Annotated in this window: 52 protein-coding genes and 1 tRNA gene (1 of these 53 running past the window's edge); 42 read left to right on the plus strand and 11 right to left on the minus strand. The window is 70.6% G+C overall.

The window, feature by feature from the left end:
* Positions 1 to 651 precede the first annotated feature (651 nt).
* The 5 genes from ABZ845_RS22050 (at position 652) to ABZ845_RS22070 (ending at position 7,047) form a co-directional block, all read left to right on the plus strand.
* On the plus strand, positions 652 to 1,185 hold the full coding sequence (locus tag ABZ845_RS22050) for a sigma-70 family RNA polymerase sigma factor (protein ID WP_360982211.1): 534 nt from the start codon (positions 652 to 654) through the stop codon (positions 1,183 to 1,185).
* The gene (locus ABZ845_RS22055; RefSeq protein WP_360982213.1) at positions 1,182 to 2,003 is read left to right on the plus strand and encodes a zf-HC2 domain-containing protein; all 822 of its coding nucleotides are present in this window, start codon (positions 1,182 to 1,184) and stop codon (positions 2,001 to 2,003) included. Before ABZ845_RS22050 ends, ABZ845_RS22055 begins: the two co-directional genes overlap by 4 nt.
* 152 nt (positions 2,004 to 2,155) lie before the next feature.
* On the plus strand, positions 2,156 to 4,465 hold the full coding sequence (locus ABZ845_RS22060; protein ID WP_360982215.1) for a UvrD-helicase domain-containing protein: 2,310 nt from the start codon (positions 2,156 to 2,158) through the stop codon (positions 4,463 to 4,465).
* Between the two features lie 459 nt (positions 4,466 to 4,924).
* Complete coding sequence (locus tag ABZ845_RS22065) at positions 4,925 to 6,343, plus strand: NAD-dependent malic enzyme (protein ID WP_360982217.1); 1,419 nt, start codon at positions 4,925 to 4,927, stop codon at positions 6,341 to 6,343.
* A 422-nt stretch (positions 6,344 to 6,765) separates the two neighbouring features.
* Positions 6,766 to 7,047: an HU family DNA-binding protein gene (locus ABZ845_RS22070; RefSeq protein ID WP_007382399.1), complete on the plus strand. Its 282-nt coding sequence runs from the start codon at positions 6,766 to 6,768 to the stop codon at positions 7,045 to 7,047.
* 193 nt (positions 7,048 to 7,240) lie between these two features.
* On the opposite strand, the gene murA is transcribed toward ABZ845_RS22070, so the two are convergent.
* Positions 7,241 to 8,581: a UDP-N-acetylglucosamine 1-carboxyvinyltransferase gene (gene murA, locus ABZ845_RS22075; protein WP_360982219.1), complete on the minus strand. Its 1,341-nt coding sequence runs from the start codon at positions 8,579 to 8,581 to the stop codon at positions 7,241 to 7,243.
* Positions 8,582 to 8,836: 255 nt separating this feature from the next.
* On the opposite strand from murA, the gene ABZ845_RS22080 reads away from it, so the two are divergent.
* From ABZ845_RS22080 to ABZ845_RS22115, 8 genes are all read left to right on the plus strand, one after another.
* A complete protein-coding gene (locus ABZ845_RS22080) occupies positions 8,837 to 9,406 on the plus strand; it encodes a YqgE/AlgH family protein (RefSeq protein ID WP_360982221.1) in 570 nt (189 codons plus the stop codon).
* 30 nt (positions 9,407 to 9,436) lie between these two features.
* Positions 9,437 to 9,718, plus strand: coding sequence for a DUF3039 domain-containing protein (locus ABZ845_RS22085; RefSeq protein ID WP_360982223.1), 282 nt, complete (start codon positions 9,437 to 9,439; stop codon positions 9,716 to 9,718).
* Positions 9,719 to 10,138: 420 nt separating this feature from the next.
* Positions 10,139 to 11,758, plus strand: a complete 1,620-nt coding sequence (locus ABZ845_RS22090) for a beta-N-acetylhexosaminidase (protein ID WP_360982225.1) — start codon at positions 10,139 to 10,141, stop codon at positions 11,756 to 11,758.
* A gap of 331 nt (positions 11,759 to 12,089) precedes the next feature.
* Complete coding sequence (locus ABZ845_RS22095; RefSeq protein ID WP_360982227.1) at positions 12,090 to 12,983, plus strand: FAD binding domain-containing protein; 894 nt, start codon at positions 12,090 to 12,092, stop codon at positions 12,981 to 12,983.
* Positions 12,980 to 14,527 carry a (2Fe-2S)-binding protein gene (locus ABZ845_RS22100; RefSeq protein WP_360982229.1) on the plus strand — a complete coding sequence of 516 codons (1,548 nt, stop codon included), beginning with the start codon at positions 12,980 to 12,982 and terminating at the stop codon, positions 14,525 to 14,527. Before ABZ845_RS22095 ends, ABZ845_RS22100 begins: the two co-directional genes overlap by 4 nt.
* A complete protein-coding gene (locus ABZ845_RS22105; protein ID WP_360982231.1) occupies positions 14,524 to 16,827 on the plus strand; it encodes a molybdopterin cofactor-binding domain-containing protein in 2,304 nt (767 codons plus the stop codon). Before ABZ845_RS22100 ends, ABZ845_RS22105 begins: the two co-directional genes overlap by 4 nt.
* Positions 16,828 to 17,084: 257 nt before the next feature.
* Entirely contained in the window at positions 17,085 to 18,329 is a 1,245-nt protein-coding gene (locus ABZ845_RS22110; RefSeq protein ID WP_360982233.1) for an SUKH-4 family immunity protein, read from the plus strand.
* A gap of 168 nt (positions 18,330 to 18,497) precedes the next feature.
* Positions 18,498 to 19,712, plus strand: coding sequence for an alpha/beta fold hydrolase (locus ABZ845_RS22115; protein WP_360982235.1), 1,215 nt, complete (start codon positions 18,498 to 18,500; stop codon positions 19,710 to 19,712).
* A gap of 116 nt (positions 19,713 to 19,828) precedes the next feature.
* On the opposite strand, the gene ABZ845_RS22120 is transcribed toward ABZ845_RS22115, so the two are convergent.
* A tRNA-Cys gene (locus ABZ845_RS22120) sits at positions 19,829 to 19,903 on the minus strand.
* A gap of 220 nt (positions 19,904 to 20,123) precedes the next feature.
* Here ABZ845_RS22120 and ABZ845_RS22125 point away from each other — a divergent pair.
* The 4 genes from ABZ845_RS22125 to ABZ845_RS22140 all read left to right on the plus strand — a co-directional run bounded on the left by ABZ845_RS22125 (position 20,124) and on the right by ABZ845_RS22140 (position 25,461).
* Positions 20,124 to 21,587, plus strand: a complete 1,464-nt coding sequence (locus tag ABZ845_RS22125) for an MFS transporter (protein WP_360982237.1) — start codon at positions 20,124 to 20,126, stop codon at positions 21,585 to 21,587.
* A 158-nt stretch (positions 21,588 to 21,745) separates the two neighbouring features.
* Positions 21,746 to 23,551 (plus strand): DEAD/DEAH box helicase, encoded by a 1,806-nt coding sequence (locus ABZ845_RS22130; RefSeq protein ID WP_360982239.1) that lies wholly within the window; start codon positions 21,746 to 21,748, stop codon positions 23,549 to 23,551.
* 400 nt (positions 23,552 to 23,951) lie between these two features.
* Positions 23,952 to 24,593, plus strand: coding sequence for a helix-turn-helix domain-containing protein (locus ABZ845_RS22135; RefSeq protein ID WP_360982241.1), 642 nt, complete (start codon positions 23,952 to 23,954; stop codon positions 24,591 to 24,593).
* Positions 24,594 to 24,669: 76 nt separating this feature from the next.
* Positions 24,670 to 25,461: a S16 family serine protease gene (locus ABZ845_RS22140; protein WP_360982243.1), complete on the plus strand. Its 792-nt coding sequence runs from the start codon at positions 24,670 to 24,672 to the stop codon at positions 25,459 to 25,461.
* A 138-nt stretch (positions 25,462 to 25,599) separates the two neighbouring features.
* Here the strand turns inward: ABZ845_RS22140 and ABZ845_RS22145 are convergent, their stop codons facing one another.
* From ABZ845_RS22145 to ABZ845_RS22155, 3 genes are read right to left on the minus strand one after another with little or no spacing between them, the layout of a single operon-like run.
* Positions 25,600 to 26,424 carry an ABC transporter permease gene (locus tag ABZ845_RS22145; protein WP_360982245.1) on the minus strand — a complete coding sequence of 275 codons (825 nt, stop codon included), beginning with the start codon at positions 26,422 to 26,424 and terminating at the stop codon, positions 25,600 to 25,602.
* Entirely contained in the window at positions 26,421 to 27,101 is a 681-nt protein-coding gene (locus ABZ845_RS22150) for an ABC transporter permease subunit (RefSeq protein ID WP_360982247.1), read from the minus strand. The genes ABZ845_RS22145 and ABZ845_RS22150 overlap by 4 nt, the downstream gene beginning before the upstream one ends.
* A gap of 33 nt (positions 27,102 to 27,134) precedes the next feature.
* Positions 27,135 to 27,614, minus strand: coding sequence for an Lrp/AsnC family transcriptional regulator (locus tag ABZ845_RS22155; RefSeq protein WP_360982402.1), 480 nt, complete (start codon positions 27,612 to 27,614; stop codon positions 27,135 to 27,137).
* Positions 27,615 to 27,736: 122 nt separating this feature from the next.
* Here ABZ845_RS22155 and hppD point away from each other — a divergent pair, with 122 nt between their 5' ends.
* The 7 genes from hppD to ABZ845_RS22190 all read left to right on the plus strand — a co-directional run bounded on the left by hppD (position 27,737) and on the right by ABZ845_RS22190 (position 34,311).
* Entirely contained in the window at positions 27,737 to 28,882 is a 1,146-nt protein-coding gene (hppD, locus tag ABZ845_RS22160) for a 4-hydroxyphenylpyruvate dioxygenase (protein WP_360982250.1), read from the plus strand.
* 118 nt (positions 28,883 to 29,000) lie between these two features.
* Entirely contained in the window at positions 29,001 to 30,407 is a 1,407-nt protein-coding gene (locus tag ABZ845_RS22165; protein WP_360982252.1) for an FAD-linked oxidase C-terminal domain-containing protein, read from the plus strand.
* Between the two features lie 23 nt (positions 30,408 to 30,430).
* Positions 30,431 to 30,661, plus strand: coding sequence for a hypothetical protein (locus ABZ845_RS22170; protein WP_360982254.1), 231 nt, complete (start codon positions 30,431 to 30,433; stop codon positions 30,659 to 30,661).
* A 113-nt stretch (positions 30,662 to 30,774) separates the two neighbouring features.
* A complete protein-coding gene (locus ABZ845_RS22175) occupies positions 30,775 to 31,092 on the plus strand; it encodes a barstar family protein (protein ID WP_360982404.1) in 318 nt (105 codons plus the stop codon).
* Between the two features lie 128 nt (positions 31,093 to 31,220).
* The gene (locus tag ABZ845_RS22180) at positions 31,221 to 31,853 is read left to right on the plus strand and encodes an RNA polymerase sigma factor (RefSeq protein ID WP_360982256.1); all 633 of its coding nucleotides are present in this window, start codon (positions 31,221 to 31,223) and stop codon (positions 31,851 to 31,853) included.
* Complete coding sequence (locus ABZ845_RS22185) at positions 31,850 to 32,911, plus strand: CU044_5270 family protein (RefSeq protein WP_360982258.1); 1,062 nt, start codon at positions 31,850 to 31,852, stop codon at positions 32,909 to 32,911. Before ABZ845_RS22180 ends, ABZ845_RS22185 begins: the two co-directional genes overlap by 4 nt.
* A gap of 269 nt (positions 32,912 to 33,180) precedes the next feature.
* Positions 33,181 to 34,311 carry an acyltransferase gene (locus ABZ845_RS22190; RefSeq protein ID WP_360982260.1) on the plus strand — a complete coding sequence of 377 codons (1,131 nt, stop codon included), beginning with the start codon at positions 33,181 to 33,183 and terminating at the stop codon, positions 34,309 to 34,311.
* A 19-nt stretch (positions 34,312 to 34,330) separates the two neighbouring features.
* Here the strand turns inward: ABZ845_RS22190 and ABZ845_RS22195 are convergent, their stop codons facing one another.
* Positions 34,331 to 34,774, minus strand: a complete 444-nt coding sequence (locus ABZ845_RS22195) for an SsgA family sporulation/cell division regulator (RefSeq protein WP_360982262.1) — start codon at positions 34,772 to 34,774, stop codon at positions 34,331 to 34,333.
* A 271-nt stretch (positions 34,775 to 35,045) separates the two neighbouring features.
* Here ABZ845_RS22195 and ABZ845_RS22200 point away from each other — a divergent pair, with 271 nt between their 5' ends.
* On the plus strand, positions 35,046 to 36,506 hold the full coding sequence (locus ABZ845_RS22200) for an RDD family protein (protein WP_360982264.1): 1,461 nt from the start codon (positions 35,046 to 35,048) through the stop codon (positions 36,504 to 36,506).
* Between the two features lie 54 nt (positions 36,507 to 36,560).
* The gene (locus ABZ845_RS22205; protein WP_360982266.1) at positions 36,561 to 37,403 is read left to right on the plus strand and encodes an RDD family protein; all 843 of its coding nucleotides are present in this window, start codon (positions 36,561 to 36,563) and stop codon (positions 37,401 to 37,403) included.
* An 89-nt stretch (positions 37,404 to 37,492) separates the two neighbouring features.
* Here ABZ845_RS22205 and ABZ845_RS22210 read toward each other — a convergent pair whose 3' ends face one another.
* On the minus strand, positions 37,493 to 37,801 hold the full coding sequence (locus ABZ845_RS22210) for a hypothetical protein (RefSeq protein ID WP_360982268.1): 309 nt from the start codon (positions 37,799 to 37,801) through the stop codon (positions 37,493 to 37,495).
* Positions 37,802 to 38,283: 482 nt separating this feature from the next.
* On the opposite strand from ABZ845_RS22210, the gene ABZ845_RS22215 reads away from it, so the two are divergent.
* Positions 38,284 to 40,611, plus strand: coding sequence for an immune inhibitor A domain-containing protein (locus ABZ845_RS22215; RefSeq protein ID WP_360982270.1), 2,328 nt, complete (start codon positions 38,284 to 38,286; stop codon positions 40,609 to 40,611).
* A gap of 170 nt (positions 40,612 to 40,781) precedes the next feature.
* On the plus strand, positions 40,782 to 41,114 hold the full coding sequence (locus tag ABZ845_RS22220) for a hypothetical protein (RefSeq protein WP_360982272.1): 333 nt from the start codon (positions 40,782 to 40,784) through the stop codon (positions 41,112 to 41,114).
* Positions 41,115 to 41,184: 70 nt separating this feature from the next.
* Here the strand turns inward: ABZ845_RS22220 and ABZ845_RS22225 are convergent, their stop codons facing one another.
* Both ABZ845_RS22225 and ABZ845_RS22230 read right to left on the minus strand, forming a co-directional pair.
* A complete protein-coding gene (locus ABZ845_RS22225) occupies positions 41,185 to 41,775 on the minus strand; it encodes an isochorismatase family protein (protein ID WP_360982274.1) in 591 nt (196 codons plus the stop codon).
* 248 nt (positions 41,776 to 42,023) lie between these two features.
* The gene (locus tag ABZ845_RS22230) at positions 42,024 to 43,352 is read right to left on the minus strand and encodes a nicotinate phosphoribosyltransferase (RefSeq protein WP_360982276.1); all 1,329 of its coding nucleotides are present in this window, start codon (positions 43,350 to 43,352) and stop codon (positions 42,024 to 42,026) included.
* Positions 43,353 to 43,447: 95 nt separating this feature from the next.
* On the opposite strand from ABZ845_RS22230, the gene clpS reads away from it, so the two are divergent.
* The 9 genes from clpS to ABZ845_RS22275 all read left to right on the plus strand — a co-directional run bounded on the left by clpS (position 43,448) and on the right by ABZ845_RS22275 (position 51,504).
* Positions 43,448 to 43,765 carry an ATP-dependent Clp protease adapter ClpS gene (gene clpS, locus ABZ845_RS22235; RefSeq protein ID WP_360982278.1) on the plus strand — a complete coding sequence of 106 codons (318 nt, stop codon included), beginning with the start codon at positions 43,448 to 43,450 and terminating at the stop codon, positions 43,763 to 43,765.
* A gap of 11 nt (positions 43,766 to 43,776) precedes the next feature.
* Positions 43,777 to 44,382 (plus strand): DUF2017 domain-containing protein, encoded by a 606-nt coding sequence (locus ABZ845_RS22240; protein ID WP_360982280.1) that lies wholly within the window; start codon positions 43,777 to 43,779, stop codon positions 44,380 to 44,382.
* A gap of 355 nt (positions 44,383 to 44,737) precedes the next feature.
* Entirely contained in the window at positions 44,738 to 46,189 is a 1,452-nt protein-coding gene (locus tag ABZ845_RS22245; protein ID WP_360982282.1) for an amino acid permease, read from the plus strand.
* Positions 46,190 to 46,273: 84 nt separating this feature from the next.
* Complete coding sequence (locus ABZ845_RS22250) at positions 46,274 to 46,696, plus strand: M67 family metallopeptidase (RefSeq protein ID WP_360982284.1); 423 nt, start codon at positions 46,274 to 46,276, stop codon at positions 46,694 to 46,696.
* A gap of 115 nt (positions 46,697 to 46,811) precedes the next feature.
* On the plus strand, positions 46,812 to 46,907 hold the full coding sequence (locus ABZ845_RS22255) for a putative leader peptide (protein WP_360982286.1): 96 nt from the start codon (positions 46,812 to 46,814) through the stop codon (positions 46,905 to 46,907).
* A gap of 148 nt (positions 46,908 to 47,055) precedes the next feature.
* A complete protein-coding gene (locus ABZ845_RS22260; protein ID WP_360982288.1) occupies positions 47,056 to 47,334 on the plus strand; it encodes a MoaD/ThiS family protein in 279 nt (92 codons plus the stop codon).
* Positions 47,335 to 47,339: 5 nt separating this feature from the next.
* On the plus strand, positions 47,340 to 48,290 hold the full coding sequence (locus ABZ845_RS22265) for a cysteine synthase (protein WP_360982290.1): 951 nt from the start codon (positions 47,340 to 47,342) through the stop codon (positions 48,288 to 48,290).
* A gap of 428 nt (positions 48,291 to 48,718) precedes the next feature.
* The gene (locus ABZ845_RS22270; protein WP_360982292.1) at positions 48,719 to 50,803 is read left to right on the plus strand and encodes a putative Ig domain-containing protein; all 2,085 of its coding nucleotides are present in this window, start codon (positions 48,719 to 48,721) and stop codon (positions 50,801 to 50,803) included.
* Between the two features lie 149 nt (positions 50,804 to 50,952).
* Positions 50,953 to 51,504 (plus strand): hypothetical protein, encoded by a 552-nt coding sequence (locus ABZ845_RS22275; RefSeq protein ID WP_360982294.1) that lies wholly within the window; start codon positions 50,953 to 50,955, stop codon positions 51,502 to 51,504.
* An 83-nt stretch (positions 51,505 to 51,587) separates the two neighbouring features.
* Here ABZ845_RS22275 and ABZ845_RS22280 read toward each other — a convergent pair whose 3' ends face one another.
* A complete protein-coding gene (locus ABZ845_RS22280) occupies positions 51,588 to 52,028 on the minus strand; it encodes a type II toxin-antitoxin system PemK/MazF family toxin (RefSeq protein ID WP_360982296.1) in 441 nt (146 codons plus the stop codon).
* Between the two features lie 246 nt (positions 52,029 to 52,274).
* Here ABZ845_RS22280 and ABZ845_RS22285 point away from each other — a divergent pair, with 246 nt between their 5' ends.
* Complete coding sequence (locus tag ABZ845_RS22285) at positions 52,275 to 53,027, plus strand: MBL fold metallo-hydrolase (RefSeq protein WP_360982298.1); 753 nt, start codon at positions 52,275 to 52,277, stop codon at positions 53,025 to 53,027.
* 108 nt (positions 53,028 to 53,135) lie between these two features.
* Here ABZ845_RS22285 and ABZ845_RS22290 read toward each other — a convergent pair whose 3' ends face one another.
* Entirely contained in the window at positions 53,136 to 54,443 is a 1,308-nt protein-coding gene (locus ABZ845_RS22290; RefSeq protein ID WP_360982300.1) for a PTS transporter subunit EIIC, read from the minus strand.
* 428 nt (positions 54,444 to 54,871) lie between these two features.
* On the opposite strand from ABZ845_RS22290, the gene ABZ845_RS22295 reads away from it, so the two are divergent.
* The 4 genes from ABZ845_RS22295 to rdgB all read left to right on the plus strand — a co-directional run.
* The gene (locus tag ABZ845_RS22295; RefSeq protein ID WP_043440579.1) at positions 54,872 to 55,105 is read left to right on the plus strand and encodes a PTS glucose/sucrose transporter subunit IIB; all 234 of its coding nucleotides are present in this window, start codon (positions 54,872 to 54,874) and stop codon (positions 55,103 to 55,105) included.
* A gap of 72 nt (positions 55,106 to 55,177) precedes the next feature.
* Positions 55,178 to 55,909, plus strand: a complete 732-nt coding sequence (rph, locus tag ABZ845_RS22300) for a ribonuclease PH (RefSeq protein WP_360982303.1) — start codon at positions 55,178 to 55,180, stop codon at positions 55,907 to 55,909.
* 151 nt (positions 55,910 to 56,060) lie between these two features.
* Positions 56,061 to 56,459 carry a hypothetical protein gene (locus ABZ845_RS22305; RefSeq protein ID WP_360982305.1) on the plus strand — a complete coding sequence of 133 codons (399 nt, stop codon included), beginning with the start codon at positions 56,061 to 56,063 and terminating at the stop codon, positions 56,457 to 56,459.
* A gap of 53 nt (positions 56,460 to 56,512) precedes the next feature.
* Positions 56,513 to 56,942 carry the 5' portion of an RdgB/HAM1 family non-canonical purine NTP pyrophosphatase gene (gene rdgB, locus ABZ845_RS22310; RefSeq protein ID WP_360982307.1) on the plus strand. The gene runs 173 nt beyond the window's last position, so only the first 430 of its 603 coding nucleotides appear in the window; its start codon is at positions 56,513 to 56,515; its stop codon lies off the right edge, out of view.

The raw sequence follows: 56,942 nt of genomic DNA on the forward strand, positions 1-56,942 counted from the left end.
GCCGCAATCTGGCACAACTTCCAGACCGGCCAGGCGGTCAGCCGCTCACTGACCGCCTTCGATCACTGACCGTATTTGGACAGACTCGTCTAGTGCCGCGGCAGGCAACGTTCACCCCGTCGCCGTTCCCGTACGTAGCACCGCCGTTTCCGTACGTAGCGTCGCGTTCGCTCGCGCACAGCCCTGCGCACCTGCGTGTAGTACCTTCGCGACCGCGCGTAGTACCGCCCCTACCAGGCACTTTCGTGAAAACCGGGGGCTTCCGCAGAACTCGCGGAAAACGGGCGACTCCTGTCAAAGAGTGGCCGAAACTGAACGGTAACTTCCCTTGCCTTGACGACTTCTCCATCGAAGTCCGGCCAGATTTTCACACTGCGATCAAGCCAAGCCCGGAAGTGAAGGGCCAGAGGGCTGTGACCTGGGTCTCTTCGTGCCTGCGGCCGTATGTCCTGTTGGGGCAGGTATGAGTGCCCAGAGGAGTGGCGTTTCACACCTCTCGCAAGAAATTTGTGGCTTCGCATTGAACACATGGGCGTTCGCACGCGTACCCGGTTACGAGCGACCGACTGGGGGAACCCCCGGACACCGGAGGTAGGCGTGCGCAAGGATTCCGCCGTGGCTGATGAACGAAGGCCAAGGGCCCGACATCGCATGACCTCGTCCTCGTCCCCGTCGACGGAGCCGGACGAGGAGCTGATGCGTGCCCTGTATCGGGAACACGCGGGACCCCTGCTCGCCTACGTGCTGCGCCTGGTCGCCGGAGACCGGCAGCGCGCCGAGGACGTCGTGCAGGAGACGCTCATCCGTGCCTGGAAGAACGCCGGCCAGCTCAATCGAGCGACCGGTTCGGTACGCCCCTGGCTGGTGACGGTCGCCCGGCGCATCGTCATCGACGGTCACCGCAGCCGGCAGGCCCGGCCGCAGGAGGTCGACCCGTCGCCGCTGGAGGTCATCCCCGCGGAGGACGAGATCGACAAGGCGTTGTGGCTGATGACACTGTCGGACGCGCTGGACGACCTGACCCCGGCACACAGGGAGGTCCTGGTCGAAACGTACTTCAAAGGGCGTACGGTCAATGAGGCGGCCGAAACGCTCGGCATCCCCAGCGGAACGGTGCGCTCCAGGGTGTTCTACGCCCTGCGGTCCATGAAGCTGGCACTGGAGGAGCGGGGGGTGACGGCATGAGCAATCTGTACGGGGGATTCGGCAACGGCGGTCCCGGCGCGGTAAGAGGTCCCCAGGGTCCCCAGGGGCAGGGCGACATCCACGAGACCGTGGGCGCCTACGCCCTCGGCATCCTGGACGACGCCGAGGCGACGGCCTTCGAGGCGCACCTCGCCACCTGCGACTGGTGCGCCCAGCAGCTGGACGAGCTGGCGGGCATGGAACCGATGCTGGCCGCGCTCGCGGACCTGCCGGGCAACCAGGGCACCCAGGCCATCGGCGAATCCCTGTCCGCGAAACCCAGCCCGCGACTGGTCGAACGGCTGGTCGACGAGGTGTCCGAGCGGCGCGCGCAGAAGCGCCGGCGTGGCTTCTACCTCGTCGCGGCGGCGGCGGCGCTGATCATCGGCGGTCCGCTCACCGTCATGGCGGTGAACGGAGGCGGCAGCAGCGGTCCGACCGACCCGATGGCCATGGGCCCCGCCCAGCAGGCGTTCCAGGTCATGTCGGACAAGCACTCGGCGACCGACCCGAACACCAAGGTCAACGCCGTGGTCGCGCTGGAGCCCAGGGACTGGGGTACCCACGCCGTGCTCCAGCTGAAGAACGTCACGGGCCCGCTGAGGTGCTCCCTGATCGCCGTCGGCAAGAACGGCGAGCGCGAGACGGTCACCTCCTGGTCCGTCCCGAAGTGGGGATACGGCATCCCGAACGGCAAGACGGAGGAGGCCAAGAACCCGCTGTACGTGCACGGCGGCGCCGCCTTCACGCCCAACCAGATCGACCACTTCGAGGTCATGACGTTCGACGGGAAGCGGCTGGTGGAGGTGAACGCGTAGCGTTCCCGAGATCGACCGAGCACCTTCCGCGACGTACCCGAGGGCACGTCGCGGCCTACGCGTGCAGGGGTCCGGAGCAGGCCGTAGCGTAGCCTCTTCGGGCCCTGTTCGCGTACGGTGGACGGCTGCCCAGCACGTCAGAAGGGGGCCCGGTGGCCGCTCAGGTTCAACAGGATTCCGCGCACGGCCCGGCCGGCAAGTCCGCACACGACTCGCTCCGTGACCGTGAGGTCGGCGTCGAACAGGAACACCTGGACCGGGTGTACCGGCGCCTTGAGGAGAAGATCCACGAGGCGGAGTTCCTGATGAACGACGCCGCCAAGCGCGGCCATGTCGGCACGCCCGGGGCCCTCGCGGAGCGGGACGCCCAGGTCTACCGGGCGGGCGTGCACCTCAACCGGCTCAACAACGAGTACGAGGACTTCCTCTTCGGCCGTATCGACCTGCTGCTCGGCAAGGACGGCAAGAAGGGCCCGGACGGCGCGTACACGGCGATCGAGCCGGCGGAGGGCGCGGTGCGCCCCGACAACACGGCCGATATCGCCGAGACTCTGCACATCGGCAGGATCGGAGTCCTCGACGAGGACTTCGCACCGCTGGTCATCGACTGGCGGGCACCGGCCGCGGCCCCCTTCTACCGCTCCACGCCGGTCGACCCCGGGCGGGTCGTACGGCGCCGGGTCATCCGCTCCAAGGGCCGCAAGGTGCTCGGCGTCGAGGACGACCTGATGCGCCCCGAGCTGCACGCGAACCTCGAAGGCCGCGAACTGCCGGTGATCGGCGACGGCGCCCTGATGGCCGCCCTCAGCCAGGCCCGCACCCACACGATGCGGGACATCGTGGCGTCGATCCAGGCCGAGCAGGACATGGTCATCCGTGCCCCCGCCGCCTCCGTGACGTATGTGGAGGGCGGCCCCGGCACGGGCAAGACGGCCGTCGCCCTGCACCGCGCCGCTTATCTGCTGTACCAGGACCGGCGCAGATACGCGGGCGGCATCCTGATCGTGTCGCCCACTCCGCTGCTGGTCGCGTACACCGAGGGGGTGCTCCCCTCGCTCGGCGAGGAGGGCCAGGTCGCCATCCGCGCCATCGGCTCGCTGGTCGACGGCGCCGAGGCCACGCTGTACGACTCCCCGTCCACGGCCCGCGTCAAGGGCTCGTACCGCATGCTCAAGACGCTGCGGAAGGCGGCACGCGGGGCGCTGGAATCGAACGGCTCGCCGACCCGGCTGCGTGTGGTCGCCTTCGGCCGTCGCATCGAACTGGAGGCCGCCGAACTGGAACGCATCCGGCGCACCGCCCTGGGCGGCACCGCGCCGGTGAACCTGCTGCGCCCGCGTGCCCGCAAGCTGCTGCTGGACGCCCTGTGGGCGCGCTCGGGCGCGGCGGGCAGGCACTCCGACCCCGAGCTGGCCGCGGAACTGCGGTCCTCCTTCGACGAGGACATCGTCTGCGAGGACTCCTTCATCGCGTTCCTGGACGCCTGGTGGCCCGAGCTGACCCCGCGCGGTGTGCTGGACGCGATGGCCGACGAGCGGCGCCTGGGCCGCTGGGCCCGGCGGGTCCTCAACCCCGGGGAGGTGCGCAGGGTCGCCCGTTCCCTCAGGCGGGACGGGCTCACCGTGCACGACGTGGCGATGCTGGACGAGCTCCAGGCCGTCCTCGGAGCGCCGCCCCGCCCCAAGAAGAAGCGTGAACTGGACCCGCTGGACCAGCTGACCGGGCTCGAGGAGCTGATGCCCGTACGCGAGGAGTCGCAGTGGGAGCGGGCCGAGCGGCTCGCCCAGGAGCGCACCGAGTACGCGCATGTGATCGTCGACGAGGCGCAGGACCTCACGCCGATGCAGTGGCGGATGGTCGGGCGGCGCGGGCGGCATGCGACCTGGACGGTGGTCGGCGACCCCGCCCAGTCGTCGTGGTCCGACCCGGACGAGGCGGCCGAGGCGCGGGACGAGGCACTGGGCACGCGTCCGCGCCGCCGCTTCACCCTGACGGTCAACTACCGCAACCCCTCCGAGATCGCCGACCTTGCCGCGAAGGTGCTCGCTCTGGCGATGCCCGGCTCCGAGGCGCCCTCGGCCGTCCGCTCCACGGGGGTCGAGCCGCGCTTCGCGGTCGTGAGGGAGTCGCAGGCCGAGGCCGTGCGTGAGGAGGCGGAACGGCTGCTCGGCCTCGTCGACGGCACGGTCGGGGTCGTCGTCGCCATGAACCGGCGCGAGGAGGCGGCTCGCTGGGTCGCCGGGCTCGGTGACCGGGTGGTGGCGCTCGGCAGTCTGGAGGCCAAGGGCCTGGAGTACGACGCGACGGTGGTCGTCTCGCCCGCGGAGATCGCGGACGAGAGCCCCGCGGGGCTGCGGGTGCTGTACGTGGCGCTCACCCGGGCGACGCAGCAGCTCACCGTCGTCTCGACGGAGCGGGACGAGCCGGACGCGGCCCGGGTGCCGGACCTCCTGCGGGACTGAACGGGTGACGACGCGAAGGCCCTGCGGCCGCGGGCTTCCGGGCACCGGGAAGGTGAACTCTCGCTACGGGAATGGCCGTACGCGATCCGTTTGTTAGCCTGTACGTGACACCGGCTCGATCCAAGCCCCCGGGCCCAACCTTCGTCGCTACGAGCGACCACTTGCCGCGAGGCGAGCATGGCGGGTCGGTGTCACTGAAACGGAGAAGGGGTCCGCGTCACCACGACGCGGACCCCTTTTCGTCGCCGCTCTCTTCTCCGCGTCCGCCCGTGGGTGATCCGGGTGATCCTGGTCTCTTTCACCACCCACCCGCTCTCGTATGGTGGAACGCTCCTTCCGAATCTACGCGGGATCGGCGAACAAAACGTTCGCAATCCGGGGCGGCTACCACGTACTCACCGGTAGGTGCGACGATCGGACGGCACATTCGCGACACGGAAAAAGCAGAGGAAGTCGGCCATGGCAACGGCGCCCAGCGTCTCCTACTCGATGACGGTCCGGCTGGAGGTGCCCGCCAGCGGAACCGCGGTCTCCCAGCTCACCACGGCGGTCGAGTCCTCCGGAGGCTCGGTGACCGGCCTCGACGTCACGGCGTCCGGCCACGAGAAGCTCCGCATCGACGTCACCATCGCCGCCACCTCGACCTCCCACGCACAGGAGATCGTGGAGAAGCTGCGCGGCATCGAGGGCGTGACCCTGGGCAAGGTCTCCGACCGTACGTTCCTCATGCACCTCGGCGGCAAGATCGAGATGGCGTCGAAGCACCCCATCCGCAACCGTGACGACCTCTCCATGATCTACACGCCGGGCGTGGCTCGCGTGTGCATGGCCATCGCGGAGAACCCGGAGGACGCGCGCCGCCTCACCATCAAGCGCAACTCCGTTGCGGTTGTGACGGACGGGTCGGCCGTGCTGGGCCTCGGCAATATCGGCCCGAAGGCCGCGCTGCCCGTCATGGAGGGCAAGGCGGCCCTCTTCAAGCGGTTCGCCGGAATCGACGCCTGGCCGCTCTGCCTGGACACCCAGGACCCCGACGCGATCGTCGAGATCGTCAAGGCGATCGCCCCGGGGTTCGCGGGCATCAACCTCGAGGACATCTCCGCGCCCCGCTGCTTCGAGATCGAGGCGCGCCTTCGCGAGGCCCTCGACATCCCCGTCTTCCACGACGACCAGCACGGCACCGCCATCGTCGTCCTGGCCGCCCTCACCAACGCACTTCGCGTGGTGGGCAAGGCGATCGAGAATGTGCGCGTCGTGATGTCGGGCGCCGGCGCGGCCGGCACGGCGATCCTCAAGCTGCTGCTCGCGGCGGGTGTGAAGAACGCCGTCGTCGCCGACATCCACGGTGTCGTGCACGCCGGACGCGAGGACCTGGTCGAGGCCGCCCCGGACTCCCCGCTGCGCTGGATCGCCGACAACACCAACCCCGAGGGCCTCACGGGCACCCTCAAGGAGGCCGTACGCGGAGCCGATGTGTTCATCGGCGTCTCCGCCCCGAACGTGATCGACGGGGACGACGTGGCCGCCATGGCCGACGGCGCGATCGTGTTCGCGCTCGCGAATCCGGACCCCGAGGTCGACCCCGCAATCGCCCGTCAGACGGCCGCCGTTGTGGCCACCGGCCGCTCCGACTTCCCGAACCAGATCAACAACGTCCTGGTGTTCCCGGGCGTGTTCCGCGGCCTGCTGGACGCGCAGTCCCGCACCGTCAACACCGACATGATGCTGGCCGCCGCGACCGCGCTCGCCGATGTCGTCACCGACGGTGAGCTGAACCCGAACTACATCATCCCGAGCGTCTTCAACGAGAGGGTCGCCGGCGCGGTCGCCGACGCCGTGCGCGAGGCGGCCAAGGCGGCGCCGGGCTCGGGCCGGTAGCCCCGGCGGGCCGCTGCCCGTTTGTGCACGTGCTGTGACCATTGCCACGGCGGTTGTGAATCCGGCGCGTCGCGGAACCCCGGGCCCCTGGTCGCCCTCTATGGTGGCGGCCGGGCTCAGGCTCATCAGGACCTGCGATCCGTCGCCGGGAGCGGACCGGGTCTCGCCGCGGGGTGTCACCGCGGCGAGGCAGTGGCGCTCATCGTGTGACTCCCACGGGTGTTCTCGCGACTCCTACGGGTGCCGGATTGGCTTTCCCGCCGCAGGTGGGGGCAGGATGCGTCTTCGGGCGCGAGGGTCTGACGACGGACCCGGGTCCGGGGACTCACAGAAGACCCTGGCAGCATCGGCTTCGACGTGCCCATCATGCGGCCCCGCCGCGTGGCACGCCTCAACGGCAAGAAGAACACGGGAGTAACAACATGAACCGCAGTGAGCTGGTGGCCGCGCTGGCCGACCGCGCCGAGGTGACCCGCAAGGACGCCGACGCCGTGCTGGCCGCGTTCGCCGAGACGGTCGGCGAGATCGTCGCCAAGGGCGACGAGAAGGTCACCATCCCCGGCTTCCTGACCTTCGAGCGCACCCACCGTGCCGCTCGCACCGCGCGCAACCCGCAGACCGGCGACCCGATCCAGATCCCGGCCGGCTACAGCGTGAAGGTCTCCGCGGGCTCCAAGCTCAAGGAAGCCGCCAAGGGCAAGTGACCTTGCTGTCGGTACGTACGCCACGGGACGGCGGCGTACGGGCCGTACCGCCACGGGACGGCGCGACGAGGCCTGCGGACGCCCCCCACGGCGGCGTCCGGGCCCAGTGAGCCATTCCGGGCCCAGTAAGGCTCGAGGGGCGGTCACCCGGTTCGGGTGACCGCCCCTTCTGTCTGTCCGCGTGATACGGCCGTCAGCCGAGCGACTTGCCCGGAAGCTCCACCTTCGCACCCAGCTCGACGAGCTTCTCCATGAAGTTCTCGTAGCCCCGGTTGATCAGGTCGATGCCGTGGACCCGGGACGTGCCCTGGGCCGCGAGGGCCGCGATCAGGTACGAGAAGCCACCGCGCAGGTCGGGGATGACCAGATCGGCGCCCTGGAGCTTGGTCGGGCCCGAAACCACCGCGGAGTGCAGGAAGTTGCGCGCCCCGAAACGGCAGTCGGAGCTGCCGAGGCACTCGCGGTAGAGCTGGATGTGCGCACCCATCTGGTTGAGGGCCGAGGTGAAGCCGAGCCTGGACTCGTAGACCGTCTCGTGGATGATCGAGAGGCCCGTGGCCTGCGTCAGCGCGACCACCAGCGGCTGCTGCCAGTCCGTCTGGAAGCCCGGGTGCACATCCGTCTCCAGCGCGATGGACTTCAGCTGGCCGCCCGGGTGCCAGAAGCGGATGCCCTCGTCGTCGATCTCGAAGGCACCGCCCACCTTCCGGTAGGTGTTCAGGAACGTCATCATCGAGCGCTGCTGGGCGCCGCGGACGTAGATGTCGCCCTCGGTCGCCAGCGCAGCCGACGCCCAGGACGCCGCCTCCAGACGGTCCGGGAGCGCGCGGTGGGCGTAGCCGCCGAGCTTCTCCACACCCGTGATGCGGATCGTGCGGTCGGTGTCCATCGCGATGATCGCGCCCATCTTCTGCAGCACGCAGATGAGGTCCTCGATCTCGGGTTCGACCGCCGCGTTGGACAGCTCGGTGACACCCTCGGCGAGCACGGCCGTCAGCAGCACCTGCTCGGTCGTGCCGACGGACGGGTACGGCAGCCGGATCTTCGTACCGCGCAGCCCCTTGGGCGCCTCGAGGTACTGGCCGTCCGCTCGCTTCTCGATGACGGCGCCGAACTGGCGCAGCACGTCGAAGTGGAAGTCGATGGGACGGCCGCCGATGTCGCAGCCGCCGAGACCCGGGATGAACGCGTGCCCCAGACGGTGCAGCAGCGGGCCGCAGAAGAGGATCGGGATGCGCGACGAGCCCGCGTGGGCATCGATGTCGGCGACGTTCGCACTCTCGACGCGGGTCGGGTCGAGCACCAGCTCGCCCGGCTCCTCACCCGGCCTGACCGTCACGCCGTGCAGCTGGAGCAGCCCGCGCACCACGCGCACGTCACGGATGTCGGGGACATTGCGCAGTCTGCTGGGCGCACTGCCCAGGAGGGCGGCGACCATGGCCTTCGGTACGAGGTTCTTCGCACCGCGGACACGGATCTCGCCCTCGAGCGGGGTGCCGCCGTGGACAAGGAGGACATCGTCGTTGACGGTCATGAATCTCGCGTTCCGTGGAGTTGGGCTTGGGCCGGAGACGTAAGCGTAATGGCCGTACACCCCCCTTAAGTAAGTCCGAGTGCTTCCCAGCCAGGTCATGGATTGGACACAACACGAACCGTGCATAAGCGGACGCAAGGGGTTACAGCCCATCCGCCGCGTGCGCCCGCACCGCACCCCTGCGCCGTGTGGTGCATTCACCCGCGTACCCGCATTGCCTCCCGCGAAGACGCGGGATGCGAGATCATGTCTGCCATGACCGAGGTGTCCTCGCTCACAGGGCGGCTGCTCGTGGCCACTCCCGCTCTGGCGGACCCGAACTTCGACCGCGCTGTGGTGCTCCTTCTCGACCACGACGAGGAGGGCTCGCTCGGGGTGGTCCTCAACCGTCCCACTCCCGTGGATGTGGGCGACATCCTGGAGGGCTGGGCCGACCTCGCGGGTGAACCGGGGGTCGTCTTCCAGGGCGGCCCGGTCTCGCTGGACTCGGCGCTCGGCGTCGCGGTGATCCCCGGCGGCTGCGGGGAACGCGCCCCCCTCGGCTGGCGTCGCGTGCACGGCGCGATCGGCCTGGTGGATCTGGAGGCCCCGCCGGAACTGCTCGCGAAGGCCCTCGGCTCACTGCGCATCTTCGCCGGATACGCCGGCTGGGGGCCGGGCCAGCTGGAGGACGAGCTGGTGGAAGGCGCGTGGTACGTCGTCGAGTCGGAGCCCGGTGATGTCTCGTCCCCGGAGCCGGAGCGGCTGTGGCGCGAGGTGCTGCGTCGCCAGCGAAGCGAGCTGGCGATGGTGGCCACCTACCCGGACGACCCCACGCTCAACTGATGCGAGTGAGCTTTCAGTACCCTTGGCGGTATGAGCACTCTTGAGCCCGAGCGCGGCACCGGTACGGGGACCCTCGTCGAGCCGACGCCGCAGGTGTCGCACGGCGACGGTGACCACGAGCGCTTCGCCCACTACGTCCAGAAGGACAAGATCATGGCGAGCGCCCTGGACGGCACGCCCGTCGTGGCGCTGTGCGGCAAGGTGTGGGTACCGGGCCGTGACCCCAAGAAGTACCCCGTCTGCCCCATGTGCAAGGAGATCTACGAGTCCATGGAGGTCGGCGGCGACCAGGGCAAGGGTGGCGACAAGTAGTCGGTCCGGTCAGTCGGGCCGGTTCGCCGCCCCATGACCGCTGGGCCCCCGGGACGCGCCGCGCGCACCCCGGGGGTTTCCGCGTCTTCCGCCTTCCTCCACCGTCTTCCGCCGCCCTTCGCCGGGCAGCTCCTTCCGGTGACTCCCGGAGTCTTTCGAGGCATGTTCCGGCCGTGTTTTCCGTGACCCCCGGAGACGGCCGTGTTTCCCGCGTCCCGCGGACGGAGCGGCGCGATTCCGCCTTGCTTCCCCGACCGTACTTTCCGATCATGCCTTCGGCCGCCCCGGCGGACACCACGGGGATCTTTTCCGGACGCGTACGGCCGTGTACACGTACTCGTATCCGAACCCGCGCAGCTATGTATCCGTACCCGTAGAGCGCCGTCCGGTCGGGGCCGGGCGGTGCGGTCGAGGAGCGATGTGTCGCACCTGATTCCGGCGCCGCGCGTCATCGAGGGCCCGGGGCCCCACCGTTTTCCGCTCGACGCCGGCACCACCTTGTGGGCCGCGCCCGGCACCGGCACGACCGAAAGCTGGCTGCGCTCCGTCCTCGGTCCAGCCCTCGGACTCATGTTCCCCTCCGGCCCCGAGGACGGCCGCAACTCCGTACGGCTTCACCTGGACGACTCCCTGGAGCCCGAGGCGTACCGGCTGGCCGTCGCCGACCGCGGTGCCGAGATCCGGGGCGGCGACGCTTCCGGGGTGTTCTGGGGCGCCCAGACGCTGCGTCAGCTCCTCGGGCCCGACGCCTTCCGACGTGCCCCGCTGCGTCAGGGGGCCACGCACTCGGTCCCGCACCAGGTCATCGAGGACGCGCCCCGCTTCCGCTGGCGCGGCCTCCTGCTGGACGTCGCCCGGCACTTCATGCCCAAGGAAGGCGTTCTGCGCTATCTGGATCTGATGGCCGCCCACAAACTCAACGTCTTCCACTTCCATCTGACCGACGACCAGGGCTGGCGGCTCGAGATCGAGCGGTATCCCGGCCTCACCGAGGTCGGTTCCTGGCGGGCGCGCAGCAGAATCGGCCACCGGGCCTCACCGCTGTGGGAGGAGAAGCCGCACGGCGGTTTCTACACACGCGACGACATCCGCGAGATCGTGGCCTACGCGGACCGACGGCATATCACCGTCGTCCCCGAGATAGACGTTCCCGGGCACAGCCAGGCGGCCATCGCCGCGTACCCCGAACTCGGAAACAGTGATGTCATCGACACGGCCTCCCTCACGGTCTGGGACGACTGGGGCATCTCCCGCAACGTACTCGCCCCCACCGACAACACCCTCAGGTTCTACGAGGGAGTGTTCGAAGAAGTCCTGGAACTGTTTCCGTCGCCCTTCATCCATATCGGCGGTGACGAGTGCGCGAAGGACCAGTGGCGCGCGTCCCCCGCGGCGCGGGCACGCATCGAAGAACTGGGGCTCGCGGGCGAGGACGGACTCCAGTCGTGGTTCGTCCGGCACTTCGACACCTGGCTCACCGCGCGCGGTCGCCGCCTCATCGGCTGGGACGAGATCCTCCAGGGAGGGCTCGCCGAAGGCGCCGCCGTGTCCTCGTGGCGGGGGTACGCGGGTGGCGTCACGGCGGCGCGGGCCGGTCACGACGTCGTCATGTGCCCGCAGCAGCATGTGTACCTGGACCACCGTCAGGACGGCGGCGAGCGGGAGCCGGTGCCCATCGGCTACGTCCGCACCCTGGAGGACGTCTACCGATTCGAGCCGGTTCCACCGCAGCTCACCCCGGACGAGGCGCGGCATGTTCTCGGCGCTCAGGCCAATCTGTGGACCGAGGTGACGGAGGATCACGCGCGCGTGGACTACCAGGCGTTTCCCCGGCTCGCGGCGTTCGCCGAGGTCGCCTGGAGCGCACTGCCCGCCCCCGCGGAACGCGACGTCGCCGGCTTCGAGCGGCGGATGAGCACCCACTACCGCCGGCTCGACGCCTTGGGAGTTGCCTACCGGCCGCCCGAGGGGCCCCGGCCGTGGCAGCTGAGGCCCGGGGTGCTCGGACGCCCGATCGAGGGTGCGCCCCCGAACGTGTGAGTTACCCGCCGTGGTGCGGGCGAGGGGCGCCGGTGCCCGGCAACGTGCCCCGGCACGTGAGGTCTGTACGGAAGACCGGCGGGGGAGCCCCGCACGGGAGACGGGCCAGGGGAAAACGCCCACAAGGGCACCGGAGGGCGGGAATTCCCCCTCATCGGCGATCCGGTGACAAAACGGACCATCTCCCTGGTGAAGGGGCGAACGGCTCCTAGCGGACCCCCGCGTCGGGGGCCGGGAAAGATGTGCCAGAGTTGCCACGTCCGCCCTGTCAGCACGTACCGTACGGCATCACAGGCAGGACCAGGTGGGGCAGCGGGAAGGGGCAGCCGGTTTGACCACGCACGCACCGCAGGCGGCGCAGGCCGTGACGCTGCCCGCCTCGCTGGACGAGGCCGTGGCGGCGCTGGCCGCCCTGCCGGCCGCCGTCCCCGTGGCGGGTGGCACCGACCTCATGGCCGCGGTCAATTCCGGACAGCTGCGGCCCGCCGCGCTGGTCGGTCTCGGCCGTATCAGCGAGATCCGCGGCTGGCAGTACCAGGACGGCCACGCGCTGCTCGGCGCCGGGCTCACCCACGCGCGCATGGGCCGCCCCGACTTCGCGGCCCTCATCCCGGCCCTCGCGGCGGCCGCGAGGGCGGCCGGACCGCCGCACATCCGCAACGCGGGCACCCTGGGCGGCAACATCGCCTCGGCCGCCCCCACCGGGGACTCGCTTCCGGTGCTTGCCGCCCTGGAGGCCACGCTGATCATCGCGGGCCAGGGCGGAGCCCGCCGCGAGATCCCCGTCTCGCATCTGCTCGCCGGCATGGAGATGCTGCGCGCGGGCGAGCTCATCGGCTACGTGCGCGTGCCGCTGCTGCACGCCCCGCAGGTCTTCCTGAAGGCGACCGGACGCACCGGCCCGGGACGCGCCGTCGCGTCCGTGGCCCTCGTCCTCGACCCGGCCCGGCGCGGTGTGCGCTGCGCCGTCGGCGCCATCGCGCCGATGCCGCTGCGTCCCCTGGAGGCCGAGCAGTGGGTCGCCCAGCTCATCGACTGGGACAACAGCCGCGCGATCGTCCCCCAGGCGCTCACCGCGTTCGGCGAGTACGTCGCCGCGGCCTGCATCCCCGATGCCGAGCCCGCCGAGGACGGCACCGTGCAGCAGCTTCCACCCGCCGTACTGCACCTGCGGCGCACCGTCGCCGCGCTGGCCCGACGAGCGTTGGGGAGGGCACTGTCGTGACCGACGACCAGCACCCGGAGGACGCCCCCCATGCCCCCCAAGGGGGCACCCAGGGAACCCAGGGCTCCTGGGAGCGGCTGCCGGGGGAGTACGACGACGGCGCGACCGCCTTCGTCCAGCTTCCCGAGGGCGGCATAGAAGCCCTCCTCGCCTCGCACAGCCCCCTGGCCGCGCCCGGCCACGGGTATGTGCCCCCCTCGTTCACCCCGGCGGCGGGCACGCCCACCGGCCCGGCGGCCGACGGCACCTGGGGCGCGCCCGCCGAGGGCGCCCCGTGGGCCGGCCAGGACCCCGAGGGGCGGGATGGGCCCGGCGACGGGTTCACCTACGACCCCGGGGCGACCGGGCAGTGGCGCTTCGAGGAGGCCGCGCCCCAGGCGCCGTCGGCCGCGCCGGGTCATGACGTCACCGGCCAGTGGTCGATCCCGGTGGCGGGCGGTGATCTGCCCGACGAGTCGGGTGAGTTCACCACGTCCTCCCTCATCGAGCAGTGGGGTGCGACCCCGCCCCCGACGCTGCCGGGTGGTGCGCCCGCGCCCTGGGCGACGGAGACGGCCGAACCGTCCTGGCCGGACGGGGCGCACGAGAGTGCCGCCCACGCGCCGGCCGAGGCCCCTGAGGCCCCTGGAGAGCCGCCCGCGGCGTCGTACGAGGACTCGCGGCCCGGTGGTGACCCCGAGGCTCCCGAGGCCGCTCAGGAGCCACACGAGCCCTTCGGCGCACCGGACGCCGCAGCGGCCGACACCGGCGCGGCGGACCACGACGCGCAGGACGCCGAAGAGACGCCCGCGCCCGTGCACGGCGACGCACCCGCCCTCGCGCCGGAGGCCGCCGACCAGGACGCGGCACCCGCGCAGGACCCGGCCGACGAGCCCGGCCCGGAGCCCGCCCCGCTGCACGACGACCACCCCCTGGTGTCGTACGTCCTGCGGGTGAACGGGTCCGACCGGCCCGTAACCGATGCGTGGATCGGTGAATCGCTCCTGTACGTGCTGCGCGAGCGGCTCGGTCTCGCCGGTGCCAAGGACGGCTGCTCGCAGGGCGAGTGCGGCGCCTGCAACGTCCAGGTCGACGGACGGCTCGTCGCGTCCTGTCTGGTGTCCGCCGTCACCGCCGCGGGCAGTGAGGTGCGGACCGTGGAGGGCCTCGCCGCCGACGGGCAGCCCTCGGACGTGCAGCGGGCGCTCGCCAGGTGCGGCGCCGTGCAGTGCGGTTTCTGCGTACCCGGCATGGCGATGACCGTGCACGACCTGCTGGAGGGCAACCCGGCGCCCACCGAGCTGGAGACGCGCCAGGCGCTGTGCGGCAACCTGTGCCGCTGCTCCGGCTACCGGGGCGTCGTGGAGGCCGTCAAGGAGGTCGTCGCCGAGCGCCAGGCGCACGCGGAGGCGGAGCAGCCGGCCGCCGACACCGAGGAGGCCCGCATCCCGCGCCAGGCGGGTCCCGGAGCGGGCGGCGTTCACCCCTCCGTGTTCGGTGACTCCGTGTTCGGCGGCGCGGCCCCGAACGAGCACCCGTACGGCCAGGACGGAGGCCAGGCGTGAGCAACGAGACCGTCGCCGCGATCACTGCGGAGGCCGCACCCGCCCCCGAGGCGCCGCACGGCCTCGGGGTCTCCCTGCCGTCCACCGACGCATGGGCCAAGACCGAGGGCACCTTCCCGTACGCCGCCGACCTGTGGGCCGAGGGCCTGCTGTGGGCGGCCGTCCTGCGCTCGCCGCACCCGCACGCGCGCATCGTGTCGATCGACATCAGCCACGCGCGCGAGATGCCCGGTGTCCGGGCCGTCATCACGCACGAGGACGTGCCCGGTGCCACGCTGCACGGACGCAGATCGGCCGACCGGCCCGTGTTCGCCTCGGACATCGTGCGTCACCACGGTGAGCCGATCGCGGCCGTCGCCGCCGACCACCCCGACACCGCGCGCCTGGCCGCCGCCGCCGTCATCGTCGAGTACGAGGTGCTCGACCCGGTGACCGACCCCGAACAGGCGTTTGAGGCCGAGCCACTGCACCCGGACGGCAATCTGATCCGCCATATCCCGCTGCGTCACGGCGACCCGGACGCGGTCGGTGAGATCGTCGTCGAGGGGCAGTACCGCATCGGCCGCCAGGACCCCGCCCCCATCGGCGCCGAGGCCGGTCTCGCGGTGCCCCGGCCGGACGGCGGTGTCGAGCTGTACATCGCCTCCACCGACCCGCACGCCGACCGCGACCGCGCCGCCGCGGTCTACGGACTCGAACCCGAGCGGGTGAAGATCGTCGTCACCGGGGTGGCCGGAGCCACGGCCGACCGCGAGGACCCGGGCTTCCAGCTGCCGCTCGGCCTGCTCGCGCTGAGGACCGGCTGCCCGGTCAAGCTGACAGTGACGCGCGAAGAGTCCTTCCTCGGGCACGTCCACCGCCACCCCACCCTGCTGCGCTACCGCCACCACGCGGACACCGAGGGCAAGCTGGTGAAGGTCGAGGCGCAGATCCTGCTGGACGCGGGCGCGTACGCGGACACCTCCTCGGAGGCCCTGGCCGCCGCGGTCTCCTTCGCCTGCGGCCCCTACATCGTCCCGAACGCGTTCATCGAGGGCTGGGCCGTCCGCACCAACAATCCGCCCTCGGGCCATGTGCGCGGCGAGGGCGCGATGCAGGTGTGCGCCGCCTACGAGGCCCAGATGGACAAGCTGGCCAGGAAGCTCGGCGTCGACCCGGCGGAGCTGCGCCTGCGCAATGTCCTGGCGACGGGCGATGCGCTGCCCACCGGCCAGACGGTGACCTGCCCGGCTCCGGTGGCCGAACTGCTCGAGGCCGTGCGGGACTACCCGCTGCCCCAGCTGCCGAAGGACACCCCCGAGGAGGAGTGGCTGCTGCCGGGCGGTCCCGAAGGCGCGGGCGAACCCGGCGCCGTACGCCGGGGCGTCGGATACGGCGTCGGCATGGTGCACATGCTCGGCACGGAAGGCGCGGACGAGGTCTCCACGGCCACGGTGAAGGTGCAGGACGGGGTGGCGACGGTGCTGTGCGCGGCCGTCGAGACCGGCCAGGGCTTCACCACGCTGGCGCGGCAGATCGTCCAGGAGACTCTCGGCATCGAAGAGGTGCACGTGGCGCCCGTCGACACGGACCAGCCGCCGGCGGGGGCGGGCTGCCGAGGCCGTCACACCTGGGTGTCGGGCGGCGCGGTGGAACGTGCCGCCAAGATGGTCCGCACGCAACTGCTGCAACCCCTTGCACACAAGTTCGGTATGTCGACCGAGCTGCTCCAGATCACCGACGGCAAGATCACCTCGTACGACGGTGTGCTGTCGACCACGGTGACCGAGGCGATGGACGGCAAGGAGCTGTGGGCCACGGCCCAGTGCCGCCCGCACCCGACCGAGCCGCTGGACGAGGCGGGCCAGGGCGACGCCTTCGTGGGACTCGCGTTCTGCGCCATCCGCGCGGTGGTGGACGTGGACATCGAGATCGGCTCGGTGCGGGTCGTGGAACTGGCGCTCGCCCAGGACGTCGGCCGGGTCCTGAACCCCAAGCAGCTCGCGGCGCGCCTGGAGGCCGGAGCCACCCAGGGCGTGGGCATCGCCCTCACGGAGAACCTGCGCACGGCCCGTGGCCTGGTCCGCCACCCCGATCTGACGGGCTACGCCCTGCCGACGGCCCTGGACGCGCCCGACATCCGGATCGTCAAACTGGTCGAGGAGCGGGACGTGGTCGCGCCGTTCGGCGCCAAGTCGGTCAGCGCGGTGCCCGTGGTGACTTCCCCCGCGGCCATCGCCTCCGCCGTGCGTGCGGCGACGGGCCGCCCGGTCAACCGTCTGCCGATCCGTCCGCAGGCGGCGGTGGTCACGCCGCAGTGAGCGACGGCGCCGACGTCGTTGATGGTGTCGGTGTCGGTGTCGGTGTCGGTGTCGGTGTCGGTGTCGGTGCCGGGGCGGGCGGGTGCGTCCCGTCCGTGAGAACCCTGAACTTCCCCTGAGACGGGGGAGTCCCCGTGTTGCGCCGGGGGCCGTTGTCAGTGGTGCCCCGTAGTGTTTCCCGCGTTGGGGGAGAGCCGCCCGACGGGGAATCTCTCCCTGCCGTGGGCGCTCTGCGCACGGAAAACGCGGGGGAAGCAATGGGCACGACCGGCGCCGGTGGCGTGATCACGCTGACCGAGGCGGACCTCGATCCATATGTCACGCACGCCGAGACGAGGCAGTTGCTCACAGGGCCCGGACTGCCCTCCGAGGACGCCCTGCTGGGGTTCGGGGCGCTCGCCGGGCAGCCCGCGCTGCGGCGGATCGCCGAGCTCGTGGACGACGCGGAGAAGCTCGCCGAGGAGCTGCGCGACCAGCTGGTCATAGGCGCGCTGCGCACCGTCGACCGCGACTTGGAGTCCCTGGTGCTCAACGGCACCACGGGCGAGGTCTTCACGACGTACATCCACCCGCGCCACCCCGCCCTGATGGACCTCTCGCCGCTGGCTCCCTCGCTGGAGGCGCTGCTGCGGTTCGCGGCGGCGACGCACGAACTGACCGCGTCCCGCGACCCGTTCGCACCGACGGGGTACGGTGCCGAGGCCGTGCGGGAGGCGTCCGAGCGGCTGGCCTCCGTGTTCGCCGCGGACGGCGGGGACGAGGTGGCGCCGTACTGGAGGATGACCGCGCTGATCCGTCCCCTGGCCCGGATCGGCCGACCGGGCGAAGGGCTCGCGCTCGACCTGCCGCCGAGGCTGCTGGACGAGGAGTTCGGCACCGCGGCCATCGTCCGCTTCGAGGACGTCGACTTCCCCGGCGTGCTCACGCACGAGCCGACCCGCCGCTTCCTGAGCGAGGTGGGCCTGCCGGAGAACGGCTACTGGTACGAGCTGGACACGGACGTCCCCCTGCCGACCCTCGCCGAGCACTACGCGGACGACGACGGCTTCCGGGCGGTCTCACTCCCCGAGGGCGCGGAGCGTCTGATACGCCTCGGTTCTCTGCTGGAGGACACGAGCCTGGTCCTGGACGGCGCCACCGGAGCGGTCCTGTGCTTCAGCGAGCCCGACGCGTGCCTGCGCCCGCTGAACGCCGACATTTCCACCCTGGGGTTCACGGTCTGGCTGGTCCACCGCGAGAAGGCGCTCGACACGGAGCACGACCTGACGGCCGAGTACGAGCAGCTGGCCGCCACCATGGCCGGCACCCTTGCCGCGGTCGACCCGGTCGCCTGCGACCGCACGCCCAGAACCCCGCACGACGACGGCCGGCGCTACTGGCCCGAGGCGTTCGAGGACCAGGCGGGCGGCGGGCTGTACGCCCAAGCGCTCCGCGGGAATCGCGGCTCATCATCTGAGGGTTCGTCGTGGCGAGAGCGACGAGCGTGCTGGGCACCCCTTTGAACCCCACGAGCCAGGGTGACCTCCGTACCAGCCAAGCCGGTTACGGCGAGGTGTGTGTCCGGGGGACCGCTGTGGACAGAACTGGACAGTCACCGCCCCTCTCCGGCCTGGAATGTGGACACCGCCCGACAGGAGCCTGGAACGACACTGACGTCAAGGAGAGGTTCCATGGAACGACTGCTGTTTCCCGGTGACGCCCAGTTCTGGTACGAGACCCTGCGCTCGTTCGGTCATATCGCCTACGGAGGCGCCGACTTCGGCGAGGTGGTCTCCACCAGCCGGCGTATCACCGAAGGCGACTACGGCAGTTGGCACGACGCGTGGCTCGCCACCGCCGACCGCGTCGCCGCCGAGGCCCGGCAGGCCCTGGACGCCGGGCACAAGGTCAGCGCCCGCGACGGCTTCCTGCGGGCCTCGAACTACTACCGGTCGGCCGAGTTCTTCCTGCACGGCCACCCGTGCGACCCCCGTCACGAGCACGCCTACGACCGCAGCGTGGCCTGCTTCCGAGCGGCGGCGGCGCTGTACACCCCTCGGATCGAGCCGGTCGAGATCCCGTACGAGGGCACCACCCTGCCCGGCTACCTCTACCGCGCCGACACCTCGGGGGAGCCCCGGCCGACCGTCGTCATGCACAACGGCTTCGACGGCACCGCGGAGGAGATGCACTTCTTCGGGGCGATGGCCGGCGTCGAGCGCGGCTACACCGTGCTGGTCTTCGACGGTCCCGGCCAGCCCGGACCGCTGCACCGCGAGGGACTGGTCTTCCGCCCCGACTGGGAGAACGTGGTGGGTCCGGTACTGGACTTCGCCAAGGGGCTGCCCGAGGTCGACGACGAGCGGATCGCCCTGCTCGGCAACAGCATGGGCGGCCTCCTCGCCCCCCGGGCGGCGGCGTTCGACCACCGCCTGGCCGCGGTGATCGCCCTCGACGGCGTCTACGACCTGGGGCCCGCGGTGACCAACCTCCTGCCGGGCGAGCGCGCCGAGGTGGAACGACGGCTGCGAGCCGACTCCGACCCGGAGCTAGACGCCCTGCTCGACCGGATGACCGCCGAGAACCCCGTGCTGCGCTGGGCGATCAACCACGGCATGTACGTCATGGGCGCGGCCACCCCCCGGGCGTTCGGCGCCGCCTATCTCGACTACCACCTCCGCGACGGCATCGCGTCGCAGATCCGGTGCCCCGCCCTGATCTGCGACGCCGCCGAGGATCTGTTCTTCGCCGGACAGGCCCGTCGGCTCTACGACGACCTCACCTGCCCCAGGACCTTCCTGGAGTTCACGGCGGAGGAGGGCGCCGACGCCCACTGCCAGGCGGGCGCCCAGCGGCTCGCTCTGGCCCGGATCTACGACTGGCTCGACGACACGCTCGGACACTGACGGCGCCTTCGGGGTGCGGCGCCCGCCGGACAGTTGCCCGGCGGACGCCCGCCGACAGGCGTCGTCCCCCGGCACCCCACGGGGTGCCGTCCCTTCGCTCCGCCTGCCCGGGGCGATGGAGACCGTGGCGGGATTCGAACCCGCGTCAATCGCTTTGCAGGCGATTCCCTGAGCCGCTCGGGTACACGGTCGAGGCCAGGTGCGGCACGGCTCACTCGTTCCGACCTGACGCATCGACCGTACGGGCGGGCGATCGGAGGGTTCAAGGCAATCGCGGGCACCGCAACGGGACTGCCATACGCCGTTCATGAACGACCGGCCGTCGTACGACGGGTCGTACGACCAAGGTCCCAGCCGATCACCGTCTCCGGACAGGAGCCAATGTCGGCCGGGCCCCTTACTCTGACCCGCATGGCAGCCCTGGAACCCCGCGACACAGACGTCGCCGACCTCGCTTCCGTACGGTCGGACGACACCGGCGGTGTGCTCAGCGCGCCGTACCGGGCGCTGAGCATCGGCACCGTCTCCGTCATCCTGCTCATCGCCTTCGAGGCGACGGCGGTCGGTACGGCGATGCCGGTCGCGGCGCGCGAGCTGCACGGGGTGTCGCTGTACGCCTTCGCGTTCTCCGGCTACTTCACGACAAGTCTGTCCGGCATGGTCCTCGCCGGGCAGTGGTCGGACCGCAGGGGCCCGCTCGGGTCGCTGGCCTGCGGGATCGCCGCCTTCGCCGCCGGGCTGCTGATGTGCGGGACGGCCGGGGCGATGTGGCTGTTCATCCTGGGGCGGGCCGTGCAGGGCCTCGGCGGCGGACTTGTGATCGTCGCCCTGTACGTCGTGGTGGGCCGCGCCTATCCGGAGCGGCTGCGGCCCGCCATCATGGCGGCGTTCGCCGCGGGCTGGGTCGTCCCGTCCGTGGTCGGACCGCTGGCGGCGGGCACGGTGACCGAGGAGCTCGGCTGGCGCTGGGTGTTCATCGGCATCCCCGTGCTGGTGGTCTTCCCGCTGGCCCTCGCCCTGCCCCAGATACGCCGCCGGGCGGGCGGGCCCGTCGAACAGGCGGTCGCGGCCCCGTTCGACATGCGCCGCATCCGCCTCGCGCTCGGCATCTCGCTCGGCGCCGGACTGCTCCAGTACGCCGCCCAGCACGCGTCCGCCCCCGGCGGCGCGCGGTGGACGGCCCTCCTGCCAGGCGTCGCGGGCGCCGCCCTGCTGGTCCCGGCGGCGCTCGGACTGCTGCCCCGCGGCACCTACCGGGCGGCGCGCGGGCTGCCGTCCGTGGTGCTGCTGCGCGGAGTCGCGGACGGCGCGTTCATCGGGGCAGAGACCTTCGTGCCCCTGATGCTGGTCACCCAGCGGGGGCTGTCGCCGACCATGGCCGGATTCTCGCTCGCGGCGGGCGGCGCCACCTGGGCCGTCGGATCGTATGTGCAGGCGAGGCCGCGCCTGGAGCCGTACCGGGAACGGCTGGTGACGTTCGGCATGCTGCTCGTCGCGGTGTCGATCGCCGCCGTCCCTACCGTGCTCATCCACGCGGTGCCCGTGTGGACCGTCGCCGTCGCCTACGGTGTCGGCTGCTTCGGCATGGGCCTGGTCCTGTCCTCGGCCAGTGTCCTGCTCCTCCAGTTGTCCGCCCCCGAAGAGGCGGGCGCCAACTCGGCGGCCCTGCAGATCTCCGACGGCCTCTCCAACATCGTTCTGCTCTCCGCGGGCGGCGCCGCGTTCGCTGCGCTCGGCGGGGGCACCATCGCCCCCTCGGCCACCCGGGCGGCCACCGGCGGCTCCCACCCGGCCGCCTTCGCCGCGGTGTTCCTGTCGATGGCGGCGGTGGCGCTGGCGGGCGCCTGGGTGACGACCCGGCTGCGGGAGCGCTGACTCCAAGGGGCCCGGCCCGGGCCCGGCTCGCTGATCTGTGACCCGTGTCGCACCCGGGGAGGATGCGGAGCGGTCGGCCCGGACGAGGGCCGGGCACACCGGTAGGGTGGCCCGGTTGTCATACGTAGCCGAGCCGCCCGACCCCACCCACGGAGACCGTGACTACCACCACCGCTGCCAGCTCCAGTTCCTCACACCACCTCTCCCCGGCGTTCCCCGGCCGCGCCCCCTGGGGCACGGCCGGCAAGCTGCGTGCCTGGCAGCAGGGCGCGATGGAGAAGTATGTCCAGGAGCAGCCGCGCGACTTCCTTGCCGTCGCCACGCCCGGCGCCGGCAAGACGACCTTCGCGCTGACGCTCGCGTCCTGGCTGCTGCACCACCACGTCGTGCAGCAGGTGACCGTGGTCGCTCCCACCGAACACCTCAAGAAGCAGTGGGCGGAGGCCGCGGCGCGGATCGGGATCAAGCTCGACCCCGAGTACAGCGCCGGACCGCTCGGCCGGGAGTACCACGGCGTCGCCGTCACCTACGCGGGCGTCGGCGTGCGTCCCATGCTGCACCGCAACCGCGTCGAGCAGCGCAAGACCCTCGTCATCCTCGACGAGATCCACCACGCCGGTGACTCGAAGTCCTGGGGCGAGGCCTGCCTGGAGGCCTTCGAGCCCGCCACCCGCCGGCTCACCCTCACCGGCACGCCGTTCCGGTCGGACACCAACCCGATCCCCTTCGTGACGTACGAGGAAGGCCAGGACGGCATCCGCCGTTCGGCCGCCGACTACACGTACGGATACGGGTCCGCTCTCGCGGACGGGGTCGTGCGGCCGGTCATATTCCTCTCCTACAGCGGCAACATGCGCTGGCGCACCAAGGCGGGCGACGAGATCGCCGCCCGGCTCGGCGAGCCCATGACCAAGGACGCCGTCAGCCAGGCCTGGCGCACGGCACTCGACGCGCGCGGCGAATGGATGCCCAGCGTGCTGCGCGCCGCCGACCAGCGGCTGACCGAGGTCCGCAAGGCCATCCCGGACGCCGGCGCCCTCGTCATCGCCTCCGACCAGGAGGCGGCCCGCGCCTACGCCAAGCTCATCCGCGAGATCACCGGGCACCGGGCGACGCTCGTGCTGTCCGACGACACCGGGGCCTCCGACCGCATCGACGAGTTCAGCCACGGCCAGGACCGCTGGATGGTCGCGGTGCGCATGGTGTCCGAGGGCGTCGACGTGCCGCGCCTGGCCGTCGGGGTGTACGCCACCACCATCTCCACCCCGCTGTTCTTCGCCCAGGCGGTCGGCCGTTTCGTACGGTCCCGGCGCCGCGGCGAGACCGCCTCCGTCTTCCTCCCCACGGTCCCCGACCTCCTCACCTTCGCCAACGAGATGGAGGTCGAGCGCGACCACGTCCTCGACAAGCCGAAGAAGCAGGGCGAGGAAGAGGACCCGTACGCCGAGTCCGAGAAGGAGATGGAGGAGGCCAACCGGGAGCAGGACGAGGACACCGGCGAACAGGACATGCTGCCCTTCGAGGCGCTCGAGTCCGACGCCGTCTTCGACCGGGTCATGTACAACGGTGCCGAGTTCGGCATGCAGGCCCACCCCGGCAGCGAGGAGGAACAGGACTACCTGGGCATTCCGGGCCTCCTTGAACCCGACCAGGTCCAGCTGCTGCTCCAGAAGCGCCAGGCCCGGCAGATCGCGCACAGCCGCAAGAAGCCGGACACCGAGGCCGACCTCCTCGAGCTTCCCGCCGAACGGCGACCCGTGGTCACCCACAAGGAACTGCTGGAGCTGCGCAAGCGGCTCAACACGATGGTCGGCGCGTACGCCCATCAGAGCGGCAAACCGCACGGAGTGATCCACAACGAACTGCGCCGTGTGTGCGGCGGCCCCCCGAGCGCCGAGTGCACGGGGGGCCAGCTCCGTCAGCGCATCGCGAAGGTCCAGGAGTGGGCGACACGCATGCGCTGAGCACGCCCGGGATGCGCGCGAAGCGCGCTCTTCGGGGGCGCGGGGCCACAGACGGTGTGCGGCTCACCCGCGCGGGCGCGGCCGGCCACAGCGAACCCTCGGCTTACGCACAGCCGACGCCGAGGGAAGCGCAGCGCAAACTGCGCAAACCCAAGCAGTATTCCCAACTCCACGACCGGATTCTGGACAGAGGCTTCCGCTGAGCGAACCGGCTCGCTACTGTCACGCTACGCATACGCCCCGTGGCAGCGCCGCCGCGGAGCGCAGCCGTGAAACGACCGAGTCCGGGAGCCCCCGGGCCGTCGGCCGATCGGCGGCCTCTGAAGCGCGTCGCCGACGGGACTCGGTGACGTCGACCGCTGCGGGGGACCGCCGACCTCATCACCCAGGAGGGGGCGTCGTGACCGCTGAGACCTCTCAGACGCTCGACCGGGGCCTCAGAGTCCTCAAGCTGCTCGCCGACACGGACCACGGGCTGACCGTCACGGAGCTGTCCACCAAGCTCGGCGTCAACCGGACCGTGGTGTACCGGTTGCTGGCCACCCTGGAGCAGCACTCCCTCGTGCGCCGCGATCTGGGGGGCCGCGCCCGTGTGGGCCTCGGTGTGCTGCGCCTCAGCCGCCAGGTGCACCCGCTGGTACGGGAGGCCGCGCTGCCCGCGCTGCGCTCGCTCGCCGAGGACATAGGGGCCACCGCGCACCTCACGCTGGTCGACGGCGCGGAGGCGCTGGCCGTCGCCGTGGTCGAGCCGACGTGGACGGACTACCACGTGGCGTACCGGGCGGGGTTCCGGCATTCGCTCGACAAGGGGGCCGCCGGCCGGGCGATACTCGAGGCCCGCCGGCGACCGGCCGTCGGGCCCGGCTACACGTTGACCTACGGAGAGCTGGAGACCGGGGCGAGCGGTGCCGCCGCGCCGCTGGTCGGTGTGATCGGCATCGAGGGCAGTGTGGGTGTCGTCATGCTGTCGGACGCGGTGCCCGAGAGGGTGGGACCCCGGGTGGTGGACGCCGCACGCGAGGTGGCCGAGGCGCTGCGCTGACGTCCCGGGGACCGCCCCGGGCACCGGTCCCGGTCCGGGACCTGGCCAAGAGGCACCGTCACGTTAGATTGATCCCGTGTTCTCTCGTCTCTCGCGCCGCAAGGCCGTCGCCGTCTGCGCCCTGCCCGCCGTGGCCCTGATCGCCACGGCGCTGTTCGCGCCGCTGCCGTTCTCCGTGGCGCAGCCCGGCCTCACGGCCAACGTGCTGGGGGCGAACCAGGGCGCCGCCGTGATCACGATCAGCGGGGCACCCACCCGTACGACCAGCGGTCAGCTGCGGATGACGACGATCGAGGCGACGGGCCCCGACGCACGTGTCTCCCTCGGTGATGTGATCGACGGCTGGTTCCGTACGGACCGCGCGGTGCTGCCGCGCGACTCGGTCTACCCGAGCGGCAACAGCGTCAAGCAGATCGAACAGCACAACACCGAGCAGATGAAGCAGTCCCAGGACGCGGCGACGCGGGCGGCACTGAAGTATCTGGACCTCGGCGGCAAGGACGTCAAGGTCACGCTGAAGCTCGCGGATGTGGGCGGGCCCAGTGCCGGCCTGCTGTTCACCCTCGGCATCATCGACAAACTGCACGGCGACGGGCACGGCGGCGATCTCACGGGGGGCCGCACCGTGGCGGGTACGGGCACGATCGACGATGCCGGGCGGGTCGGGGCGGTCGGCGGCGTCGCCCTCAAGACGCAGGCCGCGCGCCGCGACGGTGCGACCGTCTTCCTGGTGCCGAAGGCGGAGTGCTCCGACGCGAAGGCGGAGCTGCCGCAGGGGTTGAGGCTCGTGCCGGTGACCACGCTGAACGGGGCGGTCGACGCGCTGACGGCGCTGGAGAACGGCAAGGGCTCGGTACCCAGCTGCTGAACCCGGGGGATTCGCGCGGTTCCCCGCGCCCCCGTGAAGTGCGCTCCGGTGCGATGTCGCCCGCGGCGCCCTGGTGGCTGGTCGCGCGGTTCCCCGCGCCCCTGAAGGGGCGCGCTTCGCGTGCATCGACTCCGGGACCTACGAGGCCTTCGGGTTCCCCTTCGCCAGCCACGGGCGTACCAGGAGTTCCGCCACCGAGGCCATCCAGTCGACCAGGAGCGCCAGCGCCACCGTGAGGATCGAGCCGAGCAGGAGCACCGGCATGCGGTGATGGGCGATGCCGGTCGTGATCAGCACACCCAGCCCGCCGCCCCCGCCGAAGGCGGCCAGGGTCGCTGTGCCGACGTTCAGGACCAGCGCCGTGCGCACCCCCGCGAGGATCGTCGGGGCGGCCAGGGGCAGTTCCACCCGGGTCAGCACCCTCAGCGGCGACATGCCGATGCCCCGCGCGGCCTGAAGGATCTTCGGATCGCTTTCCTTCAGCCCCGCGACGGTCTTCGAAAGGACGGGCAGGACCGCGCAGACCACGATCCCGGCCAGGGCCGCCGTCCGGCCGGTGCCGAACCACAGCACCAGCAGCGCGAGCAGGCCGATCGCCGGGGTCCTGCGGCTCATCGCGGCGACCGCCGTCGCCGCGGGCATGACCCTGAGACACGCCTCCTGGCATGCCTGGCGGGTGAGCAGGATGCCCAGCGGAAGCGCGATCAGCAGCACCAGGACCGTGGCCGCCGCCGTCAGTTCGACGTGCTGCCACAAGGCCCTCGACACCTGCCCCCGTGACAGCGCGTCCTGGGAACCCAGGTCCAGGTGCGCCTGCCGGAACCCCAGCAGCGTCGTCAGCAGCACGACCACCAGGGCCGTCGGCAGGACGGTCAGCTTCTGCCAGGTGAGCAGGGGCTGCGCGGGAGCCGGTTCGGCCCGTGTCCCGGTCTCCTCCTGCTCCCTCACCTCGGATGTGGTCACGTCGGCCTCTCCTCCGGTTGTGCGGGTACCGAGGGCCTCCCGGAGAGCGTCAGCCGTCCGAGGAGCAGATATGCCGCGTCGAACAGCAGCGAGAGGACGACGATCCCGAGCGTCCCGGCGAGCACCTCGTTGAGGGCGTTCTTGCTGCCCGGGGCGCCGAGGCCGCGGAAGATCTCATTGCCGAGGCCGGGCCCCGAGGCGCACGCGGCGATGGCGGCCACGCCCATCAGCAGCCGGGTGGAGGTCCGCATCCCGGTCAGGATCGAGGGCCAGGCCTCCGGCAGCTCCACCCGGACCAGCCGGACCGGGTGCGGCAGACCACCGCGTGCCGTGTTCGCCATGTCCGCACGCGGCATGCCGACCGTGCGCAGGCCCACGATGGAGCTCCGCACGACCGGCAGCAGCCCGCACAGTGTCAGCGCGGCGACCGTCGGCGCCGCGCCCAGGCCCACGACCGGCACCAGCAGACCGATCACCGCCAGGGCGGGGACGGTCCGAAAGCCGCCGGTGGTGGCCGCAGCGAGCCGGCCCGCCCGATCGCTGCGGCAGGCGACGACGGCGATCAGCACGCCGAGCACCGCCGCGCAGGCCGTGCACTGGAAGACCACGCCGGCGTGCCGGAAGGCGTCCATGAGCAGCTGATGGTGGCAGCTGGCCAAGTACTCCCAGAAGCTCACGTGCGCTCACCCCGGTCGGCTAGGTTCTCCCGGTCATGCTCTCTCCCGGTCCTGCGCCGCCTGCTCCACCAGCGGGATGATCCGCAGCGGTACGGCGTTCTCCATGACGATCGCCGTGGAGGCCCGGACGATGCCATCAAAGCCGACAACCCGGTCGATCACACGTTGGAGATCGGCATTCGAGCGAGCCACCAGCCGGCAGAGCATGTCTCCGCTGCCCGTGGTGGTGTGCAGTTCCAGGACCTCCGGAACGGTCGCCAAGTGAGCCCGTACGTCCGCTCCTTGCCCCTGCCGGATCTCCAGGGTCGCGAAGGCGGTGACCGGGTAGCCGAGCGCGGCGGGGTCCACCTCGGGGCCGAATCCCCGGATCACTCCATTGGACTGAAGGCGGTCGAGCCGCGCCTGCGCCGTGCCGCGCGCCACCCCGAGGCGGCGGGACATCTCCAGCACCCCGATGCGCGGCTCCCGCGCCAGCAGCACAATGAGCCGGGCGTCCAGATGATCGATCGCCATGCCGCACTCCAGGATGGTCATCATGTACAGAACGTCCGCCGGTATCGGCGCGTCTCTGAGCATATTGCCCAGCGGATACACGAACTATTGCGCACCTTGCGAGTAGGGGTGAGGCTGCGGCCATGACCCAGACCACACACCACACCCCGAACACCGCGCGTGAGGCAGACCCCTTCCCGGTCAAGGGAATGGACGCGGTCGTCTTCGCCGTGGGCAACGCCAAGCAGGCCGCGCACTACTACTCCACCGCCTTCGGCATGCAGCTCGTGGCGTACTCCGGACCGGAGAACGGCAGCCGCGAGACCGCGTCGTACGTCCTGGAGAACGGCTCGGCGCGATTCGTCTTCACCTCCGTCATCAAGGCCGGCACCGACTGGGGCCGCTTCCTCGACCGGCATGTGGCCGAGCACGGCGACGGCGTCGTCGACCTCTCCATCGAGGTCCCGGACGCGCGCGCCGCGTACGCGTACGCCATCGAGCACGGCGCCACCTCGGTCGCCGAGCCGTACGAACTCAAGGACGAGAACGGCATCGTCGTGATGGCCGCCATCGCCACCTACGGCGAGACACGCCACACCCTGGTGGAGCGCACCGACTACGACGGGCCGTACCTGCCCGGGTTCGTCGCCGCCTCCCCGATCGTGGCGCCGCCCGAGCACCGCACCTTCCAGGCGATCGACCACTGCGTCGGCAACGTCGAACTCGGCCGCATGAACGAGTGGGTGGAGTTCTACAACAAGGTCATGGGCTTCACGAACATGAAGGAGTTCGTGGGCGACGACATCGCGACCGAGTACAGCGCGCTGATGTCCAAGGTCGTGGCCGACGGCACGCTCAAGGTCAAGTTCCCGATCAACGAGCCCGCCATCGCCCAGAAGAAGTCGCAGATCGACGAGTACCTGGAGTTCTACGGCGGCCCCGGCGTCCAGCACATCGCGCTCAACACGAACGACATCGTGCGCACGGTGCAGACGATGCGGGCGGCCGGTGTGCAGTTCCTCGACACCCCGGACTCGTACTACGACACCCTCGGTGAGTGGGTCGGCGACACCCGTGTCCCCGTCGAGACCCTGCGCGAGCAGAAGATCCTCGCCGACCGCGACGAGGACGGCTATCTGCTGCAGATCTTCACCAAGCCGGTCCAGGACCGTCCGACGGTCTTCTTCGAGATCATCGAGCGGCACGGCTCCATGGGCTTCGGGAAGGGCAACTTCAAGGCCCTGTTCGAGGCCATCGAGCGGGAGCAGGCCAAGCGCGGCAACCTGTGACCCGGTGACCGGCGGCACGGCTCCCCGTGTCCCGCGAGCTCCACGGGGGGTCCGCGGGACACGGGGGTCGGGGGGACGGGCGCGCGGGGTTCACACCGCCGCCCCCTGGTGCCACGCTGTGATCATGAGCCGTATCGAAGCCCCGCGCGACGAAGACACCGGCAACCTCCTCGACCGCCTCAGGGCCGGGCTGCCGACCGGGGCCGTCCTGAGCGACCCCGGCGTCACGGCCTCGTACGCGAACGACATGGCGAGCTTCTGCGCGGCCGGCACCCCCGCCGCGGTGGTGCTGCCGCGCACCGTCGAGCAGGTCCAGCACGTCATGCGCACCGCCTGCGAGCTGCGCGTCCCGGTCGTGCCGCAGGGCGCCCGCACCGGCCTGTCGGGCGCGGCGAACGCCTCGGACGGCTGCATCGTGCTCTCCCTGACGAAGATGGACCGGATCCTGGAGATCAATCCGGTCGACCGCGTCGCCGTCGTCGAACCCGGCGTCATCAACGCCACGCTCTCCCGCGCGGTGGAGGAACACGGCCTCTGCTATCCGCCGGACCCCTCCAGCTGGGAGATGTGCACCATCGGCGGCAACATCGGCACGGCCTCCGGCGGGCTGTGCTGTGTGAAGTACGGCGTCACGGCCGAGTACATCCTCGGGCTGGACGTCGTCCTGGCCGACGGACGCCTGATGTCCACCGGCCGTCGTACGGCCAAGGGCGTCGCGGGCTACGACCTCACCCGGCTCTTCGTCGGCTCCGAGGGCTCGCTCGGCATCGTCGTACGCGCGACCCTCGCCCTGAGGCCGAAGCCGCCGCAACAACTGGTCCTCGCCGCCGAGTTCGCGTCCGCGGCCGAGGCCTGCGACGCCGTGTGCCGCATCATGACGGGTGGCCATGTGCCGTCCCTGCTCGAACTGATGGACCGTACGACGGTCAAGGCCGTCAACGACCTCGCGCACATGGGCCTGCCGGAGTCGACCGAGGCCCTGCTCCTGGCCGCCTTCGACACCCCGGACCCGGCCGCCGACCTCGGGGCCGTCGGTGCGCTGTGCGAGGCCGCGGGCGCCACCCAGGTCGTACCGGCCGACGACGCCGCCGAGTCCGAACTGCTGCTGAAGGCACGGAGGCTGTCGCTCACCGCGCTGGAGGCCGTCAAGGGCACGACGATGATCGACGATGTGTGCGTGCCCCGCTCCCGGCTCGGCGAGATGCTCGAGGGAATCGAGCGGATCGCCGAGAAGTACCGGCTCACCATCGGGGTCTGCGCCCACGCGGGCGACGGCAACACACACCCGACCGTCTGCTTCGACGCCCAGGACCCCGACGAATCACGGCGCGCCCGCGAGTCCTTCGACGAGATCATGGCCCTCGGCCTGGAACTCGGCGGCACGATCACCGGCGAACACGGGGTGGGCGTCCTGAAGAAGGAGTGGCTGGCGCGCGAACTCGGGCCGGTGGCCGTCGAGATGCAGCGGGCCGTCAAACAGGTCTTCGACCCACTCGGCATCCTCAACCCGGGCAAGGTGTTCTGAGAGGCGTCGCCGGTGCCCAGCGCATGGGGCCGTCCGCGCCGAAGCCGTTCGAAAACAGTGGGAAAGGCAACGCCTGCAAACTTCCCGAATTCGATAGCCAGGGAAAGCCGATCCGATACGCAGAATGGGGCACGGTGCAGTCGGTCGACAACCCGAATTGGGGTGGTGAGAGGATCGTGACCGGGTCCGACGGATCGGCCTACTGCACTCCGACCCACTACCAGACCTACATCGTCATGGAGACCGGCAAATGAGCGATGCCATGTGGTGGGCGCCGGAAGGGGCGGGCGTCCACGTCTCCTCGGCTGACTCCATGATCCCCATTTCGCGAGCTCTGCCCCCCACTGGACTGATCTACTCGGCCCGCATGCAGGGAAGGGAAATGCGCGACACGGACGGGGTGTTCACGCAGTTCTACGAGGCACTGCGTCTGCCGAACTACTTCGGCTGGAACTGGGACGCGCTCCGGGACTGCCTGTGCGATCTCCACTGCCTCAGCGCCAAACACTTTCTCGTCGTCATCGAGGATGCCGATACCGTACTCCCCGAGAGCCCCCAAGAACGCGAGATCCTCTTTCGCGCCCTGGACGACACCGCGGAGTTCTGGGCGGGTCGACCCGAACTTCCGGGCCAGGGAAAGACCACCTTCGAAGCGGTTCTGCTGGGCCCGGGCAAGGTGTTCTGAGAGGCTTCGACGGGAGAGGACACCGTGGTCCGGTCCGCGCCGCGGCGGTCCGGGACGCACGCCCCTGAGCCATGTGGCGTGTGTCACGTTCCGGGAACCGGTCCCGGCCGGCCGGACAGTCCGAGGGTATGGAGATGAGTGTGCGTGCCCGGATACGGGCGGGAGATCCCGATGCGTTCGGGTCCCTCTTCGACGACTACGCCCGGGCGGTGTACAACCATGCCTTCCGGCTGACCGGCGATTGGTCGGCAGCCGAGGACGTGCTGTCCTTGACCTTCCTGGAGGCATGGCGGCTGCGGGAGTCGCTGGATCTGGACGGCGGTTCGCTGCGGCCCTGGCTGCTGGGTATCGCGACCAACACCGCGAGGAACACCCGCCGTGCGGCCCGCCGGCATGAGGCCGCTGTCGGCCGCTTGCCGCGCGAGGAGGTCTTCCCGGACTTCGCCGATGACCTGGTCGGCCGCATCGACGACGCGGCCCAGATCGCGGTGCTCCAGACGGCGCTGTCCCGGTTGCGCCGCTCGGAGCGGGAGGTGCTCGCGCTGTGCGTATGGTCCCGGCTGGACTACGCGACCGCGGCCAAGGCGCTGGGCATCCCGGTGGGCACCGTCCGTTCACGCCTTTCCCGCGCGCGCAAGAAGCTCCAGAAGTTCACCGGCGCGGCGGTTCCGCCCGGCAACGGGAACTCGGTCACGGACCGCGGACAGGCAGAAGACGGCCGCACTTGCGCGGTCCGGCCCACCCAGGAGGAGACCCGATGAGCCGCAAGTCTTCCCGGCCCACTCCGGCCGAGCGCGCGGAGATCGCCCGGCTGCTGCCGGTCCCGGCCGACCGCGACCTCTTCCCGGGCCGCCACCGCCTTCTCAAGGCCCATCTGTTGGACGAGATCCAGAAGGGCACAGGGGCTTCCTCCTTCTCTCGTCGTTCCGGGCGGCGCCTGGCCTTCGTGCTGGCTCCTGTGGTGGCCGGTGCGATGGCGGCGGCGCTGGCCATCGGCGCGCTGCCCGGCCGACAGCACACCGCTCCCAGGAACGATGCCGCCGCCGGCCGTCATGCCCTCCCGGCCGACTCCACCGAAGTCGGTACTTCGATCACGGGCGGGGCAGTGCGGTTGCTGGACCGGATCGCCACCGTCGCGGCCGACAAGCCCCTCTCCACGGTCCGCGACGACCAGTACGTGTACATCAAGTCCCTGGAGGCGTTCGTGGTGCCCGAAGGGCACGCCCCAGCCGGCGCCCGGCGCACCCTGGAGAAGCCCCACCCGCGACAGGTGTGGATGTCGGTGGACGGCTCCCGCCCCGGGCTGCTGCGTGGGGAGGGCTGTCCCCCCGGTGGTACCTCCCTGGGTACCAACCCCCACCCCTATCTGAACGCCCCGACCTACCGCTACCTGGAATCCCTGCCCACCGACCCCGGTCTGCTGCTGAAGAAGATCTACAAGGACACCAAGGGCGCCGGCCCCAGCCCCGACGAGGAGGCGTTCATCACCATCGGCGACGCACTGCGCGAGCAGATCGCCCCGCCGGAGGTCAGCGCCGCCCTCTACCGGGCCGCCGCGAAGATCCCCGGCGTGACCGTCGTCGACGACGTGGTCGACGCCGCCGGCCGGCACGGCATAGCGGTGGCTTTCCTGCAGGCCGGCGGTGAACGCACCGAATGGATCTTCGACAAGAAGACCCTGGCCCTGCTGGGCGAGCGCAGCGTGATGACCAAGAACACCGCCGGGACCAAGGCCGGACAGGTCACCGTCACCATCGCCATTCTGGACCGAGCGATCGTCGACGAGCCCGGCCAGGCCCCTTCCGCCTCAGCCGCCTGAACCGCCTGGGTCCGGGCCCGGCCGACCTGCCGGGCCCGCGTCCCGGCCGTGCCCGGACCGGCGCGCACAGCGGACGCGGACCCCGGCGCCGTCAGCGGCTATTCACCCGTTCACAGATCTTTTCGTCATCTCTCGGCGGGCTTTGTCGCCTCGTCAGTCCCTGAGAGATGAGGCACCGCCATTACGCAGGCCAGGAGTTCCTTCATGCACGCCCTCCCGTCAGCACGCCGCGAAGCCCCCTTCCCCAGCCGTATCGGGCAGGTGTCCGCATGACGCTGCTCACCGACCAGCCGCGCCACGGCAGCGCACCACAGGTGCTCCCCGCTCCGGGAGATCAACTGCCGTCGCTGACCGCGATGCGATGGGCGGCCGCGTTCGTCGTGTTCGCCTACCACGTGAGCCTGGCCGCCTATTTCGGCGGCCAGGGGGACAAGATCATGCGCTGGGCCTTCAGCGCCGGCGCGGCCGGGGTGTCGTTCTTCTTCATCCTCTCCGGCTTCGTGCTCAGCTGGTCGGTACGCGAGAACGACCGGGCCTGGAGGTTCTGGCGACGTCGGGTCGCCCGCGTCTACCCGGTGCATCTGGTCACCGCCGCCCTGGCCCTGCTGCTGGCCTTCACCCTGTCGCCCGGGATGCGGCCGAACAGCGCGCTGGAGGCCATAGCGAACGTCGCTCTGGTCAGCGCCTGGAAAGCCGAGTGGTGGCAGACATTGAACCCGGTCAGCTGGTCGCTGACCTGCGAAGCCTTCTTCTACGCCGTCTTCCCCGCCCTCTACGCGCTTCTGCGCCGGCTCGGCCCCCGAGCCCTGACGGTGGTGACCGCGACTGCCACGGTGACGGTGATCGCCTGGCCGTGGGCCAACCTGCACTATCCCCTGGGCTGGTGGCTGCCTCACTTCCCACTCACCCGGCTGCCGGAGTTCGTCCTCGGCGCCGCCGCCGCCCGCCTGGTCAAGCTCGGTGCCTGGCGCGGACCCGGCCTGGAAGCCTCCCTGGCCCTCACCCTGGTGGGCTACTTCCTCGTCGTCCAGCTCCCCGCCCCCTACGGCATCGCCGCATGCACCGTGATCGGCCTGACCTGCCTGATCTCGGCCGCCGCCCGCGCCGACCTGAAGGCCGTCCCCTCCCTGTGGCGCCGCCGGTGGCTGGTGCGCCTGGGAGAGTGGTCCTACGCCTTCTACATGATCCACATCCTGGTCATGCGCACCGGTGAAGAGCTCTTCGGCGCCCAACCCCACCTCTCCTTCGGTGCCGGTCTGGCTGCCACCTCTGCCGCCTTTCTCATCTCCCTCACCCTGTCGTGGGCCCTCTACCAATGGGTCGAACAGCCCGGCAGGCGCCTCCTGCTCCGTCCCCAGCGCCGCGCGGCCGGTCCGCGACGCGGGCCGCGACAGGCCTGACGTACCGACCCCGCCCGGCTCACTCGTCCTCCGCGACGGGCGCGCCCTCCTGGGGGCGCGCCAGCAGCCCGGCCAGGCCCTCGTCCATGCCGAGCCGGTCCGCCTCGGACCCCGGGGGAACCAGCCGCAACGTACGCTCCAGCCAGTCCGCCACCGGGGCGGCCGGAGCCTCCAGCAGGGCGTCGCCGTCCGGTGAACTCAGCGCCAGCAGAACGACGGCGCGGCCCCCGACCTTCGTCGGCCACACCCGCACATCCCCGTGCCCGCAGGGCCGGAACACCCCCTCGACCAGCAGATCCCTGGCGAAGGCCCAGCTCACGGCGTGGCCGGGGGCGATGCGGAAGGTGATGTGCACGGCGTACGGGTCGGCGGCGCGGTAGGTGAGCGTGGCCTGGACGGGGACGCTGCACTCGGGCGACACGATGAGTTCGAGCTCCAGCTCGCATTCCACCACGGTGTGCATGAGGTGCGGCTCCTCTCGGGTACGGGGTCCCCCGGCGGGCTGGTCCGCCGGGAGCTGGCCCATACGGGTGAGAGCGGGAGGGCGGGGAGGCATTACGCGAGTTTCCGAGAGTTTTTTTCTGGGAGTGTTCCGGGTGTGTCCCGGTGTGTGAAGGACATGCGCGGTGTCGCCCGGAAAGGGGTGGGTAGGGACGGAGCGGCAGTACTGGCACCCCGGTTCTGATAGATGTGGATGTCCACACAACTCCCCGAGCAGATACGGGACGACGGACATGAGCGCCCCAACCCCGGCATCCGGTGAAGACAGGCCCCGCGAGGGCTACTACCCGGATCCGTCCATTCCTGGATATGTCCGGTACTGGAACGGTGTCGCCTGGGTACCGGGCACCAGCCGCCCAGCGCCCAGCGACGGCCTGCCGCTGTCCCCGCCACCCGGCGCGCGACCCGCCGCGCCCGCGGTGGAGGAGACCGGCCCGCACTTCTTCGACGAGGATCCCGTCGAGGAGTCCGCCGCGCCGAGTCCGGCTGGGGCTCGGCACGACAACCGCCCCGAACCCGCCTCGGCCTGGGGCGCCGACCGCTCCCGGCAGTCGGGCTTCGGCGGCGACCAGGACCGCCGGGTCTCCTGGGGCGACCCCCGGGCCGCGTTCACCCAACGCCCCGACGGCGCCGTGACCCGCACGGACGGCACCGCGACCATCCCGCCCGCGGACCCCGAGCCCGGCACCGGGGCCCCGGAGGGCACGGTGGTCTTCCGGCGGCCCTCCCACGGCGAAGGCGCCGGCACCGGTGCCCAGGGCACCTCCGGCACCGACGGCCCCGCCGCTGCCGAGGGCGCCGCCGCCTTCCGTGCGCTCTCCCCGCGCACGGGGGAGCAGGGCGGGGGCACGGGGGCGACCGCTCCCGGTCAGGGGCAGCGCACCGCCCCGAGCCCCAAGACCGCCGCCGCCCGCCAGGCCCTGGGCCTCGACCCGCACGCTCCGGACCCCGCACCGCGGCGGACCGCCCCGCCGCAGCAGCCCTCGGCGCCCACGGCGGAACCGCCCGGTCAGCAGCGGGCCTCCGGGGTTCCCCCGCAGTCCCCCTCTCCGGCTGCCACGCCCGTGACCACGGGAGCGGGCGGCGGTCAGCCCTCCTGGGCGCAGCAGGTGCACAGGCTGGCCACCCCGGAAGCCGGGGAAGAGGGGCCCGTCGCGCCCTGGAAGCCACCGGTGGAGGACCCGTTCCAGGCAGCCGCGCGGGCGCAGGCGGCGGTCCGTCCGGCGGGGCTCGGCAAGCGGCTGGCCGCCCGGCTGCTGGACACCCTGGTGCTTGCGGCGGTCACGGGCGTGGCCGCCGTACCGCTGGGCACCAAGGCCATCGACCACATCAACGACAAGATCGACGCGGCGAAGCTGTCCGGGCAGACCGTCACCGTCTGGCTGCTCGACGGCACCACCTCCGTGTATCTCGCCGTCGTGCTCGCCGTCCTCCTCGGCTTCGGCGTCATCTACGAGGTGCTGCCCACCGCCAGATGGGGCCGCACGCTCGGCAAGAAGCTGTGCGGAATCGAGGTGCGGGACATCGAGGGCCATGAGCCTCCGGCCTTCGGCGCAGCGCTGCGCCGCTGGCTGGTCTACAGCGTCCCCGGCCTGATCGCGGTCGGTGTCGTCGGCGTCATGTGGTGCCTGTTCGACCGCCCCTGGCACCAGTGCTGGCACGACAAGGCGGCCCACACCTTCGTGGCGGGCTGACCCGGACGGACCTGTACGGATGCGGAGCCGGGGGGTTCGCGGTCGACTCGGGCCATGAGCACCGAACCGCCGCCCCCCGGCTCAGGGGACTCCCCGGACGACGACCCGTTCCGGAAGCCGCCGCCCCCGCCGTCCCAAGGCGGCGGTACCGGTCCGCACTGGGGTACGCCTCCGGGCGGTGAGCCTCCTCCCGGCGGTGAGCCTCCTCCGGGCGGTGAGCCCCCTTACGGCCGGCCCCCGCCCTCCGGCCAGCCTCCCCACGGCGAGCCCCCTCCTCCGCCTCCCCCCGGCGGTCAGCCTCCTTACGGCTCGCCCCCGCCCGGCGCCGGAGGCCCCTACGGCACGCCCCCTCCGTACGGCGGTCCGGGCGGCCCCCACCCGGGGGCGGGCCCCTACGGCGGCTCAGGACCCTATGGCCCGTCCGGCGACTCGGACCCGCTCGCCGGCATGCCTCCGCTCGCGGACAGCGGCAAGCGCGTGCTCGCCCGGATCATCGACATGATCATCGTCGGAATCGTCGTCGTGCTGCTGTCGTGGGCGTTCCACACCACCGAGTACGACATCGGCGCCAACCGTGTGGACACCGGCAAGTCCCTGGGCCAGTCCATCATCGCCGCCGTGCTCTACACCGCCTACGACACCGTCCTGATCGCCCGGTCGGGGCAGACGGTCGGCAAGATGCTGCTGAACATGCGGGTCGCCAATCTGCAGGACGGCTCCAACCCCTCCGTCCAGGCGTCGTTGATGCGCGCGGCGGTGCTGTGGCTCCCGTTCGCGTTCTGCTGTGCCTGCGTCTGGACCGCGATCTGCGGCGGCTGGAGCTTCTTCGACAAGCCCTACAAGCAGGGCCTGCACGACAAGGCGGGCAGGACGGTGGAGGTCAGCACCGGGCCGTAGCGAGCAGCGGCGAGCAGCAGCGAGCCGGAGCACACAGGAGCGGCCGGGCTGCCGGAGGTGCCCTGAAGTGCCCCGTGCGTGCGCTCCGTTCAGGAGTTCGCCGGTTCGTGCACGGACTCGGCGACCGGCTCGGCGCCCGCCGCGGAACGCACGGACGCTGACGCGCGCCCGGCCGCCACGTGCCGGCCGTCCTCGGGCCGGTCCGTGCCGCCCGACGCCGACGCCGACTTCGGCAAGGGCACCGTCATGGCGACGAGCAGTCCGAGCGCGAGCGCCGCGAGGGCGATCACGGCGATCCCCACCCCCGAAGTCGTCTGCGACAGCAGCAGCATGGCGAGGGTCGAGAAGATCACGGTGCAGGAACCGTAGGCGAGCTGTGCGGCGTTCGGACGAGGCATGGCGATTCCTCGGGGTGGCGGCCTCCCCCCGGTGCCTCTCGCGATGGGGGAGGGTGCGGACAACGTCGGTGGATCCCGGGGGACTTGGGGCGCATCAGGGATCGCGCGGTGACAACGGTGTCGGCAGGGCGATCGGCCACCCTTCCGGCGCTCCGCCCGCCGACTCTATTCGCCTGCATGCCCGAGTGGAACGGCTGGTAAGCGTGACCTAACCCACGGTGCCGATGCACAGGGGGCGCACGGTGTCATGCAGTCCTCCTGCCGGCCGGGTTGTGCGCGCCGGTTGATGCGCAAGCATGCGCTCCGCATGGCGAACACCTCAATCCGTTAATGCACTTGGTATGTTCAAGTCAAGATCTGTCTTTTCTCTTAAACCTCCGGTCAAATGTCGTCACTTGACACACGCGTACACCGCGCGCGGACTCTCCGTGACCAGGACTCCTCTGCCGCGCGTTCGGTCGACGCGGCAGGGAGGATTCCAAGTGACAAGCAGATCCTGGACGTTCAGAGCGGGCGCGGCACTCGCCGCGTTCGCGGCGGCCACCGCCGGCCTCTCAGCGTCCGCCATGGCTCAGCCCGCCGGGCAGAACAGTCCGCCGGCCGCCGCGCACCGGCACGACCCGCAGCCGGTGAACAGCAGGAAGCACGACTTCGACGGACCGCTGAGCAAGACTCGGGACGCTCAGCGCGAGGAAGCGCTGAACCGGGTCATCTCGGGCAAGGCCAAGGTCACCGACCGAGGCGCCTCGAAGGTGGTGAAGCTCGGCAACGGCAAGTACGTCGAACTGGCCCGCGAGCGGACAGACAAGATCTTCACCATCCTCGCGGAGTTCGGGAACAAGACGTCCGAGTACGGCGGCACCGCGGGCCCGGCACACAACGAGATCGCCGCGCCGGACCGCGCCACGGACAACAGCACGGCGTGGCAGGCGGACTACAACCGCCGGCACTACCAGGACCTCTACTTCTCCACGAACAAGAAGAAGACGTCCCTCAAGCAGTTCTACGAGAAGGCATCTTCAGGCCGGTACTCGGTCGACGGACAGGTCCAGGACTGGGTCAAGGTCGACTACAACGAGGCCCGTTACGGCTCCAACAAGTGCTCCACCTGTGCCTGGAACCTGGTCACCGACGCCCTGACCAAGTGGGTCGCCGACCGCAAGGCCGCCGGTGAGAGCGACGCCCGGATCAAGGCCGAGATATCCCAGTACGACCAGTGGGACCGGTACGACCACGACGGCGACGGCAACTTCAACGAGCCCGACGGCTACATCGACCACTTCCAGGTCGTGCATGCCGGTGAGGACGAGTCCGCGGGCGGCGGCGCGCAGGGCGAGGACGCCATCTGGGCCCACCGCTGGTACGCGTACGGCACGGACGCCGGCAAGACCGGCCCCGAGGGCAACAAGCTCGGTGGCACCCCGGTCGGCGACACCGGCATCTGGGTCGGCGACTACACGATCCAGCCCGAGAACGGCGGACTCGGCGTCTTCGCCCACGAGTACGGTCACGACCTGGGCCTGCCGGACAACTACGACACCACCGGCGCCGCCGACAACTCCACCGGATTCTGGGACCTGATGTCCTCCGGTTCCTGGCTCGGCATGGGCAAGGACAGCATCGGCGACACCCCCGGTGACTTCACCGCCTGGGACAAGCTCCAGCTCGGCTGGCTGAACTACAAGAGCGTCGCCTCCGGCAAGACGTCGCTGTCGAAGATCGGGTACTCGGAGTACAACACCAAGAACCCGCAGGCGCTGGTCGTCACCCTGCCGAAGAAGACCGTCACCACGCAGCTCGTCACACCGGCGAGCGGCTCGTACCAGTGGTGGAGCGGCAGCGGCAACGGTCTCAACAACACCCTGACCCGCGATGTCGACCTGACGGGCAAGTCGTCGGCCGCGCTGTCCCTCAAGGGCTACTACGACATCGAGAAGGACTACGACTTCCTGTACACGGAGGCCTCCACCGACGGCGGCGCCACCTGGAAGGCGCTGGACGGAACGGTGAACGGCACCGCGATCCCGCGCGACGCCAGCGGCGCGCCCGTCCTCACCGGCACCATCGACAAGTACGCCGACCTGGTCTACCCCCTCGACGCCTACGCCGGTAAGCCGGTCAAGCTGCGCTTCCGCTACACCACGGACACGGGTGTCGCGCAGAAGGGCTTCGCGGCGGACGACATCACCATCACCGCCGACGGCTCCACCGTCTTCAGCGACGGCGCCGAGAACGGCACGGGCGACTGGGCGGCGAACGGCTTCTCGGTCAAGGGCGCGTCCTTCAGCGGCGAGTTCCCGCAGTACTACATCGCCGAGAACCGCCAGTACGTGTCGTACGACAAGACCCTCAAGCTCGGCCCGTACAACTTCGGCTTCCAGACCACCAGGCCGAACTGGGTCGAGCACTACGCGTACCAGAACGGTCTGCTGGTCTGGCTCTGGGACACCTCGCAGTCCGACAACAACGTCAGCGCCCACCCGGGCGAGGGCCTGATCCTGCCGGTCGACGCGAACGCGAAGCCGCTGAAGTGGGCGGACGGGACGTACATGCGCACCCGCATCCAGGGCTTCGACTCCACGTTCTCCCTGGAGCGGACGGACGCGATCACGCTGCACAACAACGGCGTGGCCACGAAGATCAAGAGCCGGCCCGGCGTTCCGGTCTTCGACGACCACAAGGGCACCTACTACTACTCCGAGACGCCGTACGCGGGCGTGAAGGTGCCGGACACACACACCAGGATCAGGCTGCTGCACCAGACGCACGACGGCTCCGTACTGACGGTAGCGGTCACACCGTCGAAGTAGCGGCTCCGCGGACGATCTTGTCCAACGTGGCGCTGCTCACATACTGAGTACTGTCTTCGCAGGTCAGAGCATGATCGGCCGCGACCCCCTGGCGGGTCGCGGCCGATCGTGTTTAGGTGCGTCCTGTAGCCGACTTATTGACACCAGGTCTCACGGGGGTGTGACACACAATGGCCGCAGGAGGCTTCTGCAAGCTGCCGAACGGCAGCGTGGTGGTCGCTCTGAACCTGCCCAGCACGGGTTCGGGCAGCGGCTTCGTCCGCGTGCTCGTACTCGCCCAGAACCGCGCCCGCGCACTGACGCGCCTGCGCAATCTGGGCATGCGGGCGGTGTATCTGCGCGGCAACGCGGCCCCGCCGACGCCCGACGAGGTGACGGCGGTCCTCCACCATCCCGACGGCCTGATATGGCGCACGGCGCCAGGCGGGGCGGGCCAGGAGCTGACCCAGGAGCTGTGGCACCCGATCAGGGCGCTGCTGCGGAGGGAGACGGCACAGGCCTAGGACCTCACGGGGCGCGGACACGGTCTGCGCCCCGCCGAACCGTCCCAGGGCCCGATCCAAACGAGAGGCCCTAGGAGACGACCGGCTTGCCCGACAGCTCCACCCCGGCCTCCCGGAGCTCCTCCAGCGCCCGCTCGGTGGTCTCCTGGGACACCCCGGCCGTCAGGTCCAGCAGTACATGGGTGCGCAGGCCTCGCCGTACGGCGTCCAGCGCGGTGGCGCGCACGCAGTGGTCCGTGGCGATGCCCACGACGTCCACCTCGTCGATCTCCCGCGACCGCAGCCAGTCCCCGAGCGGCACCCCGTTCTCGTCGGCCCCTTCGAAGCCGCTGTACGCCGCCGAGTAGGCCCCCTTGTCGAACACGGCGTCTACGGCGCCGGAGGCGACGGCGGGCGCGAAGTTCGGGTGGAAGCCCACGCCCTCCGTGCCCGCCACGCAGTGCGCGGGCCATGAGCGGACGTAGTCGGGGTTGTCGTCGAAGTGCCCGCCGGGCGCGATGTGGTGGTCCCGGGTGGCGACGACATGGCGGTAGCCGGCCGGGACGGCCTGCCCGATCAGCTCGGTGATCGCGGCGGCCACGTCCGCACCTCCCGCCACCGCGAGGCTGCCGCCTTCACAGAAGTCGTTCTGTACGTCTACGACGATCAGGGCGCGGCGCATGGTCGGTGTCCTTCGGCTCGGCGGCGGCTGGGAGAGGGGAGAGGGGGTGCGGAGCCCGGCCGTCTGTACGAACTACCGAGCCTAGAGACTCCGGGGGCCGGGCGGGAGGGGGCATGTGGCGGTCGGCAGGGTGCGCGGGTGCGCTGCCGTTGCATTCCCCCCGGCGGGCCGTTCATGCGCCCTGCCGGACGGGTCGGCCGAAGCCGCATCCCGCACCTGCCCCTGTCCTCACCCTGGCACCGGAGGTGTCACACGTATTCGGTCGGCAGCACCGGTTCGCCGCGCGACAGCTGCGTCGCCGACAACGGCAGACCGGCCCGTGCGGCGGTGTGCCGGTCACGCGCGGCGTCCAGCGGCTCGCGCGCCACCACCTGGCCGTCCCTGACCAGCCGCACCAGCAGCTGCCGGTCCGCGAGGTCGTCCGGCACCGGCCCGGTGCCGATCACCTCGGTCTGCGCCACGCCCTGCTCGTCCAGCCGGCGCGCCGCCCACTTGCGCCCGCCGATGGACGTCTTGCCGCCCATCGACTTCTTCGCCACCGGCATCAGCGGAGCGCCGGGGTCCGCCGACTCGGCACGCGCGACCAGCTTGTACACCATCGAGCAGGTCGGATGGCCCGAACCCGTCACCAGCTGGGTGCCGACGCCGTACGCGTCCACCGGCGCCGCGCGCAGCGACGCGATGGCGTACTCGTCCAGATCGGAGGTCACGACGATCTTCGTCTCGGTCGCGCCCAGCTCGTCGAGCTGATGCCGCACCCGGTGCGCGATCACCAGCAGATCGCCGGAGTCGATGCGCACCGCGCCCAGTCCGGGCCCGGCGACCTCGACGGCGATGCGTACGGCCTCGGCGACGTCGTACGTGTCCACGAGCAGCGTGGTGTCCCGGCCCAGCGACTCGACCTGGGCCTGGAAGGCGCCTCGCTCGGTGTCGTGCAGCAGAGTGAAGGCGTGCGCGGACGTCCCCACGGTCGGGATGTCGTACCGGAAGCCCGCGGCCAGGTCCGAGGTGGTGGTGAAGCCGCCGACGTACGCGGCCCGCGCGGCTGCCACGGCGGCGAGTTCATGAGTGCGCCGCGCCCCCATCTCGATGAGCGGCCGGCCGCCGGCGGCGGACGACATACGGGAGGCCGCGGCGGCCACGGCGGAGTCGTGGTTGAGGATGGACAGGATGAGGGTCTCCAGCAGCACGCACTCGCCGAAGGAGCCCTCGACCCGCATCACCGGCGAGCCCGGGAAGTACACCTCGCCCTCCGGATAGCCCCAGATGTCACCGGTGAAGCGGTAGCCGGCGAGCCACTGGAGGGTCTTGTCGTCGACGACCCGGCGCTCCCTGAGGAAGGCCAGCACGCGCCCGTCGAAGCGGAAGTTCTCGACCGCGTCCAGGACGCGCCCGGTCCCGGCCACGACACCGTAGCGGCGGCCCTCCGGCAGCCGCCGGGTGAAGACCTCGAAGACGGAGCGCCGCTCGGCGCTGCCCGCCTCCAGGGCGGCCCGCAGCATCGTCAGCTCGTAGTGGTCGGTGAAGAGGGCCGTCGAGGGCACGTCCACCGGCAGCCCAAGGTCCGCAGTGTTCATGGCCGCCGATCGTACTCCCATTTCGTCAGAGTGACGATTTATGAAGGGCGCGGTTGTGGTGCCCATTTGTGCGCGCCCCCCTGTGTGGTGGCAGCATGGGCCGTGTGACGGCTCCCGCACCCCTAGAGATCGAAAAGACAGAGTCGGCGGAGGAAGAGTTCGCCGTACCCGAACCCGATGTCCCGTGGGTGACGATCGTCCACAACGACCCGGTCAACCTGATGAGCTACGTGACGTATGTCTTCCAGGCGTACTTCGGTTACTCGAAGGACAAGGCCACCAAACTCATGCTCGACGTCCACCACAAGGGCCGGGCGGTCGTCTCCAGCGGAAGCCGCGAGGAGATGGAACGCGATGTGCAGGCGATGCACGGATACGGTTTGTGGGCCACCCTCCAGCAGGACCGGAAGTAACGACCTCCCTGATGTCAGGACACTTCGAATCGCTCCCCGGCGGCGGCGCCTCCGTCGCACTCGACGACGTCGAGATCTCCATCATCCGGTCGCTCGCCGTGCAGCTGCTGGAACTCATCGGGCCCGGCCCCGCGGAGGACGGCGGCGAGGACCCGCTCGCCGAACTCTTCGCCGAGGGCCCCAGTGAGCCGCCCTCCGACCCCGTGCTGCGCCGGCTGTTCCCGGACGCGTACGGCGGCCCCGGCGGTGACCCGGCCTCGCTCGAGGAGGCCGAGGAACAGCGCGAGCACTCGGCCGAGTTCCGCCGCTTCACCGAGAACGACCTGCGTGCGCGCAAGCGCGAGGACGCCCTCGCGGTGATCCGCTCGCTGGACTCGCTGGCCTCGGCGAGCGGCGAGGGCGGCGTCCTCAAGCTGTCGCGCGAGGAGTCCGGGCGGTGGCTCGGCGCGCTGAACGATCTGCGCCTCGCGATCGCCTCCCGGCTCGACGTCCTCCATGAGGACGACGCGGATCACCTCTACCAGCTGCCGGACGACGACCCGCGCAAGCCGATGGTGATGGCCTATCTCTGGCTCGGCGGTCTCCAGGAGACCCTCGTCACCACCCTTATGCCCTGATCTCTCCGCTATGTTCCAGACGGGCTTTGCCCGACCGTGACCTCCCGTTCGCTCAGCGGACGCTCAAATCCGGATAACGATCGCGTCACCGTTGCGGCCTGGTATGGCCGTTCAGGTGGTTCTTTGTCCGGTCTTTCCCGTGTCCTGCGCCACGGCGGGCCCGGCTGATCGACGTTGTGGCCGTGATAGACCTTCACGACCGCCCGACAGGACACCACCCATGTCCGGTCGGGTGCGCCACCGAGCCGGCGGATCGCCGGCCAGGCACAGCTCCATCACATCCGGGGGGTTCGGAAAACGGTCCGGGGTCACGCGACTGAGTGACCCGGAACGGCGTGGAGAAAGGCGCACCTACATGACCTCATCGCAGGTCGGCAAGAAGTACGACGGCAGTGAGGCCGTGGGCGGCGACGCCCCCGAAGAGGGGTACGAGCGCGGGCTCGGCAGCCGCCAGGTCCAGATGATCGCGATCGGCGGCGCCATCGGCGTCGGCCTCTTCCTGGGTGCCGGGGCGAACATCGCCAAGGCCGGACCCAGTCTGATCTTCATGTACGCCATCGCGGGCGTGATCATCTTCTTCATCATGCGGGCGCTCGGCGAGCTGCTCCTGTACCGCCCGGTCTCGGGCTCCTTCGCGGAGTACTCCCGGGAGTTCCTCGGCCCGTTCTTCGGCTACTTCACGGGCTGGACGTACTGGCTGATGTGGGTGGTGACCGGCATGGCCGAGCTGACGGCCGCCGCGATCTACGTCCACTACTGGTTCCCGTCCATCCCCCAGTGGGTGACGGCACTGGTCTTCCTGGTGGTCCTGTTCGTGGCCAACCTGATCTCGGTGAAGCTGTTCGGCGAGATCGAGTTCTGGTTCTCGATGGTCAAGGTCACCGCGCTCATCGGCATGATCATCATCGGTCTGGGCGTGCTGACCTTCGGCTTCAGTGCCGCCGGTGACACCGCCTCGGTCTCCAACCTCTGGCAGTTCCACGGGATCTTCCCGCACGGCATCGGCTCCTCGCTGATGACCCTCCAGGGCGTCATGTTCGCCTACCTCGCCGTCGAGCTGGTCGGGGTGACGGCCGGTGAGTCGGAGAACCCGGAGAAGACCCTCCCCAAGGCGATCAACACGCTGCCCTGGCGCATCGCGATCTTCTACATCGGCGCCCTCACCGTGATCCTCTGCGTGGTGAAGTGGACCGAGTTCGGGGCCGGGGTGAGCCCGTTCGTCAAGGCGTTCGCGGAGATCGGCATCCCGGCGGGCGCGGGCATCGTCAACTTCGTCGTGCTGACGGCGGCCCTGTCCTCCTGCAACTCCGGCATGTACTCAACCGGGCGCATGCTGCGCAACCTCGCCGACAGCGGCGAGGCCCCGAAGGCGGTCGGCAAGCTGTCGGCGTCCAAGACCCCGGCCCTCGGCATCACCATCTCGGTCGCCTTCATGGCCATCGGCGTGGTCCTCAACTACATCGTCCCGGAGAAGGCCTTCGGCTACGTCACCTCGGTGGCCACCGCGGCCGGCATCTGGACCTGGCTGATGATCCTGGTCAGTCACGTTCTCTACCGCCGTGCGGTCCGCGCGGGCCGACTGCCCGCCTCCGCGTTCCCCGCGCCCGGCGGTGTGGTGGGCAGCTGGATCGCGATCGTGTTCCTGCTCTTCGTCACCGGCCTGATCGCCTATGACAGCGAGTCCCGCACCTGCCTGTATGTGATGGCGGGCTGGGCGGTCGCCCTCGGCGTCGGCTGGGCCGTGCTGAAGGCGCGCAACCCGCAGGTCGCCCAGCGCCGCGAGCCGGAGCTGGAGAACGTCGGCTGAGTCCGACGCTGCCGTAGCTCACCATGTGGGCCGCTTCGTACCATCCCTCGGTACGAAGCGGCCCTTCTGCTTATCCTGACCGTCATGCTGACCATCACGAAGGCCCTGTACGACCAGATCGTCGCGCACGCCCGCGAGGACCACCCCGACGAGGCGTGCGGCGTGGTCGCGGGCCCGGTGGGCTCGGGGCGCCCCGAGCGCTTCATCCCGATGCTGAACGCGGCGCGCTCGCCCACGTTCTACGAGTTCGACTCGGGCGATCTGCTCAAGCTGTACCGGGAGATGGACGACCGCGACGAGGAGCCGGTGGTCATCTACCACTCCCACACCGCGACCGAGGCGCACCCGTCCCGCACCGACATCTCCTACGCCAACGAGCCGGGCGCCCACTACGTCCTGGTCTCGACCGCCGACACGGACGACGCGGGCCCCTTCCAGTTCCGCTCGTTCCGTATCGTCGACGGCGAGGTGACCGAGGAGGAGGTCACCGTGGTGGAGAGCTACTGATCCACCGCCGAACCGGGTGCCGGCCCCTGTGGCTGATCCCGTCATTCGATCAGAGTTCATCCACGATGCGAGATCACACTCCGGGCAGCGCCCGGGGAATCGATACGATGACCCCATGGTTCTCCAGGACGTGAGCAAGAAGGCGCCGGGCACGCTGCTCGTGGCGCGGCTGCACGTCGACCTGTGCAGACTCAGCAGCGCCATCTGTTGACGCCACCCCGCCGCCGTACGGACACGCGCCGCGGTGGCCCTCTCGTGCACGACCACGCTCTCGCGCCGCCGCGCGCCCTCCTCCGAGCCCACGGAACCGCTCGGGCGGGGGCACCCCATCCAGACTCTTCCGACAGGAGCCCCGAGCCATGGCCATCGAGGTCCGCATCCCCACCATCCTCCGCCAGTACACCGACGGCCAGAAGGCCGTCGAGGGCGACGGGGCGACCCTCGCCGAGCTGTTCGCCGACCTCGAGACCCGGCACGCGGGCATCCAGGCCCGCATCGTCGACGAGGGCGAGCTGCGCCGCTTCGTGAACGTCTACCTGAACGACGAGGACGTCCGCTTCCTCGAAGGCATCAACACCAAGGTCGCCGACGGCGACAACGTGACGATCCTGCCGGCCGTCGCCGGTGGCATGGCCTGATTCGTATGCGCTACAACTCCCCGCTGGCCGCGGTGGGCAACACCCCTCTGGTGTGCCTGCCGCGGCTGTCGCCGTCCCCCGACGTCCGTATCTGGGCCAAGCTGGAGGACCGCAACCCGACCGGCTCGGTCAAGGACCGCCCCGCACTGCACATGATCGAGCAGGCGGAGAAGGCCGGCCGGCTGACCCCCGGCTGCACGATCCTGGAGCCCACCTCCGGCAACACGGGCATCTCCCTGGCCATGGCGGCGAAGCTCAAGGGCTACCGCATGGTGTGCGTGATGCCGGAGAACACGTCGAAGGAGCGCCGCGACCTGCTGGGCATGTGGGGCGCCGAGATCATCTCCAGCCCGGCCGCGGGCGGTTCCAACACCGCGGTACGTGTCGCCAAGGAACTGGCGGCCGAGCACCCGGACTGGGTGATGCTCTACCAGTACGGCAACCCGGACAACGCGGGCGCCCACTATGCGACGACCGGCCCCGAGATCCTCGCCGACCTGCCCTCCATCACGCACTTCGTGGCCGGACTCGGCACCACCGGCACGCTGATGGGCGTGGGCCGCTATCTGCGCGAGCGCAGGCCGGATGTGAAGATCGTCGCGGCGGAACCCCGCTACGACGACCTGGTGTACGGCCTCAGGAACCTCGACGAGGGCTTCGTACCGGAGCTGTACGACGCCTCGGTCCTCACCACCCGCTTCTCGGTCGGCTCGGCGGACGCGGTGACGCGCACCCGTGAACTCCTCCAGCAGGAGGGCATCTTCGCGGGCGTCTCCACCGGCGCCGCCCTGCATGCCGCCATCGGAGTCGGCCGCAAGGCCGTCAAGGCGGGCGAGAGCGCCGATATCGTCTTCATCGTTGCCGACGGCGGGTGGAAGTACCTGTCGACGGGCGTCTACACGGCGGCCACCACGGAGGAGGCCATCGAGACGCTCCACGGCCAGCTCTGGGCGTAGGGTTCACCGGGCCCTGTCCGCAGGGCCGCTGGTCACCGGGCCCCTGTCCAAGGGGCCAACTCCCGCCTGACCGACGGTGAACACCTAGTCAAGGATCGTCGCCGAATCAACTATGAACATGTCAACCCCCTCCTATGAGGGGGCTAAGTGATCCTCATTTACCGGCAAAGATCTCTTCGGGGGGCTGCCGGCCCGCATCCGTGACGGGTTAGGTTCTGGCCCGCACCCTGTCATGTCACGTTCATTCGACAAACGGGTGCGTTCCAGATGTTCCGAATGTCATGGCCATGATCGCGCGGACCACCGCCGCTACGCGCGTCACAGCCTGACATCCAGCTTGTGAATCCCCAGTTCCGGCTGCGGTTCCGCGTACGACCCCACCCAGGTCGGCGCGGCTCCGGCCTCAAATCAAGAGAGGCAGCACCCCCATGCGTGAGTCACGCCCGAGCAAGCGGCGCCGGAGTCCCCGAAGACTCCTCAGCATCGTCTTCCCGGCACTCTCCCTCACCGTCGCAGGTTTCGTGGCGGCACCGGCCGCCGGGGCGCAGAGCGCCCTCGACACCGCGCACTCCTCGCACCCCTCCCGCGTCACCCAGAACTCCGAAGCGCTGACGTCCCCCTCGGCCCAGGCCGTCCACACCACCGGCAAGGCGGGCCAGAAGGTCCCGACCAAGCACCTGTGCGGCGCACCCACCCCGGGCCACGCCTCCTGCTTCGCCCAGCGGCGTACCGACATCAAGCAGCAGCTCGCCTCGGCGATGGCCGCCACCGCCTCCACGCCCTCCGGCCTGAGCCCGGCCAACCTGCACAGCGCCTACAACCTGCCCTCGACCGGTGGCTCCGGCCTGACGGTCGCGATCGTCGACGCGTACAACGACCCCAACGCCGAGTCGGACCTGGCCACCTACCGTTCGCAGTACGGCCTGTCCTCCTGCACCAAGGCCAACGGCTGCTTCAAGCAGGTCAGCCAGACCGGCTCGACCACCTCGCTGCCCACGAACGACACCGGCTGGGCCGGTGAAGAGGCGCTCGACTTCGACATGGTCAGCGCCGTCTGCCCCAACTGCAACATCATCCTCGTCGAGGCCAACTCGGCCAACGACAGCGACCTCGGCACCGCCGAGAACGAGGCCGTCGCGCTGGGCGCCAAGTTCGTCTCCAACAGCTGGGGCGGCTCCGAGTCCTCCTCCCAGACCAGCGAGGACACCCAGTACTTCAAGCACCCCGGCGTCGCGATCACCGTCTCCGCGGGTGACGAGGCGTACGGCGCCGAGTACCCGGCCACGTCCCAGTACGTGACCGCCGTCGGCGGCACCGCGCTGAGCTCGTCCTCCAACTCCCGCGGCTGGACCGAGTCCGTGTGGAAGACCAGCAGCACCGAGGGCACCGGCTCCGGCTGCTCCGCCTACGACGCCAAGCCGAGCTGGCAGACCGACACCGGCTGCTCCAAGCGCATGGAGGCCGACGTCTCCGCGGTCGCCGACCCGGCCACCGGCGTCGCGGTCTACGACACCTACGGCGGCTCCGGCTGGTCGGTCGTCGGCGGCACCAGCGCCAGCTCGCCGATCATCGCCGGCGTCTACGCCCTCGCGGGCACCCCGGGCTCGACCGACTACCCGGCGAAGTACCCGTACCAGCACACCAGCAACCTGTACGACGTGACCAGCGGCAACAACGGCAGCTGCTCCCCGTCGTACTTCTGCACCGCGGGCACCGGCTACGACGGCCCGACCGGCTGGGGCACCCCGAACGGCACCAGCGCGTTCACCTCGGGCAGCACCTCCGGCAACACCGTGACCGTCACCGACCCCGGCAGCCAGTCCACCACGACCGGCGGCTCGGCCAGCCTCCAGATCTCGGCCTCCGACAGCGCGGGTGCGTCCCTCACCTACAGCGCGACCGGCCTGCCGACCGGCCTGTCGATCAGCAGCTCGACCGGCCTGATCTCCGGCACGGCGTCCACCGCGGGCACCTACCAGGTCACCGTCACCGCCAAGGACTCCACCGGCGCCACCGGCTCCACCTCGTTCACCTGGACCGTCGGCTCCGGCGGTGGCACCTGCTCCTCGTCGCAGCTCCTGGGCAACGCGGGCTTCGAGTCGGGCAACACCACCTGGTCCGCGTCCAGCGGTGTCATCACCAGCGACAGCGGTGAGGCGGCGCACAGCGGCTCGTACAAGGCGTGGCTCGACGGCTACGGCTCCGCGCACACCGACACGCTGTCCCAGTCGGTGACGATCCCGTCCGGCTGCAAGGCCACCTTCACCTTCTACCTGCACATCGACACGGCGGAGACCACCTCCAGCAGCCAGTACGACAAGCTGACGGTGACCGCCGGTTCGAAGACCCTGGCGACGTACTCGAACCTGAACGCCAACTCCGGCTACGCCCAGAAGTCCTTCGACCTGTCGTCCTACGCCGGGTCCACGATCACCCTGAAGTTCAGCGGTGCGGAGGACTCCTCCGAGCAGACCAGCTTCGTCGTCGACGACACCGCCGTCACGACCAGCTGAGGCATCGACGCGCCCAGGGCCCCGGCCGCCGCGTGCGGCCGGGGCCCCCTCGTGTTCGCATGGGGATCCTGAAGCGCCGCAGAAACGTCACAGCTTCACCAGGGCACAAACGAACGAGGAAACCAGACCGGAAAGGCGGCATTCCCCCCATGCGCCGTACGACGTTCCAGACGTTCCATCGGACCAGCGTCCTCACCGTCTCCGCGGCGGCGGCACTCCTCCTCGCGGGATGCGGCGGCAAGAGCGACAGCGGGGCGGCGGGCAGCGGCCCGGCGTCACCGTCGCGGCCCGCGTCCACCGCGCCGTCGAGTCCGTCGTCCCCCTCCACCGGCCCCACCGGGGCGCCGTCGGGGTCGGCGCCCGGCACGCCCACGGGCAAGGGCTGCGCACCCCAGCTCCAGCTTTCCGCGGCGGACAAGGGTCACACCGTGTGCCTGACGAAGGGCGGCCGTATCCGCCTCGAGCTGGACGGCACCAAGGACCGGCCTTGGACGCCCGTCAAGGCCACGGGCGGCGTGCTGAAGGCCACCAACGCCGGTGTCGCCATCCAGCGGGGAGACGCCGTCGCCGCGTTCGACGCGGTCGCGCCCGGCACGGTGCAGCTGACCGCCACCCGGCCCCTGTGCGCCAAGCACCCCGGGCAGGTGTCGTGCCTGGGCATCGAGCAGTGGACGGTCACGGTGACGGTGGCCAAGCCGTAAGGACGCGGCGCCGGGGCCGGCCCGCGGGTGTCCGCCGAGGGTGTCCTCTTGAGGGCGGAGTCCTGAGGACCACCCGGGGCCGGTCACCCCGCGAGGTACCGCACCTGGTCCCACAGCAACGGGTCCACCACGCCCACCCGGCGCCGGAAGTCCCACAGCGGCACATCCCGCAGTTCATCGGTCTCCAGGAAGCTGGGCCGCCCGTGGGCGTCGGCCACCGTCCCGGGCGGCAGCGGGATCACCCCCGCCCGCTCGTCGTGGTAGCGGCTGGTGATCTTCGCGACGGTCGCGCTGTCCCCGTGCACCGCCAGCACCAGGCACGGCCGGTCCTTGCGCCCGGTCCGGTCCTCGTACGGCACGCTCGCCCACCAGATCTCGGCCGGCCGCGGATGCGCCTGGGCGTGTCCCGGCGGACGCGTGGCCGTACGGCGGCGGCGCTGTCCGCGCCCCCAGCCGTCCACCAGCGTCGCGACCAGTGCGAGCAGCACCACCGCCGCCAGCGCCAGCCACCAGGACGTATCCATATGGATGACGGTACCGGCGCGTGCGGCGCATTGCCCGCACTTCACAAGTGCCGTGCGCCCCAACGTGCTTCCTGTGCGCCCGAGGTCCAGCCGAACCGGTGACACCACAGGTGAGTTCGCCCACAACGGCCCCTGGCAGAGGAGCGACCCGCCCTTTCGCGCCTTACGCTCGACGGACCGCACGACCCCCGTCACCGTTCCCGTCCCTGCCTTCTGCACTTTCTGCCACGCGGAGGTTCCGGCTTTATGAAGCTCACCGTCGTCGGCTGCTCGGGGTCGTTTCCGTCCGCGGAATCGGCCTGCTCGAGCTACCTCGTCGAGGCCGACGGCTTCAGGCTGCTCCTCGACATGGGCAATGGCGCCCTGGGCGAGCTGCAGCGCCACTGCGGTCTCTACGACCTCGACGCGATCTTCCTCAGCCATCTGCACGCCGATCACTGCATCGACATGCTCGGGTATTTCGTCGCTCGCTACTACCGCCACGACGGCGGACGCGCGGAGCCGATCCCGGTCTACGGTCCTGAGGGCACCGAGCAGCGCCTGACCACCGCCTACGCCGACACCCCCTCGGCGTCCTCGATGAGCGAGGTCTTCGACTTCCACACGGTCAAGCCGGGAACGTTCGAGATCGGCCCCTTCACCGTCCACACGGATCGTGTGCGCCACCCCGTGGAGGCGTACGCCATTCGCGTCGAGCACGGCGGCAGGACGCTCACCTACTCGGGCGACACGGGTGTGAGCGAGGCCCTGGACGAACTCGCCCGCGACGCGGACCTTTTCCTGTGCGAGGCCGCGTTCACCCACGGCAAGGAGACCATCCCGGACCTCCACCTCAACGGCCGCGAGGCCGGCGAGACGGCAGCCCGCGCCGGTGCCCGGCGCCTGGTCCTCACCCACATCCCGCCGTGGACCGACCCCCAGGTCAACCTGGCGGACGCCCGCGCGGTCTACTCCGGACCGGTGGAGCTGGCGACGCCCAGGGCGTCGTACGAGATCTAGCCCCTCCCTTGCGGGAGAGCGGCCCCCGAAAATGCTTGAACGCCCGAAGGCCCCGGAACCTGAGCGCAGGTTCCGGGGCCTTCGTGATGAGCGGCGCTCAGTAGGGGCTCACGCCTTCGTGAGGTCCTCGACCTCCTCCTCGGGCTCGCGGCCCGGGGTGGGGAGGTTGAACCTGACGATCGCGAAGCGGAAGACGACGTAGTAGATCGCCGCGAACACCAGGCCGACCGGGATCATCAGCCAGGGCTTCGTGGAGATGCCCCAGTTGATCAGCACGTCGGTGAGACCGGCCGAGAAGCTGAAGCCCATATGGATGCCCAGGGCCCAGGTGACGGCCATCGACAGCGCGGTGAGGACCGCGTGGATCGCGTACAGCAGCGGCGCGATGAACATGAACGAGAACTCGATCGGCTCGGTCACACCGGTGACGAACGAGGTCAGGGCCAGCGACGTCATCATGCCGAGGACGGCCTTGCGGCGCTCCGGCCGGGCGGTGTGCGCCATGGCGAGGGCGGCGGCCGGCAGGCCGAACATCATGATCGGGAAGAAGCCGGTCATGAACATACCCGCGTGCGGGTCGCCCGCGAAGAAGCGCGGCAGGTCGCCGTGGAAGACGGTACCGGCCGAGTTCGTGTAGTCACCGATCTGGAACCAGGCCACCGAGTTGACGAACTGGTGCATGCCGACCGGGATCAGCGCACGGTTGATCAGGCCGAACAGAGCCGAGCCGAAGGCGCCGAGGCCGGTCATCCACTCACCGAAGCTGGTGATCACATCACCGATGGGCTGCCAGCCGAGGACCACCAGGACACCGAGGGCGGCGCCGACGACGGCCGTGATGATCGGCACCAGACGGCGGCCGTTGAAGAAGCCGAGCCAGTCCACGAGCTTCTTGCGGTGGTACCGCTGCCACAGCACGGCGGTCAGCAGACCGATGATGATGCCGCCGAGCACGCCCGGATTCTGGAACGTGGCGGCCTGAGCGGCCTCGGTCCCCTTCTGCCAGAAGCCCCCGAAGGGGGAGACCGGCGTATAGGTGGCACCCGCGTGCCCGTCCTTGATCGGGAACTGGTGGATCACCGCGTAGTAGGTAAGGAACGCCACCACGGCGGCCAGTGCCGTGGAACCGTCCGCCTTCTTGGCGAAGCCGATGGCGACGCCTATGCAGAAGAGCAGGGGCAGCCCGAACGAGCTGTCGAACAAGACACCGCCGGCACCGGCGAAGACCTTCGCGACGTTCGCGGGGAGGTGCAGCTTCGCCTGCACGTCCGGCTGACCGAGGCGCATCAGGATGCCGGCGGCCGGCAGCACGGCGATCGGGAGCTGGAGACTGCGGCCGACCTTTTGCAGGCCCTGGAACAGACCGGATCCCCGCTTCTTTGCGGGGGCCGCCGAGGTTGCGGTGGCGGTGCTCATAGTTCCTCCATGTGCCGGGGCTGCCGGGGACGGGAAGGGGAAACAGCGGTGGGCAGCGCCCGCGTGGTCTACACCACTCGGTGGTGTAGACCTGTTGTAGCACGGTGAAGACGGGATAAGGAACCCGCGAGCGCGGCCCCCGCGTATACCGAACTAGTAACGCCGCACTCGCGGCGAAGTCCCCGAAACGATAGCGCGACGGAAGTATCGGACAAAGGGGGTGAAGGGCGTGATTAGTGCCACGTGACCGGGATCCCTCCCCCCGGCGTCACGTTTGGCCACCACCGCCCAGCTGGTGTAGACCAGTCGGCGAACGGATGGCCGCGCTGCCGGGAACGCCTCTCCGGCCTCGCGCGACCAGACCGCTCGCAAAGTTGGGCCGACTATGCGTTACTGCGACAAAGCGGTTCGGATCAGGGAGAGACCACATGGCCAGCAAGGCTGAGAAGATCGTCGCCGGGCTCGGCGGCATCGACAACATCGACGAGATCGAGGGCTGCATCACCCGGCTGCGCACCGAGGTCCACGACGCCTCGCTGGTCGACGAAGCCGCGCTCAAGGCCGCCGGCGCCCACGGCGTCGTCAAGATGGGCACCGCCATCCAGGTCGTCATCGGCACGGACGCGGACCCGATCGCGGCGGAGATCGAAGACATGATGTGAGCCCACGCGCTCGCAGTGAGGGGCCTCTCCCGCCGGGGGAGGCCCCTCGCCCATTACGACTAGGCTCAGGGCATGTCTCGAATCGACGGCCGCACCGCCGACCAGCTCCGCCCCATCACCATCGAGCGCGGCTGGAGCAAGCACGCCGAGGGCTCCGTCCTCGTCTCCTTCGGCGACACGAAGGTCTTCTGCACCGCCTCCGTCACCGAAGGTGTGCCGCGCTGGCGCAAGGGCAGCGGCGAGGGCTGGGTCACCGCCGAGTACGCCATGCTGCCGCGCTCCACCAACACCCGCGGCGACCGCGAGTCCGTCAAGGGCAAGATCGGCGGCCGTACGCATGAGATCAGCCGCCTCATCGGCCGGTCCCTGCGCGCCGTCATCGACTACAAGGCACTCGGCGAGAACACGATCGTCCTCGACTGCGACGTCCTCCAGGCCGACGGCGGCACCCGTACCGCAGCGATCACCGGCGCGTACGTCGCACTGGCCGACGCGGTCGCCTGGGCGCAGCGCAAGAAGCTGATCAAGGCGGGCCGACAGCCCCTGACCGGCACCGTCTCCGCCGTCTCCGTGGGCATCGTCGACGGCGTACCCCTCCTCGACCTGTGCTACGAGGAGGACGTCAGGGCCGAGACCGACATGAACGTCGTCTGCACCGGCGACGGCCGCTTCGTGGAGGTGCAGGGCACGGCGGAGGCGACGCCGTTCGACCGCAAGGAACTCACCGCGCTCCTCGACCTCGCGGTCGCCGGCTGCGACGAACTCGCCGCGAAGCAGCGCGCGGCGCTGGAGGCAACCGCGTAGCCCCGTGCGGCGTTTTCAGGGGTAGTCGCACAAGCCGCACCCCTTGAGTTCGGCCGGGTGCCCGGAGGAGACTCCGGGCACCCGGCCGGCCAAAGAGGCCCCCCACGTCCTCGCGAGGGCGCGGCACCGTCAACGGGGAGGGAACCGTTCCATGGCCGCGCGCTACCGCCGACGCACCACCATCACCGCGTTCGCCGCCGTCGCCGTACTCGCCGCCGCTGGCGCGAGCGCGGGCTGCGACGCCGTGAACAAGGCGGTCGACTGCGTGCAGACCGCCGACGCCATCGCCGACAGCGTCACCGCCCTCCAACAGGCCGTCGAAAGCGCGGCCGACGACCCCACGCGCACCGGCGCGTCCCTCGACGCCATCGACAAGAACCTAGACAAGATCGGCGACAAGACGGACGACGTGGACATCAACAAGGCCGTCGACGGCCTCCGCACAGCCGTCACCAACGTCCGCGAGGCCGTCAAGAACGGCGACAAGACCCCCGACGTCACCCCGGTGACCGATGCCGCGGGCGAGCTGACCAAGGTGTGCACCTCGTAGAACCGGGTGCGGTACCCGGCCCGCCTCCCGGGGCAGGACCGATACTGGTGGGCATGACCCGCCTCATCCTCGCCACGCGCAACGCCGGAAAGATCACCGAACTCAGGGCGATCCTCGCCGAAGCGGGACTCCCGCACGAACTCGTCGGCGCGGACGCGTACCCCGACATCCCCGACGTCAAGGAGACGGGCGTCACCTTCGCCGAGAACGCCCTGCTCAAGGCCCACGCCCTGGCCCAGGCGACGGGCCTGCCCGCGGTGGCGGACGACTCCGGCCTGTGCGTGGACGTCCTGCAAGGCGCCCCCGGCATCTTCTCCGCCCGCTGGGCCGGCAGGCACGGCGACGACAAGGCGAACCTGGACCTGCTCCTGGCCCAGCTTCAGGACATCGACGAACCCCACCGGCGCGCCCACTTCGCCTGCGCGGCGGCCCTGGCCCTGCCGGACGGCACCCAGCGCGTGGTGGAGGGCCAGCTGAGGGGAA

The sequence above is a fragment of the Streptomyces sp. NPDC047022 genome, assembly GCF_040644155.1.
In the GTDB taxonomy this organism is placed as follows: Bacteria; Actinomycetota; Actinomycetes; order Streptomycetales; family Streptomycetaceae; genus Streptomyces.

Coding starts and splice junctions, on each gene's coding strand:
- ABZ845_RS22050 (WP_360982211.1), top strand. CDS start 652: ATGACCTCGTCCTCGTCCCCGTCGACGGAGCCGGACGAGGAGCTGATG.
- ABZ845_RS22055 (WP_360982213.1), top strand. CDS start 1,182: ATGAGCAATCTGTACGGGGGATTCGGCAACGGCGGTCCCGGCGCGGTA.
- ABZ845_RS22065 (WP_360982217.1), top strand. CDS start 4,925: ATGGCAACGGCGCCCAGCGTCTCCTACTCGATGACGGTCCGGCTGGAG.
- ABZ845_RS22070 (WP_007382399.1), top strand. CDS start 6,766: ATGAACCGCAGTGAGCTGGTGGCCGCGCTGGCCGACCGCGCCGAGGTG.
- murA (WP_360982219.1), bottom strand. CDS start 8,581: ATGACCGTCAACGACGATGTCCTCCTTGTCCACGGCGGCACCCCGCTC.
- ABZ845_RS22080 (WP_360982221.1), top strand. CDS start 8,837: ATGACCGAGGTGTCCTCGCTCACAGGGCGGCTGCTCGTGGCCACTCCC.
- ABZ845_RS22085 (WP_360982223.1), top strand. CDS start 9,437: ATGAGCACTCTTGAGCCCGAGCGCGGCACCGGTACGGGGACCCTCGTC.
- ABZ845_RS22110 (WP_360982233.1), top strand. CDS start 17,085: ATGGGCACGACCGGCGCCGGTGGCGTGATCACGCTGACCGAGGCGGAC.
- ABZ845_RS22115 (WP_360982235.1), top strand. CDS start 18,498: ATGGAACGACTGCTGTTTCCCGGTGACGCCCAGTTCTGGTACGAGACC.
- ABZ845_RS22125 (WP_360982237.1), top strand. CDS start 20,124: ATGGCAGCCCTGGAACCCCGCGACACAGACGTCGCCGACCTCGCTTCC.
- ABZ845_RS22155 (WP_360982402.1), bottom strand. CDS start 27,614: ATGGCGATCGATCATCTGGACGCCCGGCTCATTGTGCTGCTGGCGCGG.
- hppD (WP_360982250.1), top strand. CDS start 27,737: ATGACCCAGACCACACACCACACCCCGAACACCGCGCGTGAGGCAGAC.
- ABZ845_RS22170 (WP_360982254.1), top strand. CDS start 30,431: ATGGGGCCGTCCGCGCCGAAGCCGTTCGAAAACAGTGGGAAAGGCAAC.
- ABZ845_RS22175 (WP_360982404.1), top strand. CDS start 30,775: ATGCAGGGAAGGGAAATGCGCGACACGGACGGGGTGTTCACGCAGTTC.
- ABZ845_RS22180 (WP_360982256.1), top strand. CDS start 31,221: ATGGAGATGAGTGTGCGTGCCCGGATACGGGCGGGAGATCCCGATGCG.
- ABZ845_RS22185 (WP_360982258.1), top strand. CDS start 31,850: ATGAGCCGCAAGTCTTCCCGGCCCACTCCGGCCGAGCGCGCGGAGATC.
- ABZ845_RS22190 (WP_360982260.1), top strand. CDS start 33,181: ATGACGCTGCTCACCGACCAGCCGCGCCACGGCAGCGCACCACAGGTG.
- ABZ845_RS22195 (WP_360982262.1), bottom strand. CDS start 34,774: ATGCACACCGTGGTGGAATGCGAGCTGGAGCTCGAACTCATCGTGTCG.
- ABZ845_RS22200 (WP_360982264.1), top strand. CDS start 35,046: ATGAGCGCCCCAACCCCGGCATCCGGTGAAGACAGGCCCCGCGAGGGC.
- ABZ845_RS22205 (WP_360982266.1), top strand. CDS start 36,561: ATGAGCACCGAACCGCCGCCCCCCGGCTCAGGGGACTCCCCGGACGAC.
- ABZ845_RS22210 (WP_360982268.1), bottom strand. CDS start 37,801: ATGCCTCGTCCGAACGCCGCACAGCTCGCCTACGGTTCCTGCACCGTG.
- ABZ845_RS22220 (WP_360982272.1), top strand. CDS start 40,782: ATGGCCGCAGGAGGCTTCTGCAAGCTGCCGAACGGCAGCGTGGTGGTC.
- ABZ845_RS22225 (WP_360982274.1), bottom strand. CDS start 41,775: ATGCGCCGCGCCCTGATCGTCGTAGACGTACAGAACGACTTCTGTGAA.
- ABZ845_RS22230 (WP_360982276.1), bottom strand. CDS start 43,352: ATGAACACTGCGGACCTTGGGCTGCCGGTGGACGTGCCCTCGACGGCC.
- clpS (WP_360982278.1), top strand. CDS start 43,448: ATGGGCCGTGTGACGGCTCCCGCACCCCTAGAGATCGAAAAGACAGAG.
- ABZ845_RS22240 (WP_360982280.1), top strand. CDS start 43,777: ATGTCAGGACACTTCGAATCGCTCCCCGGCGGCGGCGCCTCCGTCGCA.
- ABZ845_RS22245 (WP_360982282.1), top strand. CDS start 44,738: ATGACCTCATCGCAGGTCGGCAAGAAGTACGACGGCAGTGAGGCCGTG.
- ABZ845_RS22250 (WP_360982284.1), top strand. CDS start 46,274: ATGCTGACCATCACGAAGGCCCTGTACGACCAGATCGTCGCGCACGCC.
- ABZ845_RS22255 (WP_360982286.1), top strand. CDS start 46,812: ATGGTTCTCCAGGACGTGAGCAAGAAGGCGCCGGGCACGCTGCTCGTG.
- ABZ845_RS22260 (WP_360982288.1), top strand. CDS start 47,056: ATGGCCATCGAGGTCCGCATCCCCACCATCCTCCGCCAGTACACCGAC.
- ABZ845_RS22265 (WP_360982290.1), top strand. CDS start 47,340: ATGCGCTACAACTCCCCGCTGGCCGCGGTGGGCAACACCCCTCTGGTG.
- ABZ845_RS22270 (WP_360982292.1), top strand. CDS start 48,719: ATGCGTGAGTCACGCCCGAGCAAGCGGCGCCGGAGTCCCCGAAGACTC.
- ABZ845_RS22275 (WP_360982294.1), top strand. CDS start 50,953: ATGCGCCGTACGACGTTCCAGACGTTCCATCGGACCAGCGTCCTCACC.
- ABZ845_RS22280 (WP_360982296.1), bottom strand. CDS start 52,028: ATGGATACGTCCTGGTGGCTGGCGCTGGCGGCGGTGGTGCTGCTCGCA.
- ABZ845_RS22285 (WP_360982298.1), top strand. CDS start 52,275: ATGAAGCTCACCGTCGTCGGCTGCTCGGGGTCGTTTCCGTCCGCGGAA.
- ABZ845_RS22290 (WP_360982300.1), bottom strand. CDS start 54,443: ATGAGCACCGCCACCGCAACCTCGGCGGCCCCCGCAAAGAAGCGGGGA.
- ABZ845_RS22295 (WP_043440579.1), top strand. CDS start 54,872: ATGGCCAGCAAGGCTGAGAAGATCGTCGCCGGGCTCGGCGGCATCGAC.
- rph (WP_360982303.1), top strand. CDS start 55,178: ATGTCTCGAATCGACGGCCGCACCGCCGACCAGCTCCGCCCCATCACC.
- ABZ845_RS22305 (WP_360982305.1), top strand. CDS start 56,061: ATGGCCGCGCGCTACCGCCGACGCACCACCATCACCGCGTTCGCCGCC.